Source organism: Paraburkholderia bannensis NBRC 103871, from assembly GCF_000685015.1.
GTDB lineage: Bacteria > Pseudomonadota > Gammaproteobacteria > Burkholderiales > Burkholderiaceae > Paraburkholderia > Paraburkholderia bannensis.
On record NZ_BAYA01000012.1, the window covers coordinates 1 to 57,235 of the forward strand.

51 protein-coding genes (1 of these 51 cut by a window edge) are annotated in these 57,235 nt (G+C 65.7%); 15 read left to right on the plus strand and 36 right to left on the minus strand.

Annotated features, from left to right (window positions below; all coding sequences use genetic code 11):
* The 3 genes from BBA01S_RS41770 to BBA01S_RS18925 form a co-directional block, all read right to left on the minus strand.
* Positions 1-723 (minus strand): carbohydrate ABC transporter permease (locus BBA01S_RS41770; RefSeq protein WP_042297552.1); only part of this gene is annotated, 723 nt, incomplete at its 3' end.
* Positions 724-843: 120 nt separating this feature from the next.
* Positions 844-2,166 carry an ABC transporter substrate-binding protein gene (locus BBA01S_RS18920; protein ID WP_027817830.1) on the minus strand — a complete coding sequence of 441 codons (1,323 nt, stop codon included), beginning with the start codon at positions 2,164-2,166 and terminating at the stop codon, positions 844-846.
* 108 nt (positions 2,167-2,274) lie between these two features.
* The gene (locus tag BBA01S_RS18925; RefSeq protein ID WP_027817831.1) at positions 2,275-3,078 is read right to left on the minus strand and encodes an L-iditol 2-dehydrogenase; all 804 of its coding nucleotides are present in this window, start codon (positions 3,076-3,078) and stop codon (positions 2,275-2,277) included.
* A 413-nt stretch (positions 3,079-3,491) separates the two neighbouring features.
* Here BBA01S_RS18925 and BBA01S_RS41775 point away from each other — a divergent pair, with 413 nt between their 5' ends.
* From BBA01S_RS41775 to BBA01S_RS18940, 3 genes are read left to right on the plus strand one after another with little or no spacing between them, the layout of a single operon-like run.
* Positions 3,492-4,451 (plus strand): metal ABC transporter solute-binding protein, encoded by a 960-nt coding sequence (locus BBA01S_RS41775; RefSeq protein WP_084162309.1) that lies wholly within the window; start codon positions 3,492-3,494, stop codon positions 4,449-4,451.
* A 45-nt stretch (positions 4,452-4,496) separates the two neighbouring features.
* On the plus strand, positions 4,497-5,456 hold the full coding sequence (locus BBA01S_RS18935; RefSeq protein ID WP_042297533.1) for an ABC transporter ATP-binding protein: 960 nt from the start codon (positions 4,497-4,499) through the stop codon (positions 5,454-5,456).
* Positions 5,449-6,231, plus strand: a complete 783-nt coding sequence (locus tag BBA01S_RS18940) for a metal ABC transporter permease (RefSeq protein ID WP_027817833.1) — start codon at positions 5,449-5,451, stop codon at positions 6,229-6,231. Before BBA01S_RS18935 ends, BBA01S_RS18940 begins: the two co-directional genes overlap by 8 nt.
* Positions 6,232-6,341: 110 nt before the next feature.
* Here the strand turns inward: BBA01S_RS18940 and BBA01S_RS41780 are convergent, their stop codons facing one another.
* The 6 genes from BBA01S_RS41780 to BBA01S_RS46865 all read right to left on the minus strand — a co-directional run bounded on the left by BBA01S_RS41780 (position 6,342) and on the right by BBA01S_RS46865 (position 11,112).
* On the minus strand, positions 6,342-7,331 hold the full coding sequence (locus BBA01S_RS41780; RefSeq protein ID WP_052391800.1) for a patatin-like phospholipase family protein: 990 nt from the start codon (positions 7,329-7,331) through the stop codon (positions 6,342-6,344).
* A 4-nt stretch (positions 7,332-7,335) separates the two neighbouring features.
* Positions 7,336-7,794, minus strand: coding sequence for a PIN domain-containing protein (locus tag BBA01S_RS18950; RefSeq protein WP_027817834.1), 459 nt, complete (start codon positions 7,792-7,794; stop codon positions 7,336-7,338).
* Between the two features lie 96 nt (positions 7,795-7,890).
* Positions 7,891-8,274: a hypothetical protein gene (locus tag BBA01S_RS18955; RefSeq protein ID WP_042297534.1), complete on the minus strand. Its 384-nt coding sequence runs from the start codon at positions 8,272-8,274 to the stop codon at positions 7,891-7,893.
* Between the two features lie 123 nt (positions 8,275-8,397).
* Entirely contained in the window at positions 8,398-9,243 is an 846-nt protein-coding gene (fghA, locus tag BBA01S_RS18960; protein WP_027817836.1) for an S-formylglutathione hydrolase, read from the minus strand.
* 46 nt (positions 9,244-9,289) lie between these two features.
* Positions 9,290-10,774, minus strand: coding sequence for a xylulokinase (locus BBA01S_RS18965; RefSeq protein WP_042297535.1), 1,485 nt, complete (start codon positions 10,772-10,774; stop codon positions 9,290-9,292).
* Entirely contained in the window at positions 10,771-11,112 is a 342-nt protein-coding gene (locus BBA01S_RS46865) for a hypothetical protein (protein ID WP_156965989.1), read from the minus strand. The genes BBA01S_RS18965 and BBA01S_RS46865 overlap by 4 nt, the downstream gene beginning before the upstream one ends.
* A gap of 281 nt (positions 11,113-11,393) precedes the next feature.
* Between BBA01S_RS46865 and BBA01S_RS41785 the strand changes: the two genes are divergently transcribed.
* The gene (locus BBA01S_RS41785) at positions 11,394-12,851 is read left to right on the plus strand and encodes a nucleobase:cation symporter-2 family protein (RefSeq protein ID WP_042297536.1); all 1,458 of its coding nucleotides are present in this window, start codon (positions 11,394-11,396) and stop codon (positions 12,849-12,851) included.
* 118 nt (positions 12,852-12,969) lie between these two features.
* On the opposite strand, the gene BBA01S_RS18985 is transcribed toward BBA01S_RS41785, so the two are convergent.
* The 5 genes from BBA01S_RS18985 to BBA01S_RS19005 all read right to left on the minus strand — a co-directional run bounded on the left by BBA01S_RS18985 (position 12,970) and on the right by BBA01S_RS19005 (position 19,865).
* Positions 12,970-13,185 carry a hypothetical protein gene (locus BBA01S_RS18985; protein WP_052391801.1) on the minus strand — a complete coding sequence of 72 codons (216 nt, stop codon included), beginning with the start codon at positions 13,183-13,185 and terminating at the stop codon, positions 12,970-12,972.
* A gap of 29 nt (positions 13,186-13,214) precedes the next feature.
* Complete coding sequence (locus BBA01S_RS41790; RefSeq protein ID WP_156965990.1) at positions 13,215-13,640, minus strand: hypothetical protein; 426 nt, start codon at positions 13,638-13,640, stop codon at positions 13,215-13,217.
* A gap of 158 nt (positions 13,641-13,798) precedes the next feature.
* Entirely contained in the window at positions 13,799-15,331 is a 1,533-nt protein-coding gene (locus BBA01S_RS18995) for an efflux transporter outer membrane subunit (protein ID WP_156965991.1), read from the minus strand.
* Position 15,332: 1 nt separating this feature from the next.
* The gene (locus tag BBA01S_RS19000) at positions 15,333-18,575 is read right to left on the minus strand and encodes an efflux RND transporter permease subunit (protein WP_027817842.1); all 3,243 of its coding nucleotides are present in this window, start codon (positions 18,573-18,575) and stop codon (positions 15,333-15,335) included.
* Positions 18,576-18,590: 15 nt separating this feature from the next.
* Positions 18,591-19,865, minus strand: a complete 1,275-nt coding sequence (locus BBA01S_RS19005) for an efflux RND transporter periplasmic adaptor subunit (RefSeq protein ID WP_027817843.1) — start codon at positions 19,863-19,865, stop codon at positions 18,591-18,593.
* Positions 19,866-20,291: 426 nt separating this feature from the next.
* Between BBA01S_RS19005 and BBA01S_RS19010 the strand changes: the two genes are divergently transcribed.
* Positions 20,292-20,942: a TetR family transcriptional regulator gene (locus tag BBA01S_RS19010; RefSeq protein ID WP_027817844.1), complete on the plus strand. Its 651-nt coding sequence runs from the start codon at positions 20,292-20,294 to the stop codon at positions 20,940-20,942.
* Positions 20,943-20,984: 42 nt separating this feature from the next.
* On the opposite strand, the gene BBA01S_RS19015 is transcribed toward BBA01S_RS19010, so the two are convergent.
* From BBA01S_RS19015 to BBA01S_RS19040, 6 genes are all read right to left on the minus strand, one after another.
* Positions 20,985-21,764, minus strand: a complete 780-nt coding sequence (locus BBA01S_RS19015) for a CoxG family protein (RefSeq protein WP_027817845.1) — start codon at positions 21,762-21,764, stop codon at positions 20,985-20,987.
* Positions 21,765-21,842: 78 nt separating this feature from the next.
* Complete coding sequence (locus tag BBA01S_RS19020) at positions 21,843-22,208, minus strand: DUF427 domain-containing protein (protein WP_027817846.1); 366 nt, start codon at positions 22,206-22,208, stop codon at positions 21,843-21,845.
* A gap of 337 nt (positions 22,209-22,545) precedes the next feature.
* Positions 22,546-23,106, minus strand: coding sequence for a carboxypeptidase-like regulatory domain-containing protein (locus BBA01S_RS19025; RefSeq protein ID WP_027817847.1), 561 nt, complete (start codon positions 23,104-23,106; stop codon positions 22,546-22,548).
* Positions 23,107-23,331: 225 nt separating this feature from the next.
* Positions 23,332-24,849: a DegQ family serine endoprotease gene (locus tag BBA01S_RS19030; RefSeq protein ID WP_027817848.1), complete on the minus strand. Its 1,518-nt coding sequence runs from the start codon at positions 24,847-24,849 to the stop codon at positions 23,332-23,334.
* A 232-nt stretch (positions 24,850-25,081) separates the two neighbouring features.
* Positions 25,082-26,383: an ATP-binding protein gene (locus BBA01S_RS19035; protein WP_027817849.1), complete on the minus strand. Its 1,302-nt coding sequence runs from the start codon at positions 26,381-26,383 to the stop codon at positions 25,082-25,084.
* 27 nt (positions 26,384-26,410) lie between these two features.
* A complete protein-coding gene (locus BBA01S_RS19040; RefSeq protein WP_027817850.1) occupies positions 26,411-27,073 on the minus strand; it encodes a response regulator in 663 nt (220 codons plus the stop codon).
* Between the two features lie 397 nt (positions 27,074-27,470).
* Between BBA01S_RS19040 and dacB the strand changes: the two genes are divergently transcribed.
* The 3 genes from dacB (at position 27,471) to BBA01S_RS19055 (ending at position 32,060) form a co-directional block, all read left to right on the plus strand.
* Positions 27,471-29,144, plus strand: a complete 1,674-nt coding sequence (gene dacB, locus BBA01S_RS41795) for a D-alanyl-D-alanine carboxypeptidase/D-alanyl-D-alanine endopeptidase (protein ID WP_156965992.1) — start codon at positions 27,471-27,473, stop codon at positions 29,142-29,144.
* Positions 29,145-29,497: 353 nt separating this feature from the next.
* Positions 29,498-30,436 (plus strand): sterol desaturase family protein, encoded by a 939-nt coding sequence (locus tag BBA01S_RS41800; RefSeq protein WP_084162311.1) that lies wholly within the window; start codon positions 29,498-29,500, stop codon positions 30,434-30,436.
* A gap of 244 nt (positions 30,437-30,680) precedes the next feature.
* On the plus strand, positions 30,681-32,060 hold the full coding sequence (locus BBA01S_RS19055) for an SGNH/GDSL hydrolase family protein (protein ID WP_027817851.1): 1,380 nt from the start codon (positions 30,681-30,683) through the stop codon (positions 32,058-32,060).
* Positions 32,061-32,175: 115 nt separating this feature from the next.
* On the opposite strand, the gene BBA01S_RS19060 is transcribed toward BBA01S_RS19055, so the two are convergent.
* The 7 genes from BBA01S_RS19060 to BBA01S_RS19090 form a co-directional block, all read right to left on the minus strand.
* Complete coding sequence (locus tag BBA01S_RS19060; RefSeq protein WP_042297559.1) at positions 32,176-33,225, minus strand: L-threonylcarbamoyladenylate synthase; 1,050 nt, start codon at positions 33,223-33,225, stop codon at positions 32,176-32,178.
* Between the two features lie 13 nt (positions 33,226-33,238).
* The gene (locus tag BBA01S_RS19065; protein ID WP_027817853.1) at positions 33,239-34,456 is read right to left on the minus strand and encodes a 5-(carboxyamino)imidazole ribonucleotide synthase; all 1,218 of its coding nucleotides are present in this window, start codon (positions 34,454-34,456) and stop codon (positions 33,239-33,241) included.
* A gap of 147 nt (positions 34,457-34,603) precedes the next feature.
* Positions 34,604-35,134, minus strand: coding sequence for a 5-(carboxyamino)imidazole ribonucleotide mutase (gene purE, locus BBA01S_RS19070; protein ID WP_027817854.1), 531 nt, complete (start codon positions 35,132-35,134; stop codon positions 34,604-34,606).
* Between the two features lie 41 nt (positions 35,135-35,175).
* Positions 35,176-36,066 (minus strand): phosphoribosylaminoimidazolesuccinocarboxamide synthase, encoded by an 891-nt coding sequence (locus BBA01S_RS19075; protein WP_027817855.1) that lies wholly within the window; start codon positions 36,064-36,066, stop codon positions 35,176-35,178.
* A gap of 244 nt (positions 36,067-36,310) precedes the next feature.
* Positions 36,311-37,375 (minus strand): class II fructose-bisphosphate aldolase, encoded by a 1,065-nt coding sequence (gene fba / locus BBA01S_RS19080; RefSeq protein ID WP_027817856.1) that lies wholly within the window; start codon positions 37,373-37,375, stop codon positions 36,311-36,313.
* Between the two features lie 384 nt (positions 37,376-37,759).
* On the minus strand, positions 37,760-39,196 hold the full coding sequence (gene pyk / locus BBA01S_RS19085; RefSeq protein ID WP_027817857.1) for a pyruvate kinase: 1,437 nt from the start codon (positions 39,194-39,196) through the stop codon (positions 37,760-37,762).
* A gap of 522 nt (positions 39,197-39,718) precedes the next feature.
* Positions 39,719-40,918, minus strand: coding sequence for a phosphoglycerate kinase (locus BBA01S_RS19090; protein ID WP_027817858.1), 1,200 nt, complete (start codon positions 40,916-40,918; stop codon positions 39,719-39,721).
* 677 nt (positions 40,919-41,595) lie between these two features.
* Here BBA01S_RS19090 and BBA01S_RS19095 point away from each other — a divergent pair.
* The 6 genes from BBA01S_RS19095 (at position 41,596) to BBA01S_RS19120 (ending at position 46,515) form a co-directional block, all read left to right on the plus strand.
* A complete protein-coding gene (locus tag BBA01S_RS19095) occupies positions 41,596-42,516 on the plus strand; it encodes a branched-chain amino acid transaminase (RefSeq protein ID WP_027817859.1) in 921 nt (306 codons plus the stop codon).
* Positions 42,517-42,580: 64 nt separating this feature from the next.
* Complete coding sequence (locus BBA01S_RS19100) at positions 42,581-42,775, plus strand: zinc-finger domain-containing protein (protein ID WP_027817860.1); 195 nt, start codon at positions 42,581-42,583, stop codon at positions 42,773-42,775.
* A gap of 314 nt (positions 42,776-43,089) precedes the next feature.
* Positions 43,090-44,115: a lipopolysaccharide heptosyltransferase II gene (gene waaF / locus BBA01S_RS19105; RefSeq protein WP_027817861.1), complete on the plus strand. Its 1,026-nt coding sequence runs from the start codon at positions 43,090-43,092 to the stop codon at positions 44,113-44,115.
* A 221-nt stretch (positions 44,116-44,336) separates the two neighbouring features.
* On the plus strand, positions 44,337-44,783 hold the full coding sequence (locus BBA01S_RS19110) for a nuclear transport factor 2 family protein (RefSeq protein ID WP_027817862.1): 447 nt from the start codon (positions 44,337-44,339) through the stop codon (positions 44,781-44,783).
* A gap of 87 nt (positions 44,784-44,870) precedes the next feature.
* Positions 44,871-45,944, plus strand: coding sequence for a hydrolase (locus BBA01S_RS19115; RefSeq protein ID WP_084162313.1), 1,074 nt, complete (start codon positions 44,871-44,873; stop codon positions 45,942-45,944).
* Positions 45,937-46,515 (plus strand): DUF2946 family protein, encoded by a 579-nt coding sequence (locus tag BBA01S_RS19120; protein ID WP_027817864.1) that lies wholly within the window; start codon positions 45,937-45,939, stop codon positions 46,513-46,515. Before BBA01S_RS19115 ends, BBA01S_RS19120 begins: the two co-directional genes overlap by 8 nt.
* A gap of 7 nt (positions 46,516-46,522) precedes the next feature.
* Here the strand turns inward: BBA01S_RS19120 and BBA01S_RS19125 are convergent, their stop codons facing one another.
* Complete coding sequence (locus BBA01S_RS19125) at positions 46,523-48,379, minus strand: M48 family metalloprotease (RefSeq protein WP_027817865.1); 1,857 nt, start codon at positions 48,377-48,379, stop codon at positions 46,523-46,525.
* A 187-nt stretch (positions 48,380-48,566) separates the two neighbouring features.
* On the opposite strand from BBA01S_RS19125, the gene moaC reads away from it, so the two are divergent.
* Positions 48,567-49,043: a cyclic pyranopterin monophosphate synthase MoaC gene (gene moaC / locus BBA01S_RS19130; protein WP_027817866.1), complete on the plus strand. Its 477-nt coding sequence runs from the start codon at positions 48,567-48,569 to the stop codon at positions 49,041-49,043.
* 81 nt (positions 49,044-49,124) lie between these two features.
* Here moaC and BBA01S_RS19135 read toward each other — a convergent pair whose 3' ends face one another.
* The 8 genes from BBA01S_RS19135 to recA all read right to left on the minus strand — a co-directional run.
* A complete protein-coding gene (locus BBA01S_RS19135) occupies positions 49,125-50,951 on the minus strand; it encodes a PglL family O-oligosaccharyltransferase (RefSeq protein WP_027817867.1) in 1,827 nt (608 codons plus the stop codon).
* 185 nt (positions 50,952-51,136) lie between these two features.
* Positions 51,137-51,766 (minus strand): pilin, encoded by a 630-nt coding sequence (locus BBA01S_RS19140; RefSeq protein WP_027817868.1) that lies wholly within the window; start codon positions 51,764-51,766, stop codon positions 51,137-51,139.
* A gap of 154 nt (positions 51,767-51,920) precedes the next feature.
* Positions 51,921-52,631 carry a TerC family protein gene (locus tag BBA01S_RS19145; protein WP_027817869.1) on the minus strand — a complete coding sequence of 237 codons (711 nt, stop codon included), beginning with the start codon at positions 52,629-52,631 and terminating at the stop codon, positions 51,921-51,923.
* Positions 52,632-52,849: 218 nt separating this feature from the next.
* On the minus strand, positions 52,850-53,731 hold the full coding sequence (sucD, locus tag BBA01S_RS19150) for a succinate--CoA ligase subunit alpha (protein WP_027817870.1): 882 nt from the start codon (positions 53,729-53,731) through the stop codon (positions 52,850-52,852).
* Between the two features lie 105 nt (positions 53,732-53,836).
* Entirely contained in the window at positions 53,837-55,003 is a 1,167-nt protein-coding gene (sucC, locus tag BBA01S_RS19155; RefSeq protein WP_027817871.1) for an ADP-forming succinate--CoA ligase subunit beta, read from the minus strand.
* Positions 55,004-55,054: 51 nt separating this feature from the next.
* On the minus strand, positions 55,055-55,750 hold the full coding sequence (locus tag BBA01S_RS19160; RefSeq protein WP_027817872.1) for a DUF2889 domain-containing protein: 696 nt from the start codon (positions 55,748-55,750) through the stop codon (positions 55,055-55,057).
* 116 nt (positions 55,751-55,866) lie between these two features.
* A complete protein-coding gene (gene recX / locus BBA01S_RS19165; protein WP_042297561.1) occupies positions 55,867-56,613 on the minus strand; it encodes a recombination regulator RecX in 747 nt (248 codons plus the stop codon).
* Between the two features lie 124 nt (positions 56,614-56,737).
* Positions 56,738-57,235: the 3' portion of a recombinase RecA gene (gene recA / locus BBA01S_RS19170; RefSeq protein ID WP_027817874.1), read on the minus strand. Its footprint extends 579 nt past the window's final position; 498 of the gene's 1,077 nt are visible here — the last part of the coding sequence; the start codon falls outside the window, past its right edge — the gene reads right to left on this strand; the stop codon is at positions 56,738-56,740.

Below are 57,235 nucleotides of genomic sequence, written 5' to 3' on the forward strand. Positions count from 1 at the left end.
GGACTCCATCATCACCACCACCGCAATCGCGCGACGCAGGTGCGGCAGCGTGATGTAGAAGAACAGCGAGATCGCACCCGCGCCGTCGATCTTCGCGGCTTCCTTCTGCTCCTGGTCGAGCGACTGGATCGCCGTGAAAAGGATCAGGAACGCGAACGGCAGCCATTGCCACGCCACGATCAGGATGACCGCGAACAGCGGGTATTCGGCGAACCAGTCGATCGGCGTCATGCCCAGCGAACGCATCGCGATGGCGACGAGGCCGTACACCGGATGCAGGATCATGTTCTTCCAGATCAGCGCGCTCACCGTGGGCATCACGAAGAACGGCGCGATCGCAAAGAGGCGCGCGACGCCCATGCCGACGAACTTGCGGTCGAACAGCACCGCCATCAGCACGCCGCCGATCACGGTGATCGCCAGCACGACCACGATCAGCACGATGGTGTGCACGATCGACGGCAGGAACGAGGGGTCGGTCGCGAGGAACTTGTAGTTGTCGATGCCCGCGAAACCCTTGAGATCGGGATTGAGCAGGTTATAGCGCGTGAACGAATACCAGATCGTCATGGCGAGCGGAATCGTCATCCACAACAGCAGGATGGCGACCGACGGCGAGACGAGCCAGCGTGACGCCGAGCGGCGGGTTTCCACCTGCTGCGTAGTCGGCTTGGGCGCTCGGGTTCGATTGAATAGGGGCATGTGGAGATGGAGATGACGCATGAGGACCACCCTTCTCTGTTGCGCGCCATGCGGGGGCAAGGCGCCGCGTCCGGCTTCGCTGAATACGCACGCGGCCTGGTGGACGCGTACGTATTCAGCTTTAAGGCTTACGTTTAAGGCTTACTTCTGATATCCGGCTTGAGCGACTGCGCGGTCGGCGGCAGCGTTGCCCGCCGTGAGCGCCTGGTCGACGCTCATCTGGCCCGCCACTGCACCGGCAATGCTCTGGCCCACGACCGTACCGAACGACTGGAATTCAGGAATCCCGACGAACTGCACGCCCGTATACGGCACCGGCTTGGCGGTCGGATGGTTCGGATCGGCGGTCTGGATCGCCTTCAGCACGAAGTCCGAGAACGGCGCGGCCTGTTTGTACTCGGGGCGCTGATAGGTCGATACGCGCGTGCCCGACGGCACCGAGGCCCAGCCTTCATCCTTCGCGACCATTTCGATGTACTGCTTCGACGTGGCCCATTCGATGAACTTCTTCGCGGCGTCCTGCGACTTCGACGACTTCGGCACCGCCAGCGCCCACGACCACAGCCAGTGCGCGCCGTTCGGCGTCACCGCGGTCGGCGCGGCGGCGAAGCCGATCTTGTCGGCCACCTGCGACTGCGACTTGTTGTAGAGAATGCCGGCGGCCACCGTCGCGTCGATCCACATGGCGCACTTGCCCGACGACATCAGCGTGAGGTTTTCGTTGAAGCCGTTCGAGCTCGCTCCCGGAGGGCCGTCCTTCTTGAGCATGTCGACGTAGAAGTTGACCGCCTTCTTCCATTCCGGCGTCGTGAGCTGCGCGTGCCACTTCTCGTCGAACCAGCGGCCGCCGAAGGTGTTCACCACCGTCGTCACGTAGGCCATGTTCTCGCCCCAGCCCGCCTTGCCGCGCAAGCAGATGCCGTAGGTGCCCGCCGACTTGTCGGTGAGCTTGTCGGCAAAGTCCTTGATCTGGTCGTAGGTCGGCTGGTCGGGCATTTTCAGGCCCTTGGCCGCGAACAGATCCTTGCGGTAATACGTCATCGAGCTTTCGACGTAGAACGGCAGCGCGTAGAGCGTGCCGTTGTACGAGAGACCGTCACGCGCGGTCTTCACGACATCGTTGAGATCGTAGTCGGCGGGCAGGCCCGTCATCGGCGCGAGCCAGCCGCGCTTGCCCCACTGCGGCGCTTCGTACGTGCCAATCATCATCACGTCGAACTGGCCGCTATTGGTCGTGATGTCGGTCGTGGCGCGCTGGCGCAGCACGTTTTCTTCGAGAATCACCCAGTTCAGCTTGATGCCCGGATTGGCCTTCTCGAAGGCCGGCGAGAGCTTCTTCAGCTCGATCATGTCCGGGTTGTTCAACATCGCGACGGTGACGGTCTGCGCGTGCGCGGCACCGGCCGCGGCGATCAGCGCGCCCGCGCTGACGGTACGCAGCACGGTCTTGAAAGCGGGTTTCATGGCGTTGTCTCCTTTGTTTGTTACGTTATGTCGTGCTGCCTGAATTGCCGTCTGAGGTGCTTCCTGAATTGCTGACTGCGTTGCTGCCTGCGTTGAACTCGCGTGGATTCAACTCATCCAGTTGCCGCCGTCCACGTTCAGCGTCTGCGCGGTGATGTAATCGGCGTCGTTCGAGGCGAGAAAGAGCGCCGCGCCCGTGAGATCTTCGGGCAGGCCCATGCGACCGAGCGGCACTTCCTCGCCGACGAGCCGCTTCTTCTCGCCCAGCGGCCGATGCTCGTAGCGCGCGAACAGCGCATCCACCTGCTCCCACATCGGCGTATCCACGACGCCCGGCGCGATGCCGTTCACGTTGATCTTGTGCGGCGCGAGCGCGAGCGCCGCCGACTGCGTGTAGCTGAGCACCGCCGCCTTGGTTGCACAGTAGTGCGAAACGAGTGCCTCGCCGCGTCGTCCCGCCTGCGAGGACATATTGATGATCTTGCCGCCGTGGCCCTGCTCCACCATGCGGCGCGCGACGGCCTGCATCAGGAAGAACATGCCCTTCACGTTGACCGAGAAGAGCCGGTCGTAGATATCCCAGGATTCGTCGAGCAGCGGACGCATGTCGAACAGCGCCGCGTTGTTGAAGAGTATGTCGATGCGGCCGAAATGGCCAACCGCATCGCTGACGATGCGCTCGATGTCCTCGCGGCGCGTGACGTCGGCGCTGAGCGCGAGCACGCGTTCGGGGAACGCTTCGCGCAGCGCGGGCGCGATGGCATCGGCCGGCTTCACGTCGACGAGCACGCAACGCGCGCCCTCGTCCAGATAGCGGCGCGCGACCGCCTCGCCGATGCCGCTTGCCGCGCCGGTCAGCACGGCCACCTTGTCCTGCAAACGTCCTGCCGCCGGGTACGCGGAATGTGCCACAGGTTTGTCTCCAATGTCGTCCACGCCGATAAGCCAACACCGTGTCTAACCAGGCTTTCGACCTGAACACTCGCTCACCGCATGAACATTTGCTCTCTTGGTGGTCGAATGATCGGATACGCACGCACACATGTCAAGGCGGACAAACGCCATCGCAGCGGATTTCGATGGTGCGACGCGCAAGCCGCCCGTCCAGCGCCTTCGAGCGAGCATTTCCCGCGCCCGCCCGCGCGTCTTTTCAATATGTCGTAACCGTTCGTTCGCGCGAGCACCGTTGACCTCGCTCGCCTTGTTTCACGTTACGTTATATCATCGCGTCTCGACGGATTTTTACCTTCTCCAGACCATCCAGCCCTTTATCGGATGTCTTCCGGAAACCGTTCTCACGCCTCGCTCTCGTCAAGGATAGAACCATGCTCGCATTCCACCGCGCGACGCCGCGCACGCGCGCACGCCCAGCACGCTCAACACGCGCCGCCACGCTTGCGCCCGTCGTCCGTTCGGCCGTGGCCGCCGTGCTCGCCCTTGGCGCGCTGTTCGGCCCGGCGGCGGCGCACGCCGCGGATACGGCGATCACCGTCGTCGCTGCCGAGAACTTCTACGGCGACGTGGTCAAACAGATCGGCGGCGCGTACGTGAACGTGACGAGCATCCTGAGCAATCCCGACCAGGATCCGCACCTGTTCGAAGCGAGCCCGAAGACCGCGCGCGCACTCCAGCACGCGCGCGTCGTGGTGTACAACGGCGCGGACTACGATCCGTGGATGACGAAGCTGCTGGGCGCGACCGCCAGCCAGAGCAGCCAGCGCGCGGTCATCGTCGCGGCGGATCTCGTCGGCAGGAAGCCGGGCGACAATCCGCACCTCTGGTACGACCCGCAGACCATGCCCGCCGTCGCGCGCGCCGTGGGCGCGGCGCTCGATGCGGCAGACCCCGCGCACAAGAGCGTGTACGATGCGAACCTTGCAACGTTTCTCGGTTCGCTCAAGCCCATCGACGCGAAGGTCGCGGCGCTGCGCGCGCAGTACAAAGGTCAGCCGGTAACGGCCACGGAACCGGTGTTCGGCTATATGTCCGATGCGATCGGCCTCGATATGCGCAACCTGCGCTTCCAGTTGGCGGCAATGAACGACACCGAGGCGAGCGCCTCCGATATCGCCGCCTTCGAGCGCGACCTGCGCGAGCGCCGCGTGCGTGTGCTGATCTACAACAGCCAGGCGACCGAAGCGCTCACGCGCCGCATGCTCGGCCTCGCGCAGCAGTCGAAGGTGCCGACGGTCAGCGTGACGGAAACGCAGCCCGCGGGCGTGAACTTCCAGCAATGGATGCTTGCGCAGCTCGATTCGCTGGGCAAGGCGCTCGCCACCCGGTAAGCACTCAAGCACTAAACAACACGCAGTCAGCAGGGAACAGAAGCAATGACCGAAGCCGCGCCCGCTTCACAACCGGCGTCTCAATCATCCAGCCACCGCGCGCCGCAGCCGGTGCTCACCGTCGCGGGCGTGACGCTCACGCTCGGCGAGCGCACGATCCTGCGCGATGCCAACTTCGCCGTGAACCAGGGCGAGTTCATCGGCGTGCTCGGGCCGAACGGCGCGGGCAAGACCACGCTGATGCGATCGATCCTCGGCCTCGTCCCCGCTTCGCGCGGCGCGATCCGCGTGCTCGGCGAGCCGGTGGCGCGCGGCAATCCGAAGATCGGCTACATGCCGCAGACGCGCACGGCGCTCGCGAGCCGCCGCATTCGCGGGCGCGACTTCGTGGCGATGGCCGCCGACGGCCACCGCTGGGGCCTGCCGCGCGCCGACGCCGCCACACGCGCCGACGTCGAGCGCGTGCTCGACCTGGTGGGCGCAACGAAGCTGGCCGACCGGCCGCTGTCCGAGCTTTCCGGCGGCGAGCGCCAGCGTCTGCTGCTCGCGCAATGCCTGCTGGGCGACCCCAAGCTGCTGCTGCTCGACGAGCCGCTCATCAGCCTCGACCCGCATCATCAGCGCGGCGTGGTCGAACTCGTGCGGCGCGTGCAGCGCGAGCTTGGCATCGCGGTGCTGTTCTCGGCGCACGAACTCAATCCGCTGCTCAACGCGCTCGACCGCGTGCTGTACCTGGGCAACGGCGTGGCGGCGCTCGGCAGCGTCGACGAAGTCATCACCGCGCCGGTGCTCTCGCGCCTCTATGGCTCGCCTATCGAGGTGATGCGCATGAAGGGCCGCATTTTCGTGATGTCGGGCGACGTCGAAGTCGAAAAGCACGACCACGAACACGAGCATGACCACGCTCACCCGCATGGTCACGATCACGGCCATGAGCATGGCCACACGCACGCGAATTCGCACGATCACAACAACAACGCCCACGGCCATTCGCACGATGCTTGATTACGATTTCATGGTGAACGCCTTCGCGGCGTCGGGCATCGTCGCGGTGCTCGCGGGCATCGTCGGCTACTTCCTGGTGATGCGCGGCCAGACCTTCGCGGGTCACGCGCTCTCTCACGTGGGTTTCACGGGCGCGACGGGCGCCGTGCTGCTCGGCATTTCGCCGATGTGGGGCATGGTCGGCTTCACGCTCGTCGCGGGCGTGTCGATGGGCGCGCTCGGCGAAAAGCTCGCGGGCCGCGATGTGGCCATCGGCGTGATTCTTTCGCTCGCGCTCGGCTTTGGCCTGCTGTTCCTGCACTTCTTCACCGCTTACGCCACCCAGGTCACGTCGCTGCTGTTCGGCAACGTGCTGGGCGTGAACCGCGAGACGCTCGGCGCGCTTGCGGTGCTCGCCGTGGCAAGTCTCGCGGCGCTCGCGGCGATCATGCGTCCGCTGCTGTTCGCCTCGCTGCAGCCTGAACTGGCCGAAGCCAAGGGCGTGTCGCTGCGCCTCGTGTCGGTGCTGTTCCTCGCCATCGCGGCGCTGGCCGTGGCGGCCTGCACGCAGATCGTCGGCGTGCTGCTGGTGTTCACGCTGATGGTCGGCCCCGCCGCCGCCGCGCAGAACCTCACGACACGCCTGTCGGTGGGCCTCGTGCTCGCGGCGTTGCTGGCGCTCGCGCAGGCGTGGATCGGCGTGACGCTCGCCTTCTACACCGACTGGCCGACGAGCTTCTGGATCACCGCCCTCGCCGCGCTGGTGTATGGCGCGAGCCTGCTGCGGCGACGTTGAGCGCACGCGCTGCGATTCGATTCGATTCGATTCGATTCGATTCGATTCGATCAAAGCAAAACGGCGTTGCCCCGCAAGGCGCAACGCCGTTTTTGCATGCTCGCTCGGCGTCAGCCGTCGCCCATGATGAGACGCAGACGGCGCGACTCGCCGGCATGCGCGAGCAGATCCTCAAAGCGCTGATCCGCTAGCCGCGTAAGTGCCGCCGTGGCGTCCGGCGTAGCGATATCGAGACCGCGCAGCACGTCCTGATCCGCGCCTGCATCGCTGTTCAGGTGCAGATAGCGCTCGCGCAATTCGCGCGCGCAAGTGGCCTGCGCCATACGTTCCTGCGCCTCCATGCTCAGCGCGAGCGCGGGCTGCGCCCAGGCGAGGCCGCGCAGCGGCAGACGGCTCGGCACGCTGCGATGACGCACGCCCGTGGTGCCGACGCTCAACATGCGCACCGGCACACCACGCCGCTGCGCCTGGGTCAACGCATGCGCGTCAGGACAATTGGCGGCGAGACCGCCATCGACATGCCAGTCGTCATCGAGCAGCAGCGCGGGGAAATGCGCGGGCGCCGCCGATGTCGCGCGCGCGGCTTCGAGCAAGGTGCAGGTATCGGCGTCGTCGCCCGCGAGACCCCTGCTGCGCAGCAGGCGCAATTCGCCCAGCGACCAGCTCACGGTGGTGAGCATGAGCGGCCGGTCGATCTCGCTCAGGCGCTTGGCCGCCCAGCCGTCCAGGCACGCGACGATGGCGCGTTCGAGCGGCCCGGCTGCGTAGACTTTTTCGCTCAGGAGCTTGCGCAAGCTGCGCAGCGACAGCTTCGGGAAAATGGTTGGCCCCCACTGCGCGAGCATCGCGTAGAGTTCGCGCGCGCTCACGCCCGCAGCCAGACCCGCCGCGAGAATGCCACCCACCGATGTTCCGGCAATCACGTCAAAGCGCGCGCCAATCGGCGTATCGACATCGCCGAAGCGCTCGCTTGCTTCGATGCGCGCCAGCAGCCGCGCCGTATAGAGGCCGCGATAGCCGCCGCCCGACAGGCTCAGCACGCGCGTGCAGGCGGGCGCCGGGGTGAGCCGGCCGTCGGGCACCCGGAACTGGTCGTCCAAGAGCTTAAACCTCGAGCAGGGACACGACTTCCACCTGGAGCTTGCGCAGCTCGCGGTGGTACGTCTCCTCGGGTTCGACCAGCGTGCAGCCGTTGGCGACCGCCGTGGCGATCACCATGCGCGTGTCCTGGCCGACCGCATGGCGCTGGCCGCCCTTTTCGATTTCGAGTGGGTGATGGCCGCGCCACTGCTGCCACTCGGCGGCCTCGTTTTCGGCGAACGGCAGCATCACGGAACCATCGTCCACGAGCGCGGCCAGGCGCGCTTCGAGCGCCTTCTTGAACGCCGCGCGGCGCGGCTCGCTGGTCTTGTGCTGGGCAATCACCTGGCGCGCGGCCGCGACGCTGATGACGCTCAGGTTGATGTCGCGCGCCTTCACCCCGCCTTCGATCCATTTGCGCGAGGCGGTGTCTTCAATGCACATGTCGATGAGCGTATTTGTGCCCAGCAGGAATCTCGGCATGAACGGCCTGTGTTTTTGACTTCGTTATTCGTGCCGCGCCACTTAAGCGCGAGTGCGTATCTTTGAGACCTCGGGTTGCGACCTTAGTTTGTGGCCTTAGCGCGGCACGCGGTAGTGATCCTCGGCGTCGATGGAGACGTCGCGCGGCAGCTTGCCGGTGGCGGCCACCGACGGCAGCCCGGCGAACACTTCCGCCACGGTGCGGTCGCTGACCGTGTTCGACATGAGCGCGACCGCCTGGTCGAGGCCCAGGATAATGAACGGCTCGGGGCCTTGATTGACGATCTCGACCGAGCCCGACTTCACGCGCTTGAGCACGCTCGAATAATTCGTCTTGAACGCCGAAATGGGCGTGCCCGCCGTGTCCACGTTGGTGGCGCCCACGCGCGCGGCAATCGCCTTCACGGCCGCCTGGAAATCGACCTTGCGTCGCTCGGCGGTTTCCTTGCTGGCTTTCGGATCGATAAGGGATGCGGGCATGGCCGTGTACTCCAGAAAAAAGATCAACCTGACCAGATGATAGTACCAAGTTGACCAGATTTCAAAGTTTCGCACGGGGTCGGATTCCCTGCCCGCAGCCCTTCTCGCGACGCCCTCTTTGGCTTACTTCAGCAGCACGCGCGCGTGATGCGCGAGGTGGTCTTCGATAAAGCTCTGGATGAAGAAATAGCCGTGGTCGTAGCCCTCGTGGCGACGCAGCGTGAGCGGCTGGCCGGCGGCGGCGCAGGCGGCCTCGAACACGTCCGGGTTGAGCTGGTTAGGCAGGAACGCATCGGCCAGGCCCTGATCGACGAGGATGCCTTCCTCGAACTTGCGCACGGCCTTGCCGACCAGTTCGCTTGCGTCGTACTGCTTCCACGCTTCGCGGTCGTCGCCCAGATAACCCGAGAACGCCTTCTCACCCCACGGGCAGCGCGTGGGCGCGGCGATGGGCGCGAACGCCGACACCGAGCGATAGATCGCGGGATTGCGCAGCGCCAGCGTGAGCGCGCCATGGCCGCCCATCGAATGGCCGAAGATGCCCAGGCGCTCGCCGTCGATGGGCAGGTTCGTGGTGACCGCTTCGCGCAGTTCGTCGCGTACGTAGCTGCCCATGCGCCAGTGCTTCGCCCACGGCTCCTGCGTGGCGTCGAGATAAAAGCCCGCGCCCACGCCGAAGTCCCACGCATCGGCCTCGCCCGGCACGTTCGCGCCGCGCGGGCTGGTGTCCGGCGCGATCAGCGCGATGCCGTGCTGCGCGGCGAAGCGCTGCGCGCCCGCCTTGATCGGGAAAGTTTCTTCCGTGCAGGTCAGGCCCGCGAGGTAGAACAGCCCAGGCACCTTCTGCGCGCGCGCCTGCGGCGGCAGGTAGACCGAGAAGCGCATCGGCAGGCCGATCGTTTCGGATTCGTGTTTGTAGATGCGCTGCACGCCGTCGTAGCAGGCGTGTTCTTCAATCAGGATCAGCATGGTTTCTCCGTGATTACCGTGTTCGTTGTTGTCGATGGCGCTTAGCTCAGGCGGCGGGGAACCACGTCCGCACGCGGCCATAGAGATCGATGAAGCGCGCGTAGCGCTGTGCCAATGCGGCGTCCTCGCGCGGCTGCGCGACGCGCGTCGCGGCGGGCGCGAGCGCCGCGAGTTCATCCATGCGCCAATGCCCGCAGGCCACGCCGCCAAGCAGCGCCGCGCCGCGCGTGGCCGCGTTCGGGCAATCGATGGCGTCGAGCTGCGCACCCAGCACATCGGCGAGCAGTTGCCGCCAGCGCGGATCCACCGAGCCGCCGCCCGCGAGCTTGAGCGTCGCGATGGGCGCATCAAGCGCGCCGTTTTCTTCACTGATGCGGGCTTCGCGCAGCGCATCGAGGCCCGCGCGCAACGCGAAGGCCACGCCTTCGAAGGCCGCGCGCATCAGCATGCCGCGCGTGTCGCCGATGCCCGCGCCGAGCCAGCCGCCACGCGCCGACGGATCGAGCCACGGCGAGCGCTCGCCGCTCAAATACGGCAGGAACGCGAGCGTGGGCGACGGCGGCGCGGCAAACGCGTCTTCATAAGCCTGCGCCCAATCGTAGGCAAGCCAGCCACGCGCCGCTTCGAGCGCGACGCCCACGTTCTGCATCGCGGCCATCGCATACCAGCCGCCGCTTGCGGATCGATAGCGATGCAGGCCGCGCCGCGCAGGCGGCGTCGTGCGCGCGGTGACGAGAATCTGGCCGCCCGTGCCGGTGGTGAGCAGGGCGTCGCCGTCTTCATGCAGGCCGCTGCCCAGCGCCGCGCAAGGCGTGTCGCCCGCGCCAGTCGCGAGCACGACGCCCGCAGGCACGCCGAGCGCACGCGCGGCGTCGGCTGCGAGCGTGCCGCTCGCAGCGCCCGATGCCGCCAGCGGCGCGAACCAGCGCGCGGGCAAGCCCAGCCGCTCGATCAAGGCGAGATCCCACCTGCCATCCGGCGCGGCAAGCGCGGTCGCGCAGGCATCCGAGGGATCGGCGACGAACGCCTCCTGCGCCGCGCCCGCGAGACGCACGCGCAACCAGTCCTTCGGTTGCAGCGCCCAACGCGCACTAGCAGCGGTCGCCGATTCGTTTGCCAGCAGCCAGCGCAGCAACGGCCCGGCCATGCCCGGCGCAACAGGATTCGACGCCGCGCCTTCGCTGTCGTCCTGCCACGCATCGAGCAGCGCATGCGCGCGCGTGTCGGGCCACAGCATCGCGGGACGCAGCGCGCGGCCCGCCGCATCGGTGAGCACGACGCCGTGCATCTGCCCGGAAAAGCCAATCCCGCGCACCGCCGCGCGTTCGTCTTCGGGCAAGCGCGCGCAGGCTTCGATCAGCGCGCGCCACCAGCGCTCGACATCGATTTCGGCCCAGCCGGGCTGAGGTGTATCGAGCGTATAAGCGACGCTCGCGACGGCGCGCTCGACGCCCGCCTCATCGACGAGCGCCACTTTGAGCGAACCAGTGCCAAGATCGATGCCGAGAAAGCGGGTCTGCGATGCGTTCATGCGAAGCAATGGAAGTGAGGTTTGAGAGCACGCGCGCGACGCAACGAGGGCTGGATCGCGGCGGCCAGAACAGCCATGATAGCGATACCATTTGTCAGTCGCGAGCGCTCCGCGCAGACGATCTGGACGACGGATTCACGCACGCCCGGATCGATGCCGATTCGACCCAGTTCGCACGCGTTCACAGCCTGTTCGCGGGTTAACCCGGTGGCTTGTCGCGCGATGCAAAATCGCTCACATGCGGAAAGCGAAATATAGATCATAACGGTGCGACCATGCCCGGCATGCCCCGCCGCGCTTCTTTCCGTTAGCGACAATCCGCCAACCGTCTCGCGCACGCCATCGCGCAAACTCCACGCAAAAGCGCCGAAATCCTTTCCAGCGCCTGAAAAACAGCCCTAACGCCGCCTGACGGCGTCACGCACGCTCGCCCGCGACGCGCCGCAACATCGCCGCGCGCACCTCGCGAGGCCCGATTGCCCACCGATAAAACGCGCCGCGCGCCCCGCGCGCATATCGCCCCCGGAAAGCACGGAATAGTCCCCAGCGGTCTTGTTGCTTATTTTCGTCCCGCATACCTTGGAGGCCATATTCCCAAACGAAGATGGAGAGAGACGACATGCATCCCCAGGGTATCGAAAGGGAGCAGGCCCAGTCCCGACAGCGTGGCCGCGACCAGGTTCACCCGGTTGACGAGCGCCTGCCGTTCGGCCAGCTTCTCACGCTCGGCATTCAGCACGTGCTCGTGATGTACGCGGGCGCTGTTGCCGTGCCGCTCATCGTCGGCGGCGCCGTTGGCCTGCCGAAAGACCAGGTGGCCTTCCTCATCAGCGCCGACCTGTTCGCCTGCGGCATCGCCACGCTGATCCAGACGCTCGGCCTGTGGATCTTCGGCATCCGCCTGCCCGTCATCATGGGCTGCACGTTCGCCTCGGTCGGGCCGATGATCGCCATCGGCACCAATCCGCAGCTCGGCATTCTCGACATCTTCGGTTCGACCATCGCGGCGGGCGCGATCGGCATTGTGATCGCCCCGCTGATCGGCAAGCTGCTGCGCTTCTTCCCGCCCGTCGTCGTGGGCACGGTGATCGCCGTGATCGGCCTCTCGCTGATGGAAGTGGGCATCAACTGGGCGGCGGGCGGCGTGGGCAATCCGCATTACGGCGACCCGATCTATCTCGGCCTCTCGCTGCTCGTGCTGATGCTGATCCTGCTCATCAACAAGTTCGGCCGTGGCTTCGTCGCCAATATTTCCGTGCTGCTCGGCATCGTCGCGGGCTTCGCGATTGCGCTGGCGCTCGGCCGCGTGAGCCTCGACGGCGTCACGCACGCACCGTGGGTCGGCTTCGTCATGCCGTTCCACTTCGGCATGCCGAAGTTCCACATCCTGCCGATCGTGACGATGATGATCGTGATGTTCGTGACCTTCATCGAATCGACGGGCATGTTCCTCGCCGTCGGCGACATGGTCGAACGTCCGGTCGATCAGGCAACGCTCGTACGCGGCCTGCGCGTCGACGGCCTGGGCACGATGATCGGCGGCATCTTCAACTCGTTCCCGCATACCTCGTTCTCGCAGAACGTCGGCCTGATCGGCGTGACGGGCGTGAAGAGCCGCTATGTCTGCGCGATGGGCGGCGTGATCCTGGTGCTGCTCGGCCTGTTCCCGAAGATGGCGCAGATGGTCGCGTCGGTGCCGCCGTTCGTGCTCGGCGGCGCGGGCCTGGTGATGTTCGGCATGGTGGCCGCGAACGGCATCAAGGTGCTCTCGAAGGTCGATTTCGTGAAGAACCAGCACAACCTGTTCATCGTCGCGGTGAGCGTGGGCTTCGGCCTCGTGCCGGTGGTCTCGCCGCACTTCTTCGCGCAACTGCCGCCGGCGCTTTCGCCGATCCTGCATAGCGGCATCCTGCTGGCCTCGGTTTCGGCAGTGATCCTGAACATCATCTTCAACGGCGTGAAGAGCGAGCGCGCCGCCGAACGCGATATCCGCCGCGCCGGTCACGATCTCGAAGGCAGCCACGCACACGGCGCGCCGGAAACCGGCCACGAAATGCAGCGCACCGCTGCGCACTGAACTCACCAGTCGCACAGATGGGCACACCGAGTCGACGCGAGAGGTGCCCCGACCGCGCATAGGGCGCGAGCCGGGGCCTTTTGCTGGTTTGGCGTCACGGGAAACCGTGACGCCTTTTTTATTTCAGGCCGAGCTTCTGGGTGCCGAAATGCAGCCCCGCAACGCCCACCAGGAACGTCACGCTGGCGCGCCCGAACCAGACCCAGAAGTCGACATTGAGATCGAATACGTCGAACGCCCGACGCAGGCAAATGACGCAAAAGATAAAAGAAAGAATCCCGCCGAAAATCATGACAATGGGCACGATACGGCGGGTTCTGGACGTTTGGGACATGGTTTGAGCCTCGACGGAATGCGCGCCCGTCAGGCCGCAATCGCGTGCGTCCTGGCCTCGGACGGAACCGCGCCGTTGTCCACGGCAGCGGCAACGAACACGAACTGCGTCATCAGGCACAAGAAGAAACCGAGCAGTTGCAGGCTGCGCCGGGCAGAGAAAAACGCGCTCTTGCCGCCCACGGTTTGCCGGAACTCTCCCACTCGCGCAATGAACACCGAAGTCGTGACCGATTGCCCGACCGGGCCTTGCATGGCGGTGCGGCTGCCCTGCACGAACCGCGCAAGCAGACATGCGCCGATGAACGCCGTCGCGATGTGAACGCCCGCCACCATGCCGGGCTGCACCACCCCGTCATGAACCTTGAATGGCCCCAGGTTCAGCCCCGCCGAGATTGCCGCGCACAGCAGGCCTGCCGTCCCCGTCGTCAACCATGATCTTTGTCGATTTGTCATTTTTTGCCCCGCGTCTGTGGCGGGCTCGAAGTCGCTTGCCAGAGCGTCCGTTCATTGGTAGCCAGCATTCTCGGCGCACTGCAAAAAAAACGCCACGGTCACCCGTGGCGTTTGTGTTTCGAGGCCTGGTTCAAGCCTCTTGCAACGTAGCGCTGCGATCAGCCTGCCGTCGCTGCCGGCGCCGAAGCCGCCGCCGGTGCGCTGGCCGAGCCGTAGTCGACCGGCGCGTCGGCCGGACGCGGCGTCTCGCCTGCGTGCTCGATCCAGCCGCCGCCGAGTGCGCGATACAGGTCGACGAGGTTGGTCAGGCGCGCAAGGCGCGCCGTGATCAGCGACTGCTGCGACGTGTACAGGCTCGTCTGCGCGGTCAGGACCGGCAGGTAGCTGTCCACACCGTTCTTGTAGCGCAGTTCCGACAGATCGAGGCTGCGCTGATTCGCGAAGGTGCTGCGCTCGAGCGCCCCGATCTGCTGATCGTAGGTGCCGCGCGCGGCGAGACCATCGGCCACTTCACGGAACGCCGACTGGATCGCCTTCTCGTAGTTGGCGATTTCGATGCGCTTCTGCACATTCGCGAGTTGCAGGTTCGCGATGTTCTGGCCGCCTTCGAAGATCGGCAGCGTGACCTGCGGCACGAAACTCCACGCCGCCGTACCCGCCTTGAAGAGACCGCCGAGCGACAGGCTTTCGGTGCCGAACGCCGCCGTCAGCGAGATCTTCGGGAAGAACGCCGCACGCGCCGCGCCAATGTTGGCGTTCGCCGCGAGCAGCGTTTCCTCGGCCTCCATGATGTCCGGACGCCGCGTGAGCAGGTCGGACGGCAGGCCCGCCGGAATGTCGGCGACGAGGTTCTGGCCGTCGAGCGGCAGGCCTTGCGGCAAGTCCGCCGGCAGCGGCTCGCCGATCAGCAGCACGAGTGCGTTTTCGGCCTGCGCGCGGGCGCGCATTTGCGCCTGCAGGTTGGCCTGGGCGTTCTCGACCACGGTCTGCGCCTGACGCAGGTCGAGTTCGGTGCCGGTGCCGGTGTCGAACTGCGCCTTCGTGATGTTGTACGAGTCCTGCGCCGTCTTGAGCGTCTCCTGCGTGACCTTCACGAGGTCGTCGTCGGAGAGCATCGTCAGGTACTGGTCAGCGACCTGCGAGACGAGCGAGATTTCCGCCGCCTTGCGCGCCTGGGCCGTCGACAGGTACTGCGCCAACGCCTGGTCCTTCAGGCTGCGGATACGCCCCCAGAAGTCGATTTCCCACGACGCCTGCAGGCCCACGTTGTAGACGCTGTACGGATTGTTGGCCGCGGTCTGCAAGTCCCTCGGCACCCGTGTGCGCGTGTCCGTGCCCACGCCGTTGATCGCGGGGAACAGATCGGCGCGCGTGATCTGATACTGCGCGCGCGCCGCTTCGACGTTGAGCACCGAAACGCGCAGGTCGCGGTTGTTCTTCAGCGCGATCGCGACCAGTTCCTGCAGACGCGCATCGACGAAGAAGTCGCGCCAGCCGATTTCGGTGGCCGTCGCGCCGTTGGCGCTGTGACCCGCCTGGCCGTTGCCGTCCGTCGCGCCCGGCTGCGTCGCGTAGACGCCGCCTTGCGGGAAGGATTGCGAGACCGGCGCGTCCGGCCGGTGATACCACGGCGCCATCGTGCAGCCCGCCAGGAGCGCTGCCGCTCCTGCAATTACGGATAGTTTATGCATCTCAATGTCCTTCCTTGCCCGGGCCATCGCTGCGCTTGTCACCTTCGCCGCCTGCACCGCCATTGCCGCCCTGATCGGCGTCATGGTCGTGCGCATGGTGCTCTTCGTAGTGCCTGAGCGCCACATCCGGGTCTTCCTTCTCGCCGGCGAACTTCGCGCGGATCACCACGAAGAACATCGGGATCATGAAGATCGCGAGGAACGTCGCGGTCAGCATCCCGCCGATCACGCCGGTACCGATTGCGTGCTGCGATGCCGAACCCGCGCCGTTACTGATCGCGAGCGGCAGCACGCCCAGAATGAACGCGAGCGAGGTCATCAGAATCGGCCGCAGACGCAGTCGGGCGGCTTCCAGCGCCGCTTCGACCGGGCCCATGGTGCCTTCCGCCTGGAGATCGCGGGCGAATTCCACAATCAGAATCGCGTTCTTCGCCGACAGACCCACGGTGGTCAACAGCCCCACCTGGAAGAACACGTCGTTTTCCAGGCCGCGCAGCGTCACCGCCAGCAGTGCGCCGAGCACGCCGAGCGGCACCACCATGATGACCGCGAACGGAATCGACCAGCTCTCATACAGCGCCGCGAGACACAGGAACACGACGAGGATCGAGATGCCGTAGAGGATCGGCGCCTGCGAACCCGACTGGCGTTCCTGGAACGACAGGCCCGTCCACTCGTAGCCGATGCCCGCGGGCAGCTTCGCCGCGATCTGCTCCATGGCCGTCATCGCCTGGCCGGTCGACTTGCCTGTGCTCGCCGCGCCCTGGATTTCCACCGCGGAAATACCGTTGTAACGCTCAAGCTTCGGCGAACCGTACGTCCACTGGCCGGTCGCGAACGAGCTGAACGGCACCATCCCGCCCGACGTGTTGCGCACGTACCAGGTGTTCAGGTCGTTCGGCGTCATGCGGAACGGCGCGTCGGACATCACGTACACCTTCTTGATCCGGCCGTCGACGTCCAGGAAGTTGTTGACGTACGACGACGCCCAGCCGATCGAGAACGTATTGTCGACCGATGCCGCCGTCACACCGAGCGCTTCAGCCTTCTGGCGATCGATGTTGATCTTGTACTGCGGCGTGTCGTTCAGGCCGTTCGGACGCACGAGAGCCAGCGACGGATCCTTCGCAGCCATGCCGAGCAGCATGTTGCGCGCTTCCATCAGCTTTTCGTGGCCCACGCCACCGCGATCCTGGAGTTCGAAGTCGAAGCCCGAAGCCGTACCGAGTTCAGGGATCGACGGCGGATTCACCGGAATCACCATCGCGTCCTTGTAGCCCGCGTAGTGACCGAACACGCGGCCCACCAGCGCCTGGACCTTCTGGTCGGCGTGCTGACGTTCCTTGTAGTCCTTCAGGCGCACGAACACGAGACCCGAGTTCTGGCCGCGACCCGCGAAGCTGAAGCCGTTCACCGTGAACGTCGACTCGACGATCGACTTCTCGTCGTTGAGCAGATAGTTCTGGATGTTGGCCAGCGTGCGCGCCGTGGTTTCCTGGGTCGAGCCCGAAGGCGTCTGCACGATCACGAACATCGTGCCCTGGTCTTCATCGGGCAGGAACGACTTCGGCAGGCGCACGAACAGGAAGCCCACCGCGACGATCACGGCCAGATAGATGATGAGCCAGCGGCCCGAACGCTTGATGACGTGGTGCACGCCGCTGTGATACTTGTCGCGGCTCTTGTCGAACGTACGGTTGAACCAGCCGAAGAAGCCCTTCTTCTCTTCGTGATGGCCCTGCGGGATCGGCTTGAGGATGGTCGCGCACAGCGCCGGCGTCAGGATCAGCGCGACGAGCACGGACAGCACCATCGCCGCCACGATCGTCAGCGAGAACTGACGATAGATGGCGCCGACCGAGCCGCCCGAGAACGCCACCGGCACGAACACGGCCGACAGCACGAGCGCCACGCCCACCAGCGCGCCGGTGATCTGGCCCATTGCCTTGCGGGTGGCTTCCTTCGGGCCTAAGCCCTCCTCCACCATCACCCGCTCGACGTTTTCCACCACCACGATCGCATCGTCCACCAGCAGGCCGATGGCGAGCACGAGGCCGAACATCGACAGCGTATTGATGGAGAAGCCCACCATCGCCATGATCGCGAACGTACCCAGCAGCACCACCGGCACCGCGATCGTCGGAATCAACGTCGCGCGCAGGTTCTGCAGGAACAGGTACATCACGAGGAACACCAGCACGATGCCTTCCAGCAGCGTCTTGATCACTTCCTCGATCGACAGGCGCACGAACGGCGTCGTGTCGTACGGGTACTTCACGACCAGACCGTGCGGGAAGTACTTCGACAGGTCGTCGATCTTCTGGCGCACCAGCTTCGCGGTCTGCAGCGCGTTGGCGCCCGTCGCAAGCTGAATACCGAGACCGGCGGTCGGCGCACCGTTGTACTTCGTGTCGAAGTTGTAGTTTTCGCCGCCCAGACCGATACGCGCCACGTCCTTCAGGCGCACCTGCGAGCCGTCCTGGTTCACCTTCAGCAGGATGTTGCCGAACTCTTCAGGCGTGTGCAGCAGCGTCGATTCGGTGATGGTCGCCTGGAACGACTGACCCGCCACCGACGGCGTGCCGCCCAGCTGGCCGCCCGCGATCTGCACGTTCTGCGCGGTGATCGCGGCCGTCACGTCGCTAGGCGTGAGGCTGAAGTTAGTGAGCTTGTTCGGATCGAGCCAGACGCGCATCGCGTACTGCGAGCCGAACAGCGTGACCGTACCCACGCCGTCGATACGGCTGACCGGGTCTTCGATGTTCGACGCCACGTAGTTCGCGAGGTCGTACTTGGTCATGCTGCCGTCTTCGGAGACGAACGCCATCACCAGCAGGAAGCTGCTGCTCGACTTCGTCACCTTGATGCCGAGCTGCTGCACCACCTGCGGCAGGATCGGCGTGGCGAGCTGCAGCTTGTTCTGCACCTGCACCTGCGCGATGTCCGGGTTGGTGCCCGCCGCGAACGTCAGCGTAATGGTGGCCGTGCCCGAGTCATCGGACGTGGACGACAGATACAGCAAGTGGTCGAGACCGCTCATCTGCTGCTCGATCACCTGGGTGACCGTGTCTTCCACCGTCTTCGCCGACGCGCCCGGGTAGGTTGCGCTGATCTGGATCGACGGCGGCGCGATGGTCGGATACTGCGCGACTGGCAGCGTGAACACCGACGCCACACCCGCCAGCATCAGAATAATGGCGATCACCCACGCGAAAATCGGGCGATCAATAAAGAACTTTGCCATGAAGCAGGCTCCCTGTTATTGCGCAGCGGAGGCAGCGGGTGCGGAAGCCGCGGGGGCAGCCGAGGCGCCGGATGCGCCCGATGCCGCGCCTGCGCTCGCGTAACCCGAAGCCGTCGCCTCGTCCGCCGAAGGCGCGCCCGGCGGGGGCGGCGGCGGCAGATGGGCGTCCACGGCCTTGACCTGGGCGCCCGGCTTGACCTTTTCCGTGCCTTGCACGATCACGCGGTCGCCCGGATTCAGGCCGCTGTCCACGACCCAGTCCTGGCCGATGGAAGCCGACGTGACGACCGGATGCAGCTCGACCTTGTTCTGGGCGTTGACGACCATCACCGTCGCCTGGCCCTTCTGGTCGTGCTGGACGCCGATCTGCGGCACGAGGATCGCGTGATCGTTGGTGCCTTCGTCGATGCGCGCGCGCACGAACATGCCCGGCAGCAGCACGTTGTCCGGATTCGGGAACAGCGCACGGATCGTCACCGAGCCCGTGGTCTGGTCGACCGTGACGTCGGTGAACTGGAGCTTGCCCTGCTGCGCATAGTTGCGGCCGTCTTCGAGCACCAGCGTGACCTTGGCGGCGTCGGGGCCGTTGGTCTTCAGGCGCCCTTCTTCGACTTCGCGGCGCAGGCGCAGGCCGTCGAGGCTCGACTGCGTGAGGTCGACGTACATCGGCGTCATCTGCTGCACGGTCGAGAGCAGCGTCGCGGCGCTCGCCTGCACGTACGCACCCGGCGTGACCTGCGAGATGCCGACCTTGCCGGTGATCGGCGAGAGCACGTCGGTGTAGCCCAGGTTGATCTGGGCGGTGTCGACGGAAGCCTTGCCGGCATCGACATCGGCTTGCGCCTGACCTTGTGCTGCGACCGCGTTGTCGTAGTCCTGCTTGCTCACCGCATTGGCCGACACGAGCACCTTGTAGCGCGCGACGAGGGCGTTCTGCGTGACGAGGTTCGCCTTCGCCTTGGCAAGCGTCGCCTTGGCGTTATTGAGGGTGGCGATGTACGGCGCCGGATCGATCTTGTACAGGCGCTGGCCGGCCTTCACGACCGAACCTTCGGTGAACTCGCGGCGCAGCACGATGCCGTCGACCCGTGCGCGCACCTGCGCGACGAGGAAGGCGTTGGTGCGGCCCGGCAGTTCGGTGACGACCGGCACGGTGCTGGTCTGGACGGTGACAACACCCACTTCGGGGGTTTGCGGCGGCGGCGCCGACTGCTTTTGCCCGCACGCTGCGAGCACTACTGCAGCCGTCGCGAAGCTGATTAGGCGGAATGGAACCCGTTCGACGCGCATGGAGCGACCTCTGTCTATAACTGACAATTAAAAGCGTGCGGCGTCCTCATGGGGAGGACGACGACACACGCCAGCATCTGGCAATACCTGACGGATAACCCGGTACTTCAGGAAAGGCGCGATACCGGTCTGCAACATCCATCCGGGCTTTATTCGCGCGCCACCCAGGGGGCGTCGCGCATTGGGGTTTCTACGACCGCTTGGCCAGTGACGGATATTAACCGGACATCACTTCTCAAGGTATCCAGGTGGTGGGGTGGTATTATAGATACATTCGCGAATGAATGTTTAAGAACGCTTCAACCCCCTGAAGCACGGTTCAAGAAGATTCCGCGCATGACATCCATATTACAAATCAATACTTTGCTCGTCGGACCCCAGATGCCTGGCCACCCCATTCATTCGCCTTCAGGGCGCTAACCCATCATGGTTCGACGTACGAAAGAGGAAGCGCTGGAGACGCGCAACCGAATTCTCGATGCCGCCGAACAGGTCTTCTTCGAGAAGGGCGTCTCGCGCAGTTCGCTGGCCGATATCGCCCAGGCCGCAGGCGTCACGCGCGGCGCGATCTACTGGCATTTCGAGAACAAGGGCGATCTGTTCACGGCGATGTTCGACCGTGTGATCCTGCCGCTCGACGAACTCAAGGCCGCCTCGGTCGATCCCAGCGAGCCCGACCCGCTCGGGCGCATCAAGGATCTCTGCACGCTCTGCCTGCAGGACACGGCCACCGACGCACGGCGTCGGCGCGTGTTCGAGATCCTGTTCCTGAAGTGCGAATTCGTCGAAGAGATGGGCCCGGTGATGGCGCGCCATCAGGACAATATCCGTGAAGGGCTCATGCGCATCGAGGAAGGACTGCGCAACGCGATGTCGAAGGGTCAGTTGCCCGCCGATCTCGACGCGGCGCGCGCGGCGCGCGTGCTGCACTCGTTCATCACGGGCGCGCTGCACGACATGGCCATCCTGCCGGACATGTTCGATGTGGCGAAGAACGCGCAGCGCCACGTCGAAGCCATGCTCGACGCGCTGCGCCACAGCCCGGCGCTGCGGGTGGGGCCGGACGCGGATCAGTAGCAGCCGGGAAAGCGGGCAAGCTGGAAAGCCCCGCGCGCATCGTCAACTTTCGGCGAAGCGCCGCGCCACGTAGAACAGGATCGCCACGAAGAAGATCATCGCTGCCCACGCCCAGCCGGGCAGCGCGTGCGGCGTCGGTTCGTGACGCAGCGTGCTGGCAGCGCGCCCCGACAACGTACCGCCATCGTGCTGCGGCAACAGATGCGCGCGCCGCGCGACCGCCGCCAGATTGATCGGCCGCAGGAACACATGTTGACGGCGCGGCTCCTTGCCTTTGGCGCGATTGGGCGCCCGGCCATGCTTGGCCGCCACCACGGCGCAGAACTCCGTGAAGAACTCATCGGCCAGTTCGTGCAGTGCGTTTTCGATCTGGCGCGGCGGCAATTCGCCCAGCGGCCCGGTCAGCGTGGCCCACACCGAATAATCGATGCGCGTGCTCAGGCTGCGCTCGCCCGAAGCCGGCGCGACCGACGTGATAGACGTGATCGGCGCGCCCCCTGAAGCCGCCCGCTCCTCCTCCCGCAACGCCACATCGATCTGCCCGCGCAGGGAGCCAATGCCATCGGCGCGCGCGCGAAAGCTCAGCACGCGGCGCGGCTTGAGCGGGACTTCGGCGACATCGTTGGCAATGTGGGCGCGCACCTCGTAACGCGCGCGCAGCGGCCCGAGCGGCACGGTCAGCGTGATCGCATATTCGTTGGGGCCGAGCCTGCGGAACGACTCGCAGTGCTCTAGGCTCGCACGCACGAGTGCGGCGTCCTGCAGCGCCTGCCAGACGGCAGACGGCTCGAGCGGAATCCTCAACGCGTCGTTCAGTTCCATGGCGGCTCCCCGGTAGCGGTGCGAGAAGGTCGGGTTGTGGTTGGGTTGTGGCTGGAAGGTGGCGTGGCCCGGTGCGAATCAGGAAGTCTGGTCGATGCGATCCACGCGCTGCGCGTCGAACGCCAGGTAGCCGCCTATGTCCCGCACGGTATCGTGCGGCGCCTCGTAGCTCCACGCGGCGTCCTCGATCCGGCCATCTTCGGTACGCAGATGAAAGTACGCCGCGCTGCCCTTGTGCGGACACGGCGTCGTGCGTTCGGAACGCTCCAGCCGCGCCATGTTCACGTCGGCGCGCGGGAAATAGAAGATGTCGGGGTAACCGGTTTCGCAGACGGTGAGCGCCGCGAGCGTGTCGGCGATCGTGATGCCGCCGTGGATCACACGCACACGATGACGGTTCACGATGATGTCGATGCGATGGCCGGCATCCGGTTCGACCGTCATGGCCTGCTCCTGATCGATGTGCGCCGCCGCTGGCTGGCGCATCGCCGCTGGTATGCCGGGCTGCCGGCCCTGGCTGATCTTTGCTGCTCCCTGGCGGGCGCGCAGCCCGGCATTGTCGCCGGTGTGCATGACACCGTTTGAACAGGCGACAAAAAAGCCGCGGCGAACCCGTGGCTTCATTATCGACCAAACTTCGCCCGCTTGCGCGACTTCGATACAGGCTGCGGATTTGTGTGCGCTATCAGACAGTTAAAGGCGTTTTAGCGCGCACGCAGGGTGGCGGCGCGCGGCCTGCCACCCTTCTTCCATCTGCAGCGCAACATCGCCGATATCAGTATTACCAGACGAATGCCGCGCGGGCGCGGCCGTTCGAGCTCACCGTCACGGCGCTCTTTTTATCGACGCCCGCATGGCTCACGTGCACGGTGTAGCGGCCGGGACGCACGCGCACGAGCATGTACGGCCCGCGCGACGTGGCGTCGAGCACACTCGCGCCGTGGGCGTCGGTGATCTGCACATGGACGTCGGCGAGGAATTCGGACTTGGGGCCCGTGAAGCGCAGCGCGAGCGGCCACGAATGCTCCGCCGCCTGCAGCGCCTTGGACTCGTCCTGGCCGACGCCGCCCGAGACATACGAGACATCGCCCTGTTGCTGCACCTGCGGCATGCCTTCGCCGTTGACGTTGCCCGCACTGGTGTTGTCGGTGCTGGAACCGCCGACCGTCGCGTTGCCCGTGGTGCCGCTCATGTTGTCGGTGCCTGCGTTGCCGCCGGGCGGCATGCCCTGCTGCGCAAACGCGAGACTGGCACTGCCCGCGAAGCCGACCGCACCGATCGCCAGGGTGGCCGCCAGTGCAGCGGCCGAAAGGACGGGACGTGTGTTATCAAACATCTTCATCGTGGCTGCTCCTCATACAGGTTGCCGGTCTGGGAGATACAGCAAGCCCCATGCCCGTCACCTTACGCGGCAATCCGTTTTCGGGCGCGCAAAAGAAAACTGCCGTCGGGGCGCGAAGCCCGGACGGCAGTAAAAAGCGGTCTGTCTGAAATCGGTCGATGAAGCGCGGCAGACCGCTGGAGCGAACCGAAAAAACCAATAAACCGATAAACCGGATAACCCCGTTTAGCCGAGATCCACCGGCACAAAGATCTGCGCGTCGTCGCGCTGGATCAGCAAAGCGATGCTGTTGCCGGCCTGCGCGATCATCTGCTTGAGCTGGTCGGCGCTCGACACCGGACGGCCATTCACCGCAAGAATCACGTCGCCCTGCTGGATGCCGGCGCTTTCCGCCGCGCCGCCCGCCTGCTCGACGAGCAGACCGTGATCGAGCGAGCTGTTGCTCTTCTCTTCCGGCGTGAGCGGACGCACCGCCACGCCCAGGCGCCCCTGCATCTGCGACTGCTGCGTATCGTTCGACGCCACCTTGCTATCGGACAGCGAGCCGATGGTCGCCGTCAGATCCTTGGTGCCCTTGTCGCGCCAGATCTGGATATCGGCCTTGGTGCCCGGCTTCATGCCGGCGATCAGCGACGGCAGGTCGGACGAATCGCCCACCTGCTCCCCGTTCACGGCCACGATGACGTCGCCGGGCTTCAGGCCCGCCTTGGCGGCCGGGCCGCTGGCGTCCACCGAACTCACGAGCGCGCCGTGCGGCTTGTCCATGCCGAACGAATTCGCGAGCGTCTGGTTCATCGACTGCACCGCGACGCCCAGACGTCCGCGGCTCACGTGGCCGGTCTTGACGAGATCGTCCTTGACCTTCATGGCTTCGGTGATCGGGATGGCGAACGACAGGCCCTGGAAGCCGCCCGTCTGCGAGTAGATCATCGAGTTGATGCCGATCACTTCGCCTTGCAGATTGAACAGCGGGCCGCCCGAGTTGCCGGGGTTCACCGGCACGTCGGTCTGGATGAACGGCGTGTAGTTCTCGTCAGGCAGCGAGCGCGACTTCGCGCTGATGATGCCGGAGGTCACGGTGTTGTCGAAGCCATACGGCGAGCCGATCGCCACCACCCACTGACCGACCTTGCTCTGGCGCGGATCGCCGATCTTCACGGTCGGCAGATCCTTGGCGTCGATCTTGAGCACGGCCACGTCCGACTGCTTGTCCGCGCCGACGACCTTGGCCTTGAATTCGCGCTTGTCGGTGAGCTTCACGGTCACGACGTTTGCGCCGTCGACGACGTGCGCGTTGGTCAGGATGTAGCCGTCCGGGCTGATGATGAAGCCCGAGCCGAGGCTCGCGCTCGGCGTATCCGGTTGCGCGCCGCCGCTGCCGCCGTCGCCGCCCATGCCCGGCATGCCGCCGTAGAAGTGCTTGAAGAACTGATAGAACGGATCGCTCGGGTCGATCGGCAGTTGCTGCGAACCGCCGCCTGCACCGCCGCCGCCGCGCAGGGCGGTCTGCTTCACCACGTGCTTCGCGCTGATGTTGACGACCGCCGGGCCGTAGGTTTCCACGAGGCCCGAGAAGTCAGGAATGCCGGTCTTGGCCGCGGCTTCGGCGGGCATCATCGCGGCCTGGGCCGGCGTGATGACCTGCGGCGGCGGCACGTCGCGGCGCCCGGCCACATAGCCCGCCGACAACGCGACGGCAACAGCGATGGCCACGGCACTGCGAGTAATGACTTTGGTATTCATAGTGGACTCCTTGCGCGGGATACGATCACGACGTAACGGAGATTAAGCCGCGTCACTTAAAGGAGTCTTAATTCAGGAACTAATCCACGAAGGCCCGTGCGACGGGCCTTCGCGTGAGAGGGTCTGATGGAAGAATCGATGCGCGCGCATCGAGTTTGAAACGTCAGTCCAACGAATAAACATGAAAGCAAATTGGAAGACTTAAAACCACCTTGCTTTAAAACCGCGGTTTTTAGAACCGCACGTCCACCTGCAAGCCGCCCGCAGGCGAATCGTCGAGCGTGATCGCCGCGCCATGCTGATCGGCGATACGGCGCACGATCGCGAGACCCAGGCCCGTGCCGGCCACATCGGTACGCGCGCGATTCACGCCCGCACCGACGCGATAGAAGCGATCGAACACGCGCGCGCGCTCGTCCACCGGAATGCCCGGCCCGCTATCGGCGATACGCACGAGCGGGTGCCCGTCCTCCACGAGCAGGCTCACGTCCACGCGCCCGCCAGCGGGCGTGTACTTGGTCGCGTTATCGAGCAGATTGTTGAACATCACCCGCAACGCATGCGCGTCGCCGTCGACCTGCGCCGCGACGCTTTCCTCGATGCCCAGATCCACGCCGCGCTGCTGCGCAAGCGGTGCATAGTTGAGCACGCAATCATCGAGCAGCGCATGCAGGTCGACGCTTTGCGCGCGGGCGTGACCATCGGGTTCGGAGCGCGCGAGCGCGAGCAGCTGTTCGGCCAGCCGCGTCGCGCGCGTGACGCCCGCCTGCAAGTCGCCGAGCGCTTCGCGGCGCGTCTCGTCATCCTTTGCGCGCGCAACCAGTTGCGCCTGGATCTGCACGGCCGCAAGCGGCGTGCGCAGTTCGTGCGCGGCATCGGCGACAAAGGCTTTTTGCGTATCGAGCGCATGCGCGAGGCGTTCGAGCAGCGCGTTCAGCGCGTGCACGAGCGGCATCACTTCGCGCGGCAAACGCTCCTCGGGCAGCGGATCGAGCGCTTCGGGATGACGCGTATCGAGCGCGCGCGCCACCCGCGAAAGCGGCTTGAGCCCGCGCCCCACCACCATCCACACAGCCAGGCCGAGAAACGGCAGCAGCACGATCAGCGGCCAGAGCGTGCGCAGCGCGACGTTCGCGGCGAGCCGGTTGCGCACCGACACCGGCTGCGCGAGCTGCACGACGTTGTCGCCGACGATCGCACCATAGACGCGCCAGTCGCCGCGATCGGTTTTCTCGGTCGAGAACCCAAGCTCCGCACGCGGCGCGAGCGGCGCGCGTGGATGCGAGTAATACATGAGCACGCCGTTGCGGTTCCAGATCTGCAGCACGATGCCCTCGTCGCCCGTATCGCGCGAACTGAGGATCTCGTTGAACGGCTCGGAGGGCAGCGCCTCGGCGATTTCCTGCAACTGGTAATCGAACAGCTCGTTGGCTTCCGCGAGCGCCTGGCGGTAAATCAGCCAGCCCGCGAGGCACACGCCCGCGACCACGATCGCGAGCAGCCAGAACAGCAGTTGTCGTCGTATTGAACTCATCCAGTACCCGTCAGCAAGCCCGCTTCCTCAGGCATCCTTCGCAATCATGTAACCGAGGCCGCGCACGTTGCGGATCAGGTCGGCGCCGAGCTTCTTGCGCAGCGCGTGAATATAGACCTCGACGGTATTGCTGCCGATCTCCTCGCCCCAGCCGTACATCTTTTCTTCGAGCTGGGTCTTGGAGAGCACCGCACCCGGCCGCGCGAGCAGCGCTTCGAGCAGCGCGAATTCGCGCGCGGACAGCGCGACGGGCGTGCCGTCCTGGGTCACCTGGTGCGAGGCCGGATCGAGCGTGATCGAACCGTGGCGGATCGTGGAATCGCTGCGGCCCGATTGACGGCGGATCAGCGCGCGCATGCGGGCGCCGAGTTCGTCGAGATCGAAAGGCTTGATGAGGTAATCGTCGGCGCCTGCGTCGAGACCCTTGACGCGATCGGCGACGGCGTCGCGCGCGGTGAGGATCAGCACGGGCAACGCAACGCCGCGCGCGCGCAGGGTGCGCAGCACGTCGAGACCGTCGCGCCGCGGCAGCCCGAGATCGAGCAGCATAAGGTCGTAGTTTTCGCCGCTCGCGGCCGAGAGCGCAGCCTCGCCGTCCTCGACCCAATCGACCGCAAAGCCTTCGCCGCGCAGCGCCTTGCGCACGCCTTCGGCGATCATGCGGTCATCTTCGACTAGCAGTATTCGCATCGCTATGTGATGGCTAAGCGGCGCCCGCAAGCGCCGCGTTTCGTTGATGACGATGGCTGCATTCTAGCGCCTCGCCACGGCGTTCCCTTTCAAAGCGCAGTCGGCTGGAGCGCGCGAAGCTTGCAGCCACCCTGCGCTCGCGTAACCTTTATCCACTTTTCGCCGAACTCGCGCGGATTTCACGCCAACGACGCACGCATGCCGCGCGAGGTCTTTACAATGGACGGCTTTGCGGCGCGCCATGCCGCGATGTTGATTGCGCCCTTTCATGCTGCTTCTTTTTTGCAGTGGCGCACGCATTGCGATAGCCGCGCGCCTGCAAGTTTTTTTGCCATTTTCCGCGTCCGTGCGCGCCGCGCGCGGCCCCTGCACTGCCCGCCCAATTCCAACGTTTTTCATGCCGCCCGTTTCGCTGTCCCGCCTACGCACTTTCCTCCGTCCGGCGCACGCTCCGCGCTCGCGCCCTCTCGCGCTCGCCCTTGCCTGCGCCGCGCTCGCCAGCGCCTTTGCCGGCGCGCCTGCCGCCCACGCGCAGCCCGAAGGCGCGCCGCGCCTGCCGGCCGTCAACGTCAGCACCGACCTGCCGCCGAGCGTGATGGCGGGCCTCGCGCGCGCGCACGTGCCGCTCTCGTCCGTGAGCGTGGTGATCGAGAAAGTCGGCGACCGCCAGCCGAGCCTCGCCGTCAACGCGGGCCAGCCGATGATGCCCGCGTCGACGATGAAGCTCGTCACCACCTGGAGCGGCCTCGCAATGCTGGGCGCCGACTATCGCTGGAAGACGAGCGCCTACACCGACGGCGAAGTCGATGCGAGCGGCACGCTGCACGGCAACCTCTACATCAAGGGCACGGGCGACCCGAAGCTCGTCCCCGAAGAACTCGTTGATCTCGTGCAGAAGATCCGCCAGGCGGGCGTGACGCGCATCGAAGGCGCGCTCGTGCTCGACAAGAGCGAGTTCGATCCGTCCACGCGCGACCTGCCCTCGTTCGACGGCGACGACAGCGCGCCCTATAACGTCGGCCCCGATCCGCTGATGTACGCGTTCAAGGCGCTGTCGTTCACGTTCTCGCCGTCGCGCGAAGGCGTGGCGATCGATGTGGTGCCGCCGGTCGCGCAATGGCAGATCGATAACCAGATTCACGAACGCGCGGGTTCCTGCGGCGGCATGCTGCCGAGCCCGCAGGTCACGCCGGGCGCGAACGGTCTCGTCACGGCGAGCTTCGCGGGCAGCTATGCGATGCGTTGCGGCGAGCGCACGCTCAACATGGCCGCGCCCGTCGATCATTCGACCTTCTTCGCCGACGGTTTCCTCGCGCTCTGGCAACAGGCGGGCGGCACCTTCGCGGGCACCACGCACGAAGGCGTCGTGCCGCCGCGCGCGCGCCTGCTGGGCGTGCACCAGAGCCCGCCGCTCGGCGACGTCGTGCACGACATCAACAAGTTCAGCAACAACGTGATGGCGCGCAACCTGTTCCTCACGCTCGGCGCCGTTGCGGGCAAGCCGCCCGCAACCACGCAGAAGGCCGCCACCGCCGTCACCACGTTCCTGCGCCGCAACGGCCTCGCCATGCCCGAACTCGTGCTCGACAACGGCTGCGGCCTGTCGCGCGAAGAGCACATCAGCGCGCTGTCGCTCGCGAACCTGCTGCAAACGGCCAACGCGAGCCCGGTCGCGCAGGTGTTCATCGACTCGCTGCCGATCGTGGGCGTGGACGGCACCATGCGCAACCGCCTGACCAACGCAGGCGTGGGCGGCAACGCGCACATCAAGACCGGCACGCTGCGCGACGTGCGCGCGATCGCGGGCTACGTGGCCGCCGAAAACGGCACGACCTGGATCGTCGTGAGCCTGATCAACGATCCGCGCGCCGAAGCCGCACGCGCCGCGCATGACTCGCTGCTCGAATGGGTCTACAAGGGCATGCCGGAAGAAGCGCCGGTCTACGTCGACCCGCATCCGAAGCGCTCGACCAAGGCATCGCGCGCGGGACACGCGTCGAAGCCGGTTGGGCACGTGGAACGCGTCGAATACAAGGCGACGGCGAAAAAGAAGAAACACGCCGCGCATTGATGCACGACGGCGTGGCGGGCGCGCTCCCGTCACGCATTCAGATTGGCCGGCTTTTTGACGTCTTCAAGCTGCATTGAGGGCGCTCAAAAGCCGCGCAAAAACCTCACAGCGCCGCCGCGACAGATCGGCTCGCGGCGCATCCGTGGTCTCTCCCCTCGAAGTTTTCCTCTAGCAAAGCCCCAAGCGTCGCGTGCGTGAGGCGTGTACCCTGACGGGCACAGTCTGGCTAGCGCGACATACAACTCTTACGCGCGCCGACGTCCGCATCAGACGGACACCACAACGAGATAAACGAGACAACACCGCCGCGCTGGCAGACCAGCGCCGCCCACGGGACAAGGAGGACGACGTTCGTGCAGTTCGACGCTGAATGGCTGCTGCTCGCGCTCGCGCCCGTGTTCCTCGCCTGCATCGGCTGGGAGGCCTGGCATTTCGCCCGCACGCGCCCCGGCGCCGCGCTCTACAGCTGGCCCGACACGCTCTGCAACGCCGCCCTCGCGCTCATGCATCAAGGCGCCGACAAGCTCGCCTGGCTCGTCGCCATTCCGGTTTATACGTGGGTCTATCACCATTGGCGCCTGCTCGACTGGCAGCCCGGTTTTCTCGCCTGGCTCGCGCTGTTCGTGGCGCAAGACCTGCTCTATTACGTGTTCCATCGCGCCAGCCATCGCGTGCGCTGGCTGTGGGCCGCACACGTCGTCCACCATTCTTCGGGACGCCTGAATCTTTCGACGGCGTTTCGCCAGAGCCTCATGTATCCGGTCGCGGGCATGTGGATGTTCTGGATTCCGCTGGCCGTGCTCGGTTTTCCGCCGATGCAGATTGTCGGCATCGTGCTCGTCAATCTCGCGTTCCAGTTTTTCGTGCATACGCAGGCGATCGGCAAACTCGGCTGGCTCGAATACGTGATCAATACGCCGTCGATGCATCGCGTCCATCACGCGCGCAACGATCGCTATATCGACCGCAATTACGCAGGCGTGCTGGCGATCTGGGACCGGCTGTTCGGCAGCTATGTCGAGGAAGACGCGCACGAGCCGCCCGTGTACGGCATCGTCAAACCGCTCGATACCTACAACCCGCTCAAGGCGAGCTTTCACGAATGGATCGCGATGGCGCGCGACTGCGCGCGCATGCCCAATGCGCGCACGCGAATTGCTGCGCTGTTCGCGCCGCCCGACTGGTGCGCACGATGGGATGCACAGCGTGATTCAAATCGCATGCAGCAACGAACCCCATCCACGGTGACGGAAAACAACACCGAGGGTGACCTCGGGTCGCGCAAGACCTGAGAGATTGCGTAGGCTGTTGGCCACAGCCCGGGGATCTACGCAAAACATAACAGCGATGCGCGGCCAGTATCGCGATGCAGTTCGCGTGGACGATGCACGGCAATCCGGCAGCAGCGGGTTCGGGACAGCCTCGAAGCCCGCCCGCCGCCTCAAGAACCCGTCGACATCGACGTAAAAGAAACAAGCAGAAATAGGCATCAACGCAGTGGCGACACCGGCCACACATAGAGGAGATGAAGTGAATATGAAGCACCAAGCACCGAGACACCGTACGATGCTGCGCGCCACCCAGATCGCCCTCGCGAGCGCGGCTTTCGCGCTCCTCGCCGCCTGTGGCGGCGGCAGCAGCGGCGACAACAATTCCAGCGCCACGCCGCCGTCGGGCACCAAGCTGCAAGTGGTGGCATTCGGCACGAGCCTGAGCGATGCAGGCACCTACTCCGAGCAGATCGCGCCGGGCTTCGGCGGCGGCCGCTTCACGACCAACCCCGGCGAAGTCTGGACGCAGAAGGTCTCCGAATACTTCGGCAATACGCTGAGCCCCGCCTTCGAAGGCGGCTTCGGCCTGCCGCTGACGGCCACGGGCGGTCTCGACTACGCCCAGGGCGGCGCACTGGTCGCCACCGGCGGCGTGAACAACACGAGCGTGGCGATTCCCACCGCGAGCGAGCAGCCGGTCACGTGGCAGCTGCAGCAATACCTGGCGCAGCACGGCAGCTTCAATGCGGGCCAGCTCGTGCTGGTCGAAGGCGGCGCGAACGAAATCCTCGGCCTCGTCGACAACAGCGCGGCGGGTCTCGTGGCCTTCGGCAAGGCGCTGGCAGCCAGCAGCTATTCGACGCTCGCGACCAACACGACGGTGCAGCAGACCATCGTGACGGGCCTCGTGCAGCAAGGCTTCTCGGCGGCGCAGGCGCAGGCGCTGTTCCCGGCGGCCCTGCTGCTGCAAGTGATCAAGAGCGACGCCAACGCGAGCACCGATTTCGCTTCGGTGGTGCCGATCCTCACTGCCGCAGGCCAGCTGGCCAACCTCGTCAACACGCAGATCGCGGGCACGCCGAAGGTGGCCGTCGTGACCGTGCCGGACATCGGCAAGACGCCGGCTGCACTCGCCGTCGACGCGGCTGTCAGCGCCACGCCGGGCTCGTCGGGCGCGCCCGACCAGGCGCTCTCGCTGATCACGGCGGCCTACAACCTGACGCTGATCCAGGGTCTGTCGACCTCGATCGCCGCGAAGAAGGTCGTGCTCGTCGATACGTACTCGTGGCTCGACCAGTCGATCGCGAACGCGGCCAGCCTCGGCTTCACGGTGACCAACACGGGCACGGCGTGCAACCTGACGCTGATGCAGCAGAACGCGACCAACTATGCGCTGGCGAATCCGTCGGTGCTGGGTCTGCCGGCCGGCACTTCGCAGGCCGTCATCAACGCCGCGGCGGCCGTGTACGGCTCGAACTTCGCATCGTCGCTGTTCTGCTCGCCGCAGACGCTGACGACGGCCAACGCGCCGACGACCTATATGTTCGCCGACCAGGTGCACCCGACCACGGCGCTGCACGCGCAGTTCGCCAACTACGTCGAGACGCAACTGGCGGCAGCTGGCATCGGCAAGGCACCGCAATAAGGCTCGCAGTAAGACTCACTGCAAAGCCGATCGCGCAGGTTCGCCCTGCGCAAAACAAAACACCCCACGCGCCTTGCGGCCGTGGGGTGTTTTTCATGGGGAGCGCGACGTCGAGTCAGTCCTGCTGTTGCTCGAAGGCCGCCGCCGCGCGACCGAGACGGTCGTTCACGGCGATCCATTCGATCGTCTCCGGCAGCTTCTCGATGAGAATGCGCGTGACGTTCGCGCGGTCGAGTGCGCGCAGCAGGCTGTACAGCTCACGCGCATAGACCTGGGGCTCTTCGGGCGCGGCCACGAAATGCACGTTGGCCGCACTCGCCCACGCCTGTGCGCTCGAAACCCGCGCAACCAGCGCAACCGTCTCGCCTGCGTCGCGCGCAGCGGCCAGCATCGGCTCAAGCGCACCGAACGGCAGCAGCGCGAGCGGCGTGCGCGGCGCGTAGTGCGCCTTGAGCGTGCCCGAGGCGCGCGGCGCGGTCGCGTCCGACCCATCGGGCAGGCGCGGCGCTTCGCCCAGCACGCGCGCGATATCGTGCGGGCTCACGTGACCGGGACGCAGCAGCGCCGGAAAGCCGCGCGAGAGATCGAGAATCGTCGATTCGATGCCGACGTCGCACGCGCCGCCGTCGAGCACATGCACCGTCGCGCCGAACTCGTCGCGTACGTGCTGCGCCGTGGTCGGGCTCACGTGGCCGAAGCGGTTCGCCGACGGCGCCGCAACGCCGCCGTGGCCCCCGCGTCGCTGCGAGAACGCCGCGAGCAGGCGCTGCGCGACCGGATGCGACGGGCAGCGCAGGCCCACCGAATCCTGACCGCCGCTCACTGCATCGGGAATGCGCGCGTGGCGCTTCACGATCAGCGTGAGCGGGCCGGGCCAGAAGGCATCGACGAGTTTTTGCGCCGCTTGCGGCCAGTCGGCGGCCCAGTACGTCGGGTCGCCGCCGGGCGGCAGATGGACGATCACCGGATGGTTGGCCGGTCGGCCCTTGGCGGCATAGATGCGCGCGACGGCCTCGGGCGAAGCCGCATCGCCGCCGAGGCCATAGACGGTCTCGGTGGGAAACGCGACCAGTTCGCCCGCGTCGAGCAACGCGGCGGCCTGGTCGATTTCGGCGTCCGTCGGGTGCGGATCCAGACGATGCGGCGCGTTCTGCTGATCGGACATTTCGTTGTCCAACTCAGCTCGTGACGATGTGCAGCAGGCGCGCGCAATCGCGGGCAGCCGTGCGCGCTTCGTCGAGCGTGGGCGCGGTGAAGTTCACATGGCCCATCTTGCGGCCCGGGCGTGCGTCTTCCTTGCCGTACAGATGCAGGCGCGCAGCCGGCATCGCCGCGACCTGATCCCAGGGCGGCGTGATCGGCGCGGCGCCCTTCTGGGCCTTCGCCTCACCGGCACCTGCCGGGAACCACACATCGCCGAGGATGTTGAGCATCACGGCCGGCGAGTGCTGGCGCGTGTCGCCGAGCGGCATGCCCGTCATCGCGCGCACCTGCTGCTCGAACTGGCTCGTGGCGCACGCATCGGTCGTGTAGTGACCCGAGTTGTGCGGCCGCGGCGCCATTTCGTTGGCGACCATCGAACCGTCTTCGAGGATGAAGAACTCCACGCACAGCACGCCCACGTACCCGAGCTTCGCGGCGATCTGCAGCGCGGCCTGCTGGGCCTGCTGCACGAGCGCGTCGCTGGCGTCCGGCGCAGGCACGATGGTGTGCGAGAGCACGCCGTTGCGGTGCGTGTTCTGCGCGAGCGGATACACCACGGCGGCGCCGTTCGCGCCGCGCGCGATCAGCGCGCTCACTTCGAACTTGAGCGGCAGGCGCTTTTCCAGCACGCAGGGCACGCCGCCGAGCGACGCATGCGCTTCGCGCACTTCGTCGGCGTTGGTCACGCGGATCTGGCCTTTGCCGTCGTAGCCCATGCGCGCGGTCTTGAGAATGCCGGGCAGCACGGCGGCGAGCGTCGTGTCGTCGATGGCGGCAAGCGCCTGCGACGATTCGATCACCACATGCGGCGCGACCGGCACGCCCGACGATTCGATGAAGCGCTTTTCGGCGATGCGGTCTTGCGCGATGGCCACGCAACGGCCGGCGGGGCTCACAAAGGTGGATTTGGCGAGCGCGTCGAGGCTCGCGGCAGGCACGTTCTCGAATTCGGTCGAGATGGCCGCGCACAGGCGCGCGAGTTCGGTCAGGCCGGCCTCGTCGTCGTAGGCGGCGCAGATGTGGCGGTCGGCCACGGTGCCTGCGGGACTCGTCGCATCGGGATCGAGCACGGCGACGCGGTAGCCCATCGCCTGAGCGGCAAAACAGAACATGCGGCCAAGCTGGCCGCCACCCACCATGCCCAGCCAGGCGCCGGGCAGGATCGGTGAAACCGGAGAGTTGTCAGGAGTCATCTTCGTGGTCGGTCACGGCTGGCCGCGGCGCGTGGGGGCGCGTCGCACGGGCCAGACCGGGGTTTAACGTCGGCACGGGCAGCTTAGAGCAATTCGTATTGCGTAATGCGTATTGCGTTACGCGCCGCCCGCGCCGACGACGGGCGCTTACAGCGCCGGCAACACCATCGCGTGCGCCGCTTCGTTCTGGCGCACGCGGAAAGCCGCGAGCTTGTTCGCGTATTCGGGATCGGTTCCGCTCAGCATCGACACCGCGAAGAGCGCCGCATTGGCCGCGCCCGCCTCGCCGATGGCGAAGGTCGCGACCGGCACGCCCTTGGGCATCTGCACGATCGAGTGGAGCGAATCCACGCCCTTGAGGTACTTGCTGACCGCCGGCACGCCGAGCACCGGCACCGTGGTCTTGGCCGCCAGCATGCCCGGCAGGTGCGCCGCGCCGCCCGCGCCCGCGATGATCGCGCGCAGGCCGCGCTCACGCGCTTTTTCCGCGTACTCGAACATCTCGTCGGGCATGCGGTGCGCCGAAACGACCTTGGCCTCGTACGCAACGCCGAACTCCTGCAGGATCGCGACTGCGTGCTTCATCGTGTCCCAGTCGGAGCTGGAGCCCATCAACACGCCGACGAGCGGCGCTGCATGCTGGTGAGCCTGCTGTTGAGCCGTTTGAACTTCGCTCATTGTGCTTCCTTCTTCCCTCTAAATGCTTTACGCGAGCCTGCTTAAGCCAGCTTCTGGCCGGTCAGGCGCTCCAGCGCTTCCTGGTACTTGGCCGAGGTCTTCTCGACGACTTCGTCGGGCAGCTTCGGCGCCGGCGGCTCTTTCTTCCAGTCCTGGGTTTCGAGCCAGTCGCGCACGAACTGCTTGTCGAACGACGGCGGGTTCGAGCCCACTTCGTACTGGTCGGCCGGCCAGAAACGCGACGAGTCGGCAGTAAGCGCCTCGTCCATCAGGAACAGCTGGCCGTTGTTGTCCAGACCGAATTCGAACTTGGTGTCGGCGATGATGATGCCGCGCGTGGCCGCGTAGTCGGCGGCTTCCTTGTACAGCTTGATCGAGATTTCCTTGATGGTGCGCGACAGCTCGGTGCCGATGCGGCGCTCCATGTCTTCGTAGGTGATGTTCTCGTCGTGATGGCCCATTTCGGCCTTGGCTGCCGGCGTGAAGATCGGCTCGGGCAGCTTCTGCGCGTTTTGCAGGCCTTCGGGCAGCTGCACGCCGCACACGGCGCCGGTTGCCTGATAGTCCTTCCAGCCGCTGCCGGCCAGATAGCCGCGCACCACGGCTTCGACGAGGATCGGCTCAAGGCGCTTGACCACGACCGCGCGGCCCTTGACCTGCTCGACCTCGTCGGCGGCGACGACGGTTTCCGGCGCGACGCCCGTGAGGTGGTTCGGCACGACGTGCTTGAGCTTTTCGAACCAGAAGTCAGCCATCTGGTTGAGCACCTCGCCCTTGCGCGGAATCGGCTCGCCCATGATCACGTCGAACGCCGACAGGCGGTCGGTCGTGACGATCAGCAGCTTGTCGGTGCCCACGGCATAGTTGTCGCGGACCTTGCCGCGGCCGAGAAGCGGCAGCGAGCGGAGCGTGGATTCGTAGAGGGTAGACATCGTCGTGATTCGCTAAAAAGACAGTTCGAGGACTATCGAAACAGAAGGCGGAACCCCGGCCTGCGATGGAAGCTGAAGGCGGAATTCTGAAGGTATTGCGAGGGTAAACCAAAAACCAGCAAAAACCAGCAAAAAAGCACGTCGCCGTCCCCCGAAACAGGCGGATACGGCGACGTTTTTGTCTCGCCGCGGGCGCCCGGCCACCAAGCCGCGCCCCCGCAGATCAAGGCGGGTTGGTACGAACTTAACGCACGATCTGTGCGAGTTCGCCCGACTTGTACTTCTCGGCGATCTTGTCGAGCGAGACCGGCTTGATCTTGCCAGCCTGGCCTTCGCAGCCGAACGCGAGGAAGCGATCCACGCAGACCTTCTTCGCGGCTTCGCGGGCCGGCTTCAGGTAGTCGCGCGGGTCGAACTTCGACGGGTTTTCGAACATATAGCGACGGATCGCGCCCGTGATGGCCAGACGCAGGTCGGTGTCGATGTTGATTTTACGCACGCCGTGACGAATGCCTTCCTGGATCTCCTCCACCGGCACGCCGTACGTTTCCTTCATGTCGCCGCCAAACTCGCGGATCTCAGCGAGCAGTTCCTGCGGCACCGACGACGAACCGTGCATGACCAGGTGCGTGTTCGGGATGCGGGCGTGGATTTCCTTGATGCGCTGGATCGACAGGATGTCGCCCGTGGGCTTCTTGGAGAACTTGTACGCGCCGTGCGAGGTGCCGATCGCGATCGCCAGTGCGTCGCACTGGGTGAGCTTGACGAAGTCGGCGGCCTGCTCCGGATCGGTCAGGAGCTGCTCGCGCGTCATGGTGCCTTCTGCGCCGTGACCGTCTTCCTTGTCGCCCATCAGCGTTTCCAGCGAACCGAGCACGCCCAGTTCCGCTTCGACCGTCACGCCGATCGAGTGCGCCATTTCCACGACCTTGCGCGAGACGTCGACGTTGTACTCGTACGATGCGACCGTCTTGCCGTCGGCTTCGAGCGAGCCGTCCATCATCACGCTGGTGAAACCGCTGCGGATCGCGGCCATGCAGACCGCCGGCGACTGGCCGTGATCCTGGTGCATCACGACCGGAATGTGCGGATACGACTCGACCGCCGCTTCGATCAGGTGGCGCAGGAACGGCTCGCCCGCGTACTTACGCGCGCCGGCCGAGGCCTGCATGATCACGGGCGAGCCGACCTGGCTGGCCGCTTCCATGATCGCCTGAACCTGTTCGAGGTTGTTCACGTTGAACGCGGGCAGACCGTAGCCGTTTTCGGCCGCGTGGTCGAGCAGTTGACGCATTGAAACGAGAGGCATTGTTGCTACTCCTTTGATTTGAAACGAATTGCTTCGTGCCGCCGGCCGTCTTGCGCAGCCGGTCGAGGGCGGCCTGGCAGCCGCCTCCCGCGTGCTCGTCGCGGGCTCAATGACGTGATTTTATCGCGAAGCGACTGCAATTCCCGCGCCGAACGCGTAACTGGCATGAAATTGGCGTATCGGAACGTCAATTCCGCGAGAAGATGCAAAAAGGATTGACAGCCCGAGCGCTGCTAGACCTGCGCTTAAGCCGGAATTGCGGGGATTTACGGCGATTTCACTGCGATCTTGCAGTCAATTAGCGCCGATCTGATACCAATGTGATACCAGTCGGCGCTAATGGTGTTAACTCGCTGCTTTACAGCACCGCGTTACAGCACCGAGTTACAGCACGTCGCCGACGCGCACGATCTTCAGCGTGTTGGTGCCGCCCGGCTGGCCCATCGGCTCGCCGACGGTCAGCACGACCATGTCGCCGCGCGACGCATAGCCCTTGCTCACCACCACTTCGATGGCCTGCTGCAATGCCGTGTCGCGGTCGCTGCTGGTGTCCAGATGCAGCGGCGTGACATTGCGGTACAGCGACATCGCGCGCTCGCTACCCTCGCGCGGCGTGAGCGCGAAGATCGGCACGTGCGTCCAGTGACGCGACATCCACAGCGCCGTCGAGCCCGATTCCGTCAGCGCGACGATGGCCTTGGCGCCCAGATGGTAGGCCGTGAACAGCGCGCCCATGGCGATCGACTGGTCGATGCGCGTGAAGGTGCGGTCGAGGAAATCCTTGTCGAGCTCGGATTGTTCCGACTTTTCGGCTTCGAGGCAGATGGCGGCCATCGTTTCGATGGTCTGCACCGGGTACTTGCCCGCTGCCGATTCCGCCGACAGCATCACCGCGTCCGTGCCGTCGAGCACCGCGTTGGCGACGTCCGACACTTCGGCGCGCGTGGGCACCGGTGCGTGGATCATCGACTCCATCATCTGCGTGGCGGTGATGACGAGCTTGTTGGACTCGCGCGCCATGCGGATCATGCGCTTTTGCAGCGCCGGGACGGCTGCGTTGCCGACTTCCACGGCCAGGTCGCCACGGGCCACCATGATGCCGTCGGACGAATCGAGAATTTCCTGCAGCGCGGGAATCGCTTCGGCGCGCTCGATCTTCGCGATCATCTTCGGCTTGATGCCGTACGGTGCGCCCGCGATGTTGGCGAGCTGGCGCGCCATTTCCATGTCGGTGGCGTTCTTCGGGAACGACACGGCCACGAAGTCCACGCCGATGGACATGGCCGTGCGGATGTCCTCCATGTCCTTCGCGGTGAGCGCCGGCGCGGTGAGGCCGCCGCCCTGGCGGTTGATGCCCTTGTTGTTGGACAGCTCGCCGCCGACCTTCACGACCGTGTGAATTTCGGTGCCGATCACGCGCGACACGTCGAGCACGATCAGGCCGTCGTTGAGCAGCAGGACGTCGCCCGGCTTCAGGTCGCGCGGCAAGTCCTTGTAGTCGAGACCGACGCGTTCGTCGTTACCGAGTTCGCATTCGGCGTCGAGAATGAAGGGCTGGCCCGGTTCGAGCAGCGTCTTGCCGTTCTCGAACTTGCCGACGCGGATCTTCGGGCCTTGCAGATCGGCCATGATCGCGACTTCACGGCCGGCCTGACGGGCGCACGCCCGCACGTTCTCGGCACGCTGACGGTGATCGTCGGCAGTGCCGTGCGAGAAGTTGAGGCGCACCACGTCCAATCCTGCGTGGATCATTTTCAGCAGGACGTCCGGCGTGCTGGAAGCCGGACCGATGGTGGCGACAATCTTGGTGGCGCGATGCATGAGTCTCCTCGTCTGGATAGGATCGCTGGGAAAACCGTTACTGCGAGAAGTGCTGGCCGGCTGCGCCGACGCGTGCGTTGCTTGCGTGGCGTGGCCGTGACGCGCACCGGTCATATCCGGCGTCGCTTTCTTGGAGGGCGCCGCGACGGTCGGTACGACTGGCTCGACCGGTGCGGCGTTACTTGTATGCGTTTGCGTTTGCATTTGCGCCTGCGAAGCTGGGGCGGCGGACGTGGCTGTGCGCCCTTCAGTCCCTGCTTGCGGCGTCACCGTTGTCGCGAGCGATTCAGCGGTCGCTGCGCCAGACGGAGTCATGTCGATTTCAGATACGGCGTTTTCAATCACCGCTTCGAGAATGGCAACGGACGTCGCGTCCGTCCTTGCCTGTTCTGTCGCGGCAGCACGGGGCGCAGCGCGCCCCGGCTGTACAGCGGGTTGCGCGGCCCCGGTTGCGGCGCGCTTTGGCGCGCTCGCACGAGGAAGCTTGTTCGTGGCCTTCCCGGCCGGGGCGCGCGGCGCCACTTAGGAAGCCGCCCGGGTTTCGAGCACTTCCACCGCCGGCAGCTTCTTGCCTTCCAGGAACTCCAGGAATGCGCCGCCGCCAGTCGAGATGTAGCTGACCTTGTCCGCGATGTTGTACTTCGCGATGGCCGCGAGCGTGTCGCCGCCGCCTGCGATCGAGAACGCGCCCGAATTCGCGATGGCGTCCGCCAGCGTCTTCGTGCCGTTGCCGAACTGGTCGAACTCGAACACGCCGACCGGGCCGTTCCACACGATCGTGCCGGCCTGCGCGAGCTGCGCGGCGAGCGCATTGGCCGTAACCGGGCCGATGTCGAGGATCATGTCGTCGTCGGCCACATCGGCGACGTCCTTGGTTTCAGCCTTGGCCGCCGGCGAGAATTCCTTGGCCGTGACCACGTCCGTCGGGATCGGCACCGAAGCGCCGCGTGCGCGTGCCGCGTCGATGATCGCCCTGGCGTCGTCGATCAGATCGACTTCCGCGAGCGACTTGCCGATCTTCAGGCCGGCCGCAAGCATGAACGTATTGGCGATGCCGCCGCCGACGATCAGCTGATCGACCTTTTCGGCGAGCGACTTCAGGATGGTGAGCTTGGTCGAGACCTTCGAACCGGCGACGATCGCCACCAGCGGGCGCTTCGGCGCGCCAAGCGCCTTGCCGAGCGCGTCCAGCTCAGCCGCCAGCAGCGGGCCTGCGCAGGCGATGGGCGCGTACTTCGCGATGCCGTGCGTGGTGGCTTCGGCGCGGTGCGCGGTGCCGAAAGCGTCGTTCACGTAGACGTCGCAGAGCTTGGCCATCTTCTGCGCCAGCTCGTCGGAATTCTTCTTCTCGCCCTTGTTGACGCGGCAGTTTTCGAGCAGCACGACGTTGCCCGGCTCGACGTTCACGCCGTTTTCGACCCAGTTCGCGACCAGCGGCACGTCGCGGCCGAGCAACTCGGCCAGACGCTTCGCGACCGGTGCGAGCGAGTCTTCGGGTTTGAATTCACCTTCGGTCGGGCGGCCCAGGTGGGACGTGACCATGACAGCGGCGCCCGCATCCAGCGCGGCCTTGATGGCCGGCACGGACGCGCGCACGCGGGTGTCTTCGGTGATGTTGCCCTGGTCGTCCTGCGGCACGTTCAGGTCGGCGCGGATGAACACCCGCTTGCCCTTGAGCTTGCCTTCGGAGATCAGATCGGAAAGACGCAGAACCTTGTTCATGGACATGTCATCTTGATGGTGGGAAGGCGGTGACAAGACGATGCAGGTCCGCGGGCCGCCGAAGCGTTGCTTCAGGCAGCCAGGCGGCGAAGGCGCGACGGGCGCGGCGCGGGATCCGCGCGGCTGCCGTCTCCTGGCGCCGCCGCGGGTCGCTTGCTCGGCGCTCGGCACGAGCCGGCATCGAATTGCGAGATCGGTATTTTAGCCGATAGCCAGGATGATCTGAGGCGTGCTTCGGCGAATGTCCCGTATTTGGGAGAACGCTGAGTGCGAAGCTTACGATTGCGCAACGCAGCATGACGATGGACGGCCGAAGCCGCGGAGCGACTGGCCCGAGCGCCGAATCTGTCGACACGCCCCCTCTCGCCCCCTCTAATCCACGCCGGATCCCGCTCGAAGGCTGCTCGAATCCGCCTGAAACGCCCGCCGCGCGCGCCCGCGAGCGCGCTAAGGCCGCGTAAATGACGTTAGAATGATCCTCTTTGCCGAACGCAGCCGCGGCGCGCCTTTACCCGGTACGCACCATGCGGGACGAATCGCGGTTTGTTGCGATTTTCGCCCGATATGCGCAGTGCATCGATCGGCGTTCAGCACGGTTTTCTGCCCGATTTTGGTTCGTTTTTTCGGTTTTTTGTTCGTTTAATCACCGTTTTCACTGCACTCGCCTGGAGAATCGTATGTCAATGGCCGACCGCGACGGCAAGATCTGGATGGACGGCAAGCTGGTGGACTGGCGCGACGCCAACATCCACGTGCTGACCCACACGCTGCACTACGGCATGGGCGTCTTCGAAGGCGTACGCGCCTACAAGACCACCACCGGGACGGCCATCTTCCGCCTCGCCGAGCACACGAAGCGTCTGCTCAATTCGGCCAAGATCTTCCAGATGGACGTGCCGTTCGACGCGAAAACGCTGGCTGACGCGCAACTCGAAGTCGTGCGCGAGAACAAGCTCGAGTCCTGCTATATCCGCCCGATCATCTGGGTCGGCTCGGAAAAGCTCGGCGTGTCGGCGCGCGGCAACACGATTCACGTGGCGATCGCCGCGTGGCCGTGGGGCGCCTATCTGGGCGAAGACGGCCTCGCCAAGGGCATTCGCGTGAAGACGTCGTCGTTCACGCGCCACCACGTCAACGTGTCGATGGTGCGCGCCAAGGCGTCGGGCTGGTACGTGAACTCGATCCTCGCCAACCAGGAAGCCACCGCCGACGGCTACGACGAAGCGCTGCTGCTCGACGTCGACGGCTATGTGTCGGAAGGCTCGGGCGAGAACTTCTTCCTCGTCAACAACGGCAAGATCTACACGCCGGATCTGGCGTCCTGCCTCGACGGCATCACGCGCGACACCGTCATCACGCTCGCGCGCGACATGAACATCCCCGTGATCGAGAAGCGCATCACGCGCGACGAGGTCTACACCTGCGACGAAGCGTTCTTCACCGGCACCGCCGCCGAAGTCACGCCAATCCGCGAACTGGACAACCGCACCATCGGTTCCGGCTCGCGCGGCCCGATCACGGAGAAGCTGCAATCGGCGTTCTTCGACGTCGTGTCCGGCAAAAACGAGAAATACGCGCACTGGCTCGCCAAGGTCTGACGACCGACGCGCCCCGGACGCGCCTGGAATTACGCGCCCCACAGCTACACAGAGAATCATCCCCATGAGCGAAATCAAGGAAATGCCGCTGGTCGAATTGAAGGCCAAAGACCTGCCGGCGTATTGCCCGAACCCGTCGATGCCGCGCTGGAGCAACCATCCGCGCGTCTTTATCGACGTGACGCACGGCGAAGCGAAGTGCCCGTATTGCAGCACGCGCTACAAGCTGAAGGAAGGCGAGGTCGTTCACGGCCATTGAGGCGGCTTTCGGCGGTCGCGGCCAGCGTGGTTGATGCGCAGGCCGCACCCCATGAAGCCGGTCAAGCGCGTCCCCAGCGTCCGTGACGCTGCCGGACGCGCCCGACATTTGGCATTCCCGAAGTTACTGCGGGTTCAAGAACCCTGGTTGCCCGGCACGCCGCGTGCTGTGCGCCCAGACCCCGCTGCTCCCGACGCGCTCCGGCGCGTCTTTTCCCAACTGCGTTTCGCGCGCCGCCGCCGGCCTCATTGCGCCCATTGCCATGGGCCGCGCGTGCCCGAAACCTATGCCCTTTTTCCGGACTTTGAATCCCGATGCGCCGCGCGCTGGTAATTGCACCGAACTGGATCGGTGACGCACTGATGGCGCAGCCGCTTTTTTCGCGGCTCGTAAAACTGCATCCGCGTATCGAAATCGACGCGATTGCGCCCACCTGGGTTGCGCCCGTCCTCGAGCGCATGCCCGAGATACGCGACGTCTACGCCACCGACCTCGCCCACGGCAAGCTGCAACTGCTGCGCCGCTGGCAGCTCGCGGGCGATCTGCGCGCCGAACACTACGACGCGGCCTATGTGCTGCCGAATTCGCTGAAGTCCGCGCTGATCCCGTGGCTCGCGAATATCCCGCTGCGAATTGGCTATACCGGCGAGAGCCGCTATGGCCTGCTCAACGTGCGCCACGCGAATCCGCCCAAGGACGAGCGCCCGCCGATGGTCAAGCACTACGCCGCGCTGGCGTGGGCGCCCGGCGCCAAGGTGCCCGACGACCTGCCGCTGCCACGCCTGGAATCGGATCCGAACGAGGCGTCGCGCGTGTCGGCGCGCTTCAATCTGGACACGCGCGTGCCGCTGCTGGTGTTCTGCCCCGGCGCGGAATACGGCCCCGCCAAGCGCTGGCCGCCCGAGCATTTCGCGGCGCTCGCGCGCATGGTCGCCCAGTCGTTCCCGTACACGCAGATCGTCGCGCTGGGGTCGCCCAAGGATGCGCCGCTTGCCCAGGCGATCGCCGACCTGGCTCCGAACGTGCGCAATCTGTGCGGCCAGACCGCGCTCGGCGAGGCTTGCGCGCTGATCTCGCGCGCAAGCGCCGTGGTCACCAACGACTCCGGCCTGATGCACGTGGCGGCCGCGCTGCGCCGCCCGCTGGTGGCCCTTTACGGATCGACGGATCCGCGCCACACGCCGCCCCTGTCGGAGCTTGCAAAGGTACAATGGCTGCACCTCGATTGCAGTCCTTGCTTTGCGCGCGAGTGTCCGCTCGGGCATCAGAACTGCCTGCGCGAACTCAGTGCGGAGCAGGTCTTCGACGATTTGCGCGGCATGCTGGTCGCCCAGCGCTGAAACGCACAACACGTTGCGCGCCGGCCACGTCTGGGCCGTGGCGCAGCGTGGATGTGCGGCACGCCACCGACGCCACGCCCGGCTCGCGCGCCCAATCTGGGAATCTGCCTGGGAACACGCCAGGCAAGACGCCAGGGAGCACGCAGATCGCGAGCCAGTCGCGGCATCGCAAACCGAAGCCAACGCCAACCCGCGCGCGAAGCGCATCAGATCAACGAGCCATGCCACGTTTTGCCCACATCTTCGAAGCCGCCGCGGACACTCTCAACGCGTACTACCAGGCCGTCGCGGAGGTCAATATCGACGCGCTGATGGGCCTGTGGATCGACGAGGAGTTCGTGAGCTGCATCACCGCCGAAGGCCCGCACCTGCACGGCCTGGCCGAGATCCGCGCGGGTCTGGCCTCGCAGCTGGAAGCGGCGCCCGTGTCGGTCGAGCCGCTCGATATCCGCGTGTACGACAGCCTCGGCACCGTGGTGTACGCCATCGTCGAAGCCCACCGCCCGGTCGATCCGAATGCGATTCCGGCGATGGTGTTCACGACCTACGTGATGGTTCACGAACGCGGCGAATGGCGTATCGCGCACATTCACGCGAGCAAGATGCCCGACGATGCAGCCAGCCAGTTCTCGGCCAAGCTGCGCCACGGCCAGGGCGCGCTGCACTGATTCAGACGCGCGGCTCGCCCCAGGACGAGCCGGCGTGCAGGGGAAAGCAGGAACAAGAAGTCACGCAGTAGCAAGAAGGGGACGGCCATGAGCACGACAGGCGACGAAGCAGCCAATTTCGACGCGGCACGACATGCGACACATCATGCCGCCCCGCCCCTCCCCTCGCTGTCCGATCCGGCCTACCGGGCGCCGTTCTGGCTGCCCGGCGCGCACATCCAGACCATCATCCCCGCGCTGTTTTCCCGCCTGCCGATGCCGGTCTACCGGCGCGAGCGCTGGAACACGCCCGACGGCGATTTCATCGAGCTCGACTGGGTCGACGCCCCCGCCTGGGCGCCGGCCGACGCGCCGCTCTTCGTGCTGTTCCACGGACTCGAAGGCAGCTCCGGCTCGCACTACGCCCGCGCGCTAGCGGCCGCCGCGACCGCGCGCGGCTGGCACGCCGTGATCCCGCACTTTCGCAGCTGCAGCGGGCCGATGAACCTGATGCCGCGCTTTTACCACCTCGCCGATGCCGCCGAAGTCGACTGGGTGCTGCGCCGCCTCGCCGCAAGCCATGCAGGGCCGCTCATCGCGGCGGGCGTGTCGCTGGGCGGCAACGTGCTGCTGCACTGGCTCGCGCAGCAACGCGAGGATGCGCGCATCCTCAGCGCGGCCGCGGCGATTTCCGCGCCGCTCGACGTGCATGCGGGCGGCAAGATGCTCGCGAGCGGCTTCGGCATGGTCTATACGCGCAGCTTCCTCAAGACGCTCAAGGTCAAGGCGCTGCAAAAGCTCGACCAGTTTCCGGGCCTCTTCGACGCCGACGCCGTGCTCGCCACACGCAACATGTACGAGTTCGACAATGTCGTGACCGCACCGCTGCACGGCTTCCAGAGCGCGCACGACTACTACACCCAGGCGACGGTGCGCCCGATGCTCGGCGAAATCGTCGTGCCGACGCTGCTGCTCAACGCGCGCAACGACCCGTTCCTGCCCGGCAACGTGCTGCCCGCGCGCCACGAGGTAAGCGCCGCCGTGGAGCTCGACCAGCCCGAGGACGGCGGCCACGTCGGCTTCATGACGGGGCCGTTTCCGGGCCGCAGCGTCTGGCTCGCGCAGCGCGTGACCCACTATCTCTCGCCTCACCTTCCGGCTTCTACTCATACGCATGGATGACATCGTCAAGCAGGCGCTGGCGCGCTGGCCCAACGTTCCTCATTGCACCGGCTGGCTGCGCCTCGATGCGCGCGGCCACTGGCGACTGCGCGACGAAGCCGATCAGGCGCAAGGCGCGCCCGGCACGCCGGTGCGCCACGAGGCGCTGAACGCCTTCATCAGCCGCAACTACGAGCACGATGCCGACGGCCAGTGGTTTTTCCAGAACGGGCCGCAGCGCGTGTACGTCGAGCTGGAATACACGCCCTGGGTCGTGCGGCTTGCGAAGGCACCGGACGGCGCGCTCAAGCTCACCGATCACACGGGCAACGCGTTCGATCCGGTCGCGGTCTACCTCGACGAGCAAGGCAGCGTGCTGTTCGCGAACGCACAGGGCAACGTGGCGCTGCTGCACGACCACGATCTCGACGGTTTCTCGGAACACGCTACGCTCGACGATGACGGCGAGAGCGGCACCTTCCACTGGCGCACAGGCGCCGATCTGCCGCTGCAAGCGATCCCGCGCGCAGACGTCGCCGCGCGCTTCGGCTTTGTTGCGAGTCCCGAGCAAAGGGAAAAAGCCAGCGCCTGAGCGCCGCTCAGCCGCGATCTTTCTCGTCGGCGCGCTCTTCCTTGTAGCGCGCCTCCAGTTCGTGCAGGCGCGCATCAATGGTCGAGAGATCGTAGAAGCCGACCGACTTCATGTCGCGCGCCTCCTTCAACTGCCGGATCGCCGACGGCCACGCGCCGTCGATCGCGAACTTTTCCGCAAGCGCGCGGCGCTGCGTGAGCGGGTCGCCGAGGCCTACGCTCGCCTGCGCAAGGTACTGCCACCACGCGCCCTGCTGCGGCTCCGATTCGGTCTCGCGGCGCGCGAGCGTCTGCGCCTCCTTGAAACGGCGCGCAGCGAGCAAGGCCTGTAGCAGACTGTCGGTCGCCGCATGCGAAGCCGGCCAGGCGGCATGCGCGGCCTGCGCGAGCCGCACGGCATCGTCGTTGCGCCCGGCGCTGCGGGCGATGTCGGCGGCCAGCACGTCGAGGCTCGGCGAACTGCGCTGCCTGCTGCCGTCCGCCGCCTCGAACTGCGCGAACGCCGCACGCGCCGTTGCGAGCGACGCCTGCGCGTCGTCGTAACGCTCCAGCTTCAACTGCGCGAACGCAATGCCGTACCAGTTCGCGGCCACGTTCAGCGCAATGCGGTCGTCGATTTCGGCCTGCAGCCGCGCGATTTCGTCGATGTACTCGCCGCGCGTACGATCCTGCAGAACCCGCACGCGCGCTCGCACGAAACCATATTCCGGCGCCTGGCGCGGCTGCCGGTAAGGCGCGCGGCGCGCCCTGTCCTGCATGTCGGCGATGCGCTCGCCCGTGAGCGGGTGCGTGCGCGCGTAGGCCGGAGCACCCGCATCGCCCATCGAAGCACGTTCGAGCCGCTCGAAGAACCCCACCATGCCCCACGGATCGTAGCCCGCGCCCGCGAGCAACTGAAATCCGACGCGATCCGCCTCATGCTCGGCGGCGCGCGAGAAGCGCAACTGGGTATCGACGGCGTACGCCTGGCTGCCCATCGCAATCGCGCTGCCGAGGTCGCCGCTGCGCGCGAGCACGCCCGCGAGAATGCCGAACAGAATGCCCGCGAGCGCCGTATAGCCGGTGCGCTCGCTCTGCGACAGCATGCGCGCGATGTGCCGTTGCAGCACATGGCCCATCTCGTGGCCGAGCACGGACGCCAGCTCCGATTCGGTCTGCGTCGTCACGATCAGCCCCGTATTCACGCCGATAAAACCGCCCGGCAGCGAGAACGCATTGATCTGGCCGTCGCGCATCGCGAAGAGATCGAAGTCGGGCCGATAGCCGCCGATGAACTGCGCGGCCGCCGACGCCGACAGCCGCGCCGCCACCGCGTTGAGATAGTCGAGCACGAGCCAGTCGCCGATATAGTCGGGATCGCGCCGGATCTCGCGCATCACGCGTTCGCCGATGCGGCGCTCGGCCTGCGGCGTGAGCGCGCCGCCGGAGCCGTCGCCCAGGTCGGGCAGTTGCGGCACCCAAGCGGGCGCGCGCACACTGGGACTGCCGTGCGTCGCGCCGGAGGCGGACTCACTGGACCAGGACTGGCCGAAGCGGCTTTGCGCGCCGCCATAGGTGCCGAACACGCCTTGCGCGATCGAGGCAGGGATGACGGGTTCGGCAGCATCGTCGAGCGCGCCGCTGACCAGCGCGGGCGCGCTGGAGTTGGCGCTAGCGCTGGCGCTGGTCGAGCCTGATCGCGAATTGACTGCCGATGCCGGCAAGGCAGGCTGCGCCGCGCCGAGATTGAGCACGGTGCGCGATGGCGAGTTCGATGCTGTGGCCTGCGACACCGCCGCCCCGCCGCCCGGCGCCTGCGCCCAGGCTTGCTCAGGAGCGGCAAGCGCGAAGCACAGCCAGGCAGCAAGCAGCCGTTTCGGAAGCATCGTTGTCGGATAGGAAAAGCGACCACGCTGGCGCGGCGGCCAGCCACTGGCCGATTGTAGTGGCTGGCCTGGAATCGCGTCCCGCACTTGCGCCCTGCATTTGGGCCCTGCATTTGCACCCCGAAATGCGCCCGCGCGCGGCACTGTTAAGATAAGCGCCCCTCATGAGAAGCAGCGGAGAATCACCATGTCCGGACTGACCCATTTCGACGCCGCCGGCGACGCGCACATGGTCGACGTCGGCGATAAAGCCGAAACCAAACGCATCGCCGTGGCGAGCGGCACGATCCGCATGCTGCCCGAGACCTTCGCACTGATCCGCGACGGCAATGCGAAAAAAGGCGACGTGATCGGCGTCGCGCGCATCGCCGCGATCCAGGGCGCGAAGCGCACTTCGGATCTGATTCCGCTGTGCCATCCGCTCGCCATCACGCGCGTGAAGGTGGATTTCGTGCTCGACGAGGCGCTGCCCGGCGTGCACTGCTCGGCTCAGGTGGAAACGTTCGGGCGCACCGGTGTCGAGATGGAAGCGTTGACCGCCGTGCAGGTCGGCCTGCTGACGGTGTACGACATGTGCAAGGCGGTGGATCGCGGCATGACGATCACCGATGTACGCGTGCTGGAGAAGCACGGCGGGAAGTCGGGGGACTGGGTGGCGGCTTGATGCGACATGAAAAAAGCGGCGAGCGCTTGCGCGCTACGCCGCCTTGTCGATCAGATTAATCGCCCGGCTCAGTCGTCCGGATCAATCATCCGAATCATCATCGTCATCGTCGCTGGCTGAAGCCGGCGGATTGCCGTACTGCTTCACCAGATCGGCCTTGAAGCCCGCGAGCGTCGGCTCGTTGTCGAGCAGGCCATAAAGCGCCGCCAGTTGCGTCGGCCAGTCGTGCAGTTCCTGCGCGAAGATCTTCAAACGCGCGACCGTATCCGCCGCGCCGTCCGTATTCCCCGCCAGCGCCTGCAACACCGCATAGCGGCGCAGCACCGTCTCGCCCGGCAGCAGCGCAATCGCGCGCTCATGCGCGGCCAGCTTGGACGACAGGCTCGCGGCGTTCATCGGCATGAGCGTCGCCATGCCGTAATCGCCCCATGCACGGAACAGGAACGACGGCGCGTCGGCGTATTGCTGCGCCGGATGCGCGCCGTAGTACAGGACTTCGGAGCGATTGTAGTCGCGCAGCACCGGCCACAGCGACACGATGCCGCCGAACACGATCACCGTATAGGCCGCGAACGCCGCGCGCGAGGGCACGAAGCGCAGCGGCCTGGTCTCCAGCAGGCCGAACACGAACATCGCCGGCAACAGGAAGAACATGTACTGCTGCGGGTACTCGACAAGCGCGTGCATGACCAGTGCGCCGATCAGCGCGAAGCCGAAAATACGCTCCGCCGTATGGCGCGCGCGCAACTGGCGCACGAACCACGCCAGCAGCCCGAGCAGCACGATGCCGCAGCCCACCACGCCGGTCTTGGCGAGCAGGTCGAGGAAGATGTCGTGCGAGTTGTTGGCGATCTCGACGCCGCCCAGCGCTCGCGCGAGTTCGAACTGATGGATCGGGAAATCGCCCCAGCCCACGCCCAGCAGCGGGTGCTCCTTGAACATCGTCCAGCCGTAGCGCCACAACGCGATACGCGGCGCGATCTGGCCGGCGTCCTTGAAACGGTCGGCCGCCGACTGGTCGAGTTGCAACTGGTAATGCACGTTGGCCCAGCGCACGAACGCGTTCACGGCGACGAAGATCGCAAACAGCACCAGCGGAACGAGCCAGTCGCGCACGCCGGCCTTCAGCGCTGCGCCGCTATCGCCGCTACTGCCATTTTCAGGCTCGCTGCGCACGCCGCGTGCAGCCGACAGCGCCATCCACAGACCCGCCACCACGATCACGGCCATTTGCAGCCACGGGCCGCGCGACACCGTCAGCGCGAGACCGCCCGAGTAGACCGCCGACAGCACGACCCACAGCAACACGTTCAGGCGGCGCGTCTGCACGAGATAGAGCGCCGCCGCCGTGGCGAAAGCGATGTAGGTCGCAAGGTGATTGGCCTGCGCCATATTGCCGAACGGCCGGCGGTCGAACTGCACGTTGTAGGCGACCACGAGCGGCGTGACCTTCACCTCCAGATGCAGCAACTGGATCACCTGGCAGAACACCGCGAACAGCCCGCCGATCACGAGCGCCCACGCGCCCCAGACCATCGCCGTACGAACGAGTTGGGCGCGCGCGATGCCATAGCCCGCATGCACGGCCATGAAGGCCGCCAGCAGGTAGCCCGCACCGAGCCAGTTCATCGACGGCTGCGCGACCGGCAGCGCAATCGTCTGCACGACCAGCAACAGCCCGAAGGCGAGCGGCACGAGTGCAACCGTGGGCGAGGCGAACTGCACGGCCGGCCCAGCCGAACGCACCAGCAGCCAGACGCCCGCTCCCACCATCAGGTAGAGCGCCAGCGCCGTGAATTCGGCATAGAACGTCGGAATCGGATAGGTATGGTTGACGACCGCATACGGCAGGATCAACGCAAGAGCCAGCAGGACGAACGTAAGGTAACGCGCAAAAGGAGAAGGCATGGGAATTGGGGGCGTCGGCAACCGGCGCACTATACATAGCTTTTCCCTCCCTGTGCGCCAGCTTTCAGACGAAATCCGCGCGCACGCACCATGCCTTCACTTCTGGCTGACCTTTTTAGCGTGGGCGGGTGGTCACGAACTCCCCCGCCCGCACTCCACCAGGTCAGTCGCCCTGCCAGCCTTACTTATGCGCGGCACTCCGGCGGCGCCAGATTGGCAGGCAGCGTAGCCGCGTCGGCCGGTGACGGCCCCGCGCCCGGCGCGCCGAGCGACGAAGCCGTCTTGCCGCCCGCGAAACACTCCCACGTCAGCGTGCCGCCCTGCACCGAACCCTGCGCGAGCGCCACGCGCGCCGTGGGCGCATCGGCGTTGTCCGGCACCGACGGCACAAGAACCAGCGTGTTGCTGCCCTCGGGCGCGATGCGCGTGGTGAAGGCCACGGTGATCTGCCCGGTCGCATCGTCGATATGCACCGAGGAAACATTGCGCGTGGCAGGCGGCGTCGTATAGCCCGCGCCGAAGGCATTACCGCTTGCGGCGTTTTCGGCGACCGAAAGCCGCGCCGCCGATGCCAGCGACAGCCCCTCGCCCACCCGGCTGCGCGCCAGGTAGTCCTGATAGGCGGGAATCGCATACGCCGCGATCACGCCGACGATCGCGAGCACGATCATCAGCTCGATCAGCGTGAAGCCGGGCGAGGCCCAGCGCAGCAGCGCGCGGCACGATCGCACGAACGATGCGGTGCGCGTGGCAGGCGCACGCGGTCTGGCGCGGCCTTGCACGCCGGGGCTTGAAACAGTGAGAGGTACGTTCATTATCTGGGCTCCTGAAACGAAAAACGCCTGCCCACCGAAAGGTGAACAGGCGTCTCGATCGTATCGACGGCCCGATTTGCGGGGCAGTCGGCCAGACGGCTTAGGCGTCGTGCTGTCAGAGCACGGTGTCAGTGCGGCGATTCAATGCAACGATTCAATGCGAACCCTGTGCGCGCGCCGCATTGCGGCGCTTGAGCAGATGCCCCACCGCCACGACGAAGACCGCGCCGGCCACGCACATGCCGTACTCGGCGACCGGCGTATCGAGCAACGGCCAGCGGTCGCCAGCCGGATCGTTGACGATCAGGCCGCCCGCGATCCAGCCAAGCAGCGCCGCGCCCAGCGTGACGATCAGCGGATAGCGGTCGAGCAGCCGCAGCACCAGCTGGCTGCCCCACACGATCAGCGGAATGCTCACCATCAGCCCGAAGATCACGAGCGCGATGCGGTGCTGCGGATCGGCGGACTCGGCGGCCCCCGCGATGGCCACGACGTTGTCGAGGCTCATCACCGCGTCCGCGACGATGATCGTCTTGATCGCGCCAATCAGCTTGTCGGACGGCTTGACGTCGGCGTGCTCGCCGTGCGCCGGGGCCAGCAGCCGCACGCCGATCCACAGCAGCAGCAGCCCGCCCGCGAACTTGAGCAGCGGCACGTTGAGCAGCACCACCGCGAAAGCGATCAACACGACGCGCAGCACAATCGCGCCGACCGTGCCCCAGAGGATGCCGCGCAGGCGCTGCTGCGCAGGCAGGTCGCGGCAGGCGAGCGCGATCACCACGGCGTTGTCACCGCCGAGCAGGATGTCGATGACGATGATCTGGACAACAGCGCCCCAGTGGAGCGACGCGAAGAACTCGAGCATGAAGGCGGAAAGTGAAGGGAAAAGTTGCGCTGCGCGCATCCGACGGGAAATCAAACGGGACATCGCCCCGCAACGCGCGCCAAATAAAAAAGCGAGGCAGCCATGACTGGCTCCCTCGCTCTTTGTTCGGAAACCTCGTGAAAGGATTCCGCAAGCATATCAAAAAACGCCAGCCGCCCGCGCATCCGTGATGCGGCGAACGGCAGCGTGTTTCGAAATTACAGCACCGACTTCAGCAGGCGGCCCATTTCCGACGGGTTGCGCGTGACCTTGATGCCGCACGCGTCCATGATTTCCAGCTTCGCTTCGGCCGTATCCGCACCGCCCGAGATCAGCGCGCCGGCATGGCCCATGCGCTTGCCCGGAGGCGCCGTGACGCCCGCGATGAAGCCGACGACCGGCTTCTTCATGTTGCCCTTGATCCACTCTGCTGCCGTGGCTTCGTCCGGGCCGCCGATTTCGCCGATCATGATGACGGCGTCCGTGTCCGGATCGTCGTTGAACATCTTCATGACGTCGATGTGCTTCAGGCCGTTGATCGGGTCGCCGCCGATACCGACTGCCGACGACTGGCCGAGGCCCAGCGCCGTCAGCTGCGCAACCGCTTCATACGTCAGCGTGCCCGAACGCGACACGACGCCGATGCGGCCCTTGCGGTGGATGTGACCCGGCATGATGCCGATCTTCAGCTCGTCCGGCGTGATCGTACCCGGGCAGTTCGGGCCGAGGAGCAGCGTCTTGCGGCCTTCGCGGCGCATACGGTCCTTGACTTCGATCATGTCGCGCACGGGAATGCCTTCCGTGATGCAGATTGCCAGATCGAGGTCGGCCTCGACGGCTTCCCAGATCGCAGCAGCAGCGCCTGCGGGCGGCACGTAGATGACCGAAACGGTCGCGCCGGTGGCGTCCTTGGCTTCACGCACGTTGGCGTAAATGGGGATGCCTTCGAAGTCTTCGCCGGCCTTCTTCGGGTTCACGCCCGCGACGAACGCTTCGCGGCCGTTGGCGTATTCACGGCAGGCACGGGTGTGGAACTGACCGGTCTTGCCGGTAATGCCCTGCGTGATGACCTTGGTGTCTTTGTTAATCAGAATCGACATGTATTGACCTCTGTTCGCTTGACGCCGCGCGTCGCGTCGACCGCTACGTGTTGCCACGGAGAGCGGACTTCGCGCCGGCACTGCGTCATTCGTATCCGCTGAAAGTTACTTGCCTTCGGCAGCCGCGACAACCTTCTGCGCAGCCTCTTCCATGCTGTCCGCCGAGATGATCGGCAGGCCCGAGTCGGCCAGCATCTTCTTGCCGAGGTCCTCGTTCGTGCCCTTCATGCGCACGACGAGCGGCACCTTCAGGTCAACGGCCTTCGAAGCCGCGATCACGCCTTCCGCGATCACGTCGCAGCGCATGATGCCGCCGAAGATGTTGACGAGGATCGCCTTCAGCTCCGGATTCTTCAGCATCAGCTTGAACGCTTCCGTGACCTTCTCGGTCGTGGCGCCGCCGCCAACGTCCAGGAAGTTCGCCGGTTCGCCGCCGAACAGCTTGATGGTGTCCATCGTCGCCATTGCGAGGCCCGCGCCGTTCACCAGGCAGCCGATGTTGCCGTCGAGCGAGATGTACGCGAGGTCGAACTTCGAGGCTTCGACTTCAGCCGGATCTTCTTCGTCCAGATCGCGGTAAGCGACGATTTCCGGATGGCGGAACAGCGCATTCGCGTCGAAGTTGAACTTCGCGTCGAGTGCGATGACCTTGCCGTCGCCCGTCACGTTCAGCGGGTTGATTTCAGCCAGCGACGCGTCGGTTTCCCAGAATGCCTTGTACAGGCCTTGCAGGATCGCGCGAGCTTGCGGAATCGAGCCAGCCGGCACGCCGATCTTCGCCGCGAGGTCGTCGGCCTGCGCGTCGAGCAGACCCGTGTCCGGATCGACGACGATATGGTGGATCAGTTCCGGATGCTTTTCGGCGACTTCTTCGATATCCATGCCGCCTTCGCTCGAACCCATCAGCACGATCTTCTGGGTCACGCGATCGACGACGAGGCTGACATACAGTTCCTGCTTGATGTCAGCGCCTTCTTCGATCAGCAGGCGGTTCACCTTCTGGCCTTCCGGGCCAGTCTGGTGCGTCACGAGCTGCATGCCGAGAATCTGGTTCGCGTACTCGCGAACCTGCTCAAGCGTCTTGGCGACCTTCACGCCGCCACCCTTGCCGCGGCCGCCCGCGTGAATCTGGGCCTTGACGACCCACACCGGACCGCCCAGCTCTTCAGCGGCCTTGACCGCGTCATCCACCGAAAACACCGGCGTGCCGCGCGGTACCGCGACGCCGAATTTCCGCAGGATTTCCTTACCCTGGTACTCGTGAATCTTCATGCGTGATTCCCTTCCGTCTGAGAGTTGGAGTGAACTTCGTTTCCGCTGTTGTTATTCATGCGCGACGGCGTCGGCCTTGCCCTCTTGGCGCGGTCCATTGTCTTCGCGCACGCTGGCAGCGTCTGCGCTGCGCTCTTTCGAACGCGGCGCGTGGCCATACCAGCGCGGATAAAACTGCTTGACCGCGTCACCGTCGAACCGCAGCGCGTGGCAGCGGCCGAGATGGAAAGGCGGTATTTCACCGGCGGCGGGTTCGTCGCCGGAAGTCTTGCCGAGATCCGGTCCGGACGCGTTGCCCGGATTGCCATTCGATGGATCCCACACGTCTCCCACGAACGCCTGGATGGCGACCGTCGGCAACACGCCCAACATTTCTGTGAGATGCGTGCAGCCCTGCGTGCCGGCAAGAAGTCGGCCCGCGTCGCGGCGGAAGTTCTGAAGGAGATTGAGCCCGATAAGGGCCCGATAGGCGGGACTGGCGTTCTGGCACTGACCGTCGTAGGGCACCCAGTCGGACGACGCCTCGGCGTCGACGACATTGAGCTTGCGATCGATCGTGATACGAAGCCAGAGTTCATGGATCGGCAAACCATTGGGCCTGACACCGGAGGCTAACACCACATCGCGAGGCTTGTGGTCGGTCAGGCACGCATCGATGTCCCACAGGCCGTCTTCGCGCTCATAGGCGACCGCCCGGATAGCGCGCTGATGACGCAACTGGCGAGGCGCGGGCGGAGAGAGCGGCATGCTGGTCAGACCGGTTTGGAAAACTTCTCGATTTTAGCATACCGATTATTTGAGACAGGCGCGATTCCGCACCCCCTGTAGAGGCTTGTTTCCAGACGTTTTTTGAGCTGCGAGGCTCAATTTTCTGAAAAATCACCCTCAAAGTCGTCTTCGACGCCTTTGAGAATCTTGCCGATGATCGACATGGAAAAACCGCGCGCGGCAAGAAATCGGGCCTGGCGCGCGCGCTCGGCGGGCGTCCCGGGCAGCTGGCCGTACTTCTTCTGCCAGACCGCGCGGGCACGCGTGAGTTCCGTCTCGCGCAACTGCGTATTCACTTCTGCGATGAGGGCTTCGCCCACGGCGTGACGCTTGAGTTCGCTGACGATGCGCCCTGCGCCCACGCGCGCGGCACGGCGATAGACGACGCTTTCCGCGAAACGCGCATCGGAGAGCCAGCCGTCGCGCTCAAGCGCGTCGAGCAACGCTTCGAGCTGGTCGGCGTCTTCCGTGTAGGTCATCAGCTTGCGCGAGAGTTCGGCGCGGCTGTACTCGCGACGCGAGAGATAGCCGAGCGCGCGGCCCTTGAGCGAGCGCTCGGGGCGCTGTTTGCTCGCGGCGGCCGCGTTGGCCTTGCGCGCGGCGCGCATCGTGGAAGTGCGCTCGTAGCTGTCGCCCTCGTCTTCGCGGACTTTATCTACGGAGCGCGCGATATCGTGCGCGTCGAACGATTCGTCATCGTCGAAATCAGGTGTGGTGGAATGAGACAAAAGCGCAGGCTCAGAATGCACAAAGCCGCGATCGCCCGAATGGGCGTCGCGGCTTTGCGAGGTGATACGGGGTGAAGCGTCGGGCCGGTTGGCGGATGTTAATTCACGACTCATGCCACGCAGGCGCCCCACCTCGTCCGAAGTCGAGGATGAAGCTTTCGCGGCCCCGGGCGACGCCGAGGCAAACCCGCGCTTGCGCATCACAGTCGTGCTCCCCCTCCAGGGCCCGATTCAGGACTTATTCTTCGTCCGCGACTTCGATTTCGCCGGAGTCGCTGGCGCCGTCGGGCATCGCGCTCACGCCGAGCTGTTCGCGAATGCGGTTCTCGATCTCGCGAGCGATGTCGGCGTTTTCACGCAGGAATTCGCGTGCGTTGTCCTTGCCCTGACCAATGCGTTCGCCGTTATAGCTGTACCACGCACCGGCCTTGTCGACGATCTTGGCCTGCACGCCCAGGTCGATGATTTCGCCCTGACGCGAGATGCCTTCGCCATAAAGAATGTCGAACACGGCTTCGCGGAACGGCGGCGACACCTTGTTCTTGACGACTTTCACGCGCGTTTCGCTGCCGATGACTTCGTCGTTCTTCTTGATCGAGCCGATACGGCGGATGTCCAGACGCACCGATGCGTAGAACTTCAGCGCGTTACCGCCCGTGGTGGTTTCCGGGTTGCCGAACATCACGCCGATCTTCATACGAATCTGGTTGATGAAGATCACCATGCAGTTCGTCTT

Bases quoted from the DNA above. Each gene is read 5' to 3' on its own strand.
- BBA01S_RS18920 (WP_027817830.1), bottom strand. From the start codon at position 2,166: ATGAAACCCGCTTTCAAGACCGTGCTGCGTACCGTCAGCGCGGGCGCG.
- BBA01S_RS41775 (WP_084162309.1), top strand. From the start codon at position 3,492: ATGCTCGCATTCCACCGCGCGACGCCGCGCACGCGCGCACGCCCAGCA.
- BBA01S_RS18935 (WP_042297533.1), top strand. From the start codon at position 4,497: ATGACCGAAGCCGCGCCCGCTTCACAACCGGCGTCTCAATCATCCAGC.
- BBA01S_RS18940 (WP_027817833.1), top strand. From the start codon at position 5,449: ATGCTTGATTACGATTTCATGGTGAACGCCTTCGCGGCGTCGGGCATC.
- BBA01S_RS18950 (WP_027817834.1), bottom strand. From the start codon at position 7,794: ATGCCGAGATTCCTGCTGGGCACAAATACGCTCATCGACATGTGCATT.
- BBA01S_RS18955 (WP_042297534.1), bottom strand. From the start codon at position 8,274: ATGCCCGCATCCCTTATCGATCCGAAAGCCAGCAAGGAAACCGCCGAG.
- fghA (WP_027817836.1), bottom strand. From the start codon at position 9,243: ATGCTGATCCTGATTGAAGAACACGCCTGCTACGACGGCGTGCAGCGC.
- BBA01S_RS18965 (WP_042297535.1), bottom strand. From the start codon at position 10,774: ATGAACGCATCGCAGACCCGCTTTCTCGGCATCGATCTTGGCACTGGT.
- BBA01S_RS41785 (WP_042297536.1), top strand. From the start codon at position 11,394: ATGCATCCCCAGGGTATCGAAAGGGAGCAGGCCCAGTCCCGACAGCGT.
- BBA01S_RS18985 (WP_052391801.1), bottom strand. From the start codon at position 13,185: ATGTCCCAAACGTCCAGAACCCGCCGTATCGTGCCCATTGTCATGATT.
- BBA01S_RS41790 (WP_156965990.1), bottom strand. From the start codon at position 13,640: ATGACAAATCGACAAAGATCATGGTTGACGACGGGGACGGCAGGCCTG.
- BBA01S_RS18995 (WP_156965991.1), bottom strand. From the start codon at position 15,331: ATGCATAAACTATCCGTAATTGCAGGAGCGGCAGCGCTCCTGGCGGGC.
- BBA01S_RS19000 (WP_027817842.1), bottom strand. From the start codon at position 18,575: ATGGCAAAGTTCTTTATTGATCGCCCGATTTTCGCGTGGGTGATCGCC.
- BBA01S_RS19005 (WP_027817843.1), bottom strand. From the start codon at position 19,865: ATGCGCGTCGAACGGGTTCCATTCCGCCTAATCAGCTTCGCGACGGCT.
- BBA01S_RS19010 (WP_027817844.1), top strand. From the start codon at position 20,292: ATGGTTCGACGTACGAAAGAGGAAGCGCTGGAGACGCGCAACCGAATT.
- BBA01S_RS19015 (WP_027817845.1), bottom strand. From the start codon at position 21,764: ATGGAACTGAACGACGCGTTGAGGATTCCGCTCGAGCCGTCTGCCGTC.
- BBA01S_RS19020 (WP_027817846.1), bottom strand. From the start codon at position 22,208: ATGACGGTCGAACCGGATGCCGGCCATCGCATCGACATCATCGTGAAC.
- BBA01S_RS19025 (WP_027817847.1), bottom strand. From the start codon at position 23,106: ATGAAGATGTTTGATAACACACGTCCCGTCCTTTCGGCCGCTGCACTG.
- BBA01S_RS19030 (WP_027817848.1), bottom strand. From the start codon at position 24,849: ATGAATACCAAAGTCATTACTCGCAGTGCCGTGGCCATCGCTGTTGCC.
- BBA01S_RS19035 (WP_027817849.1), bottom strand. From the start codon at position 26,383: ATGAGTTCAATACGACGACAACTGCTGTTCTGGCTGCTCGCGATCGTG.
- BBA01S_RS19040 (WP_027817850.1), bottom strand. From the start codon at position 27,073: ATGCGAATACTGCTAGTCGAAGATGACCGCATGATCGCCGAAGGCGTG.
- dacB (WP_156965992.1), top strand. From the start codon at position 27,471: ATGCCGCCCGTTTCGCTGTCCCGCCTACGCACTTTCCTCCGTCCGGCG.
- BBA01S_RS19055 (WP_027817851.1), top strand. From the start codon at position 30,681: ATGAAGCACCAAGCACCGAGACACCGTACGATGCTGCGCGCCACCCAG.
- BBA01S_RS19060 (WP_042297559.1), bottom strand. From the start codon at position 33,225: ATGTCCGATCAGCAGAACGCGCCGCATCGTCTGGATCCGCACCCGACG.
- BBA01S_RS19065 (WP_027817853.1), bottom strand. From the start codon at position 34,456: ATGACTCCTGACAACTCTCCGGTTTCACCGATCCTGCCCGGCGCCTGG.
- purE (WP_027817854.1), bottom strand. From the start codon at position 35,134: ATGAGCGAAGTTCAAACGGCTCAACAGCAGGCTCACCAGCATGCAGCG.
- BBA01S_RS19075 (WP_027817855.1), bottom strand. From the start codon at position 36,066: ATGTCTACCCTCTACGAATCCACGCTCCGCTCGCTGCCGCTTCTCGGC.
- fba (WP_027817856.1), bottom strand. From the start codon at position 37,375: ATGCCTCTCGTTTCAATGCGTCAACTGCTCGACCACGCGGCCGAAAAC.
- pyk (WP_027817857.1), bottom strand. From the start codon at position 39,196: ATGCATCGCGCCACCAAGATTGTCGCCACCATCGGTCCGGCTTCCAGC.
- BBA01S_RS19090 (WP_027817858.1), bottom strand. From the start codon at position 40,918: ATGAACAAGGTTCTGCGTCTTTCCGATCTGATCTCCGAAGGCAAGCTC.
- BBA01S_RS19095 (WP_027817859.1), top strand. From the start codon at position 41,596: ATGTCAATGGCCGACCGCGACGGCAAGATCTGGATGGACGGCAAGCTG.
- BBA01S_RS19100 (WP_027817860.1), top strand. From the start codon at position 42,581: ATGAGCGAAATCAAGGAAATGCCGCTGGTCGAATTGAAGGCCAAAGAC.
- waaF (WP_027817861.1), top strand. From the start codon at position 43,090: ATGCGCCGCGCGCTGGTAATTGCACCGAACTGGATCGGTGACGCACTG.
- BBA01S_RS19110 (WP_027817862.1), top strand. From the start codon at position 44,337: ATGCCACGTTTTGCCCACATCTTCGAAGCCGCCGCGGACACTCTCAAC.
- BBA01S_RS19115 (WP_084162313.1), top strand. From the start codon at position 44,871: ATGAGCACGACAGGCGACGAAGCAGCCAATTTCGACGCGGCACGACAT.
- BBA01S_RS19120 (WP_027817864.1), top strand. From the start codon at position 45,937: ATGGATGACATCGTCAAGCAGGCGCTGGCGCGCTGGCCCAACGTTCCT.
- BBA01S_RS19125 (WP_027817865.1), bottom strand. From the start codon at position 48,379: ATGCTTCCGAAACGGCTGCTTGCTGCCTGGCTGTGCTTCGCGCTTGCC.
- moaC (WP_027817866.1), top strand. From the start codon at position 48,567: ATGTCCGGACTGACCCATTTCGACGCCGCCGGCGACGCGCACATGGTC.
- BBA01S_RS19135 (WP_027817867.1), bottom strand. From the start codon at position 50,951: ATGCCTTCTCCTTTTGCGCGTTACCTTACGTTCGTCCTGCTGGCTCTT.
- BBA01S_RS19140 (WP_027817868.1), bottom strand. From the start codon at position 51,766: ATGAACGTACCTCTCACTGTTTCAAGCCCCGGCGTGCAAGGCCGCGCC.
- BBA01S_RS19145 (WP_027817869.1), bottom strand. From the start codon at position 52,631: ATGCTCGAGTTCTTCGCGTCGCTCCACTGGGGCGCTGTTGTCCAGATC.
- sucD (WP_027817870.1), bottom strand. From the start codon at position 53,731: ATGTCGATTCTGATTAACAAAGACACCAAGGTCATCACGCAGGGCATT.
- sucC (WP_027817871.1), bottom strand. From the start codon at position 55,003: ATGAAGATTCACGAGTACCAGGGTAAGGAAATCCTGCGGAAATTCGGC.
- BBA01S_RS19160 (WP_027817872.1), bottom strand. From the start codon at position 55,750: ATGCCGCTCTCTCCGCCCGCGCCTCGCCAGTTGCGTCATCAGCGCGCT.
- recX (WP_042297561.1), bottom strand. From the start codon at position 56,613: ATGAGTCGTGAATTAACATCCGCCAACCGGCCCGACGCTTCACCCCGT.